Origin of the sequence: Pacificibacter marinus (assembly GCF_018860665.1) — a bacterium.
Taxonomy (GTDB): domain Bacteria; phylum Pseudomonadota; class Alphaproteobacteria; order Rhodobacterales; family Rhodobacteraceae; genus Celeribacter; species Celeribacter marinus_A.
The window spans coordinates 1-57,671 of sequence record NZ_JAHKPK010000005.1 but is presented as its reverse complement, the minus strand read 5'-3'; the positions used below and the strand labels follow the sequence as shown (position 1 = coordinate 57,671).

The 57,671-nt window shown below is 51.9% G+C and carries 57 protein-coding genes (1 of these 57 running past the window's edge); 23 read left to right on the top strand and 34 right to left on the bottom strand.

The genetic code is table 11. From position 1 onward, the window contains the following. From rnpA to KO497_RS01680, 8 genes are all read left to right on the top strand, one after another. Positions 1-156, top strand: the end of a protein-coding gene (gene rnpA / locus KO497_RS01715; protein WP_215942243.1) for a ribonuclease P protein component. 291 nt of this gene lie to the left of the window's left edge; only the last 156 of its 447 coding nucleotides appear in the window; the start codon falls outside the window, past its left edge; it ends in the stop codon at positions 154-156. Beyond that, entirely contained in the window at positions 153-410 is a 258-nt protein-coding gene (gene yidD, locus KO497_RS01710; RefSeq protein ID WP_215942242.1) for a membrane protein insertion efficiency factor YidD, read from the top strand. The genes rnpA and yidD overlap by 4 nt, the downstream gene beginning before the upstream one ends. A gap of 3 nt (positions 411-413) precedes the next feature. Beyond that, on the top strand, positions 414-1,307 hold the full coding sequence (ttcA, locus tag KO497_RS01705) for a tRNA 2-thiocytidine(32) synthetase TtcA (RefSeq protein ID WP_215942241.1): 894 nt from the start codon (positions 414-416) through the stop codon (positions 1,305-1,307). An 81-nt stretch (positions 1,308-1,388) separates the two neighbouring features. Further along, entirely contained in the window at positions 1,389-2,921 is a 1,533-nt protein-coding gene (locus KO497_RS01700; RefSeq protein WP_215942240.1) for a putative bifunctional diguanylate cyclase/phosphodiesterase, read from the top strand. A gap of 103 nt (positions 2,922-3,024) precedes the next feature. After that, entirely contained in the window at positions 3,025-4,836 is a 1,812-nt protein-coding gene (gene yidC, locus KO497_RS01695) for a membrane protein insertase YidC (protein ID WP_215942239.1), read from the top strand. Between the two features lie 16 nt (positions 4,837-4,852). After that, positions 4,853-5,500 (top strand): ribosome biogenesis GTP-binding protein YihA/YsxC, encoded by a 648-nt coding sequence (gene yihA, locus KO497_RS01690; RefSeq protein WP_215942238.1) that lies wholly within the window; start codon positions 4,853-4,855, stop codon positions 5,498-5,500. Positions 5,501-5,571: 71 nt separating this feature from the next. Next, on the top strand, positions 5,572-6,453 hold the full coding sequence (gene argB / locus KO497_RS01685; protein WP_215942237.1) for an acetylglutamate kinase: 882 nt from the start codon (positions 5,572-5,574) through the stop codon (positions 6,451-6,453). Beyond that, a complete protein-coding gene (locus KO497_RS01680) occupies positions 6,454-6,963 on the top strand; it encodes a SixA phosphatase family protein (protein WP_215942236.1) in 510 nt (169 codons plus the stop codon). A 69-nt stretch (positions 6,964-7,032) separates the two neighbouring features. On the opposite strand, the gene KO497_RS01675 is transcribed toward KO497_RS01680, so the two are convergent. The 20 genes from KO497_RS01675 to KO497_RS01580 all read right to left on the bottom strand — a co-directional run bounded on the left by KO497_RS01675 (position 7,033) and on the right by KO497_RS01580 (position 25,022). Continuing rightward, the gene (locus KO497_RS01675; protein WP_289846644.1) at positions 7,033-7,824 is read right to left on the bottom strand and encodes an amino acid ABC transporter ATP-binding protein; all 792 of its coding nucleotides are present in this window, start codon (positions 7,822-7,824) and stop codon (positions 7,033-7,035) included. A gap of 15 nt (positions 7,825-7,839) precedes the next feature. Beyond that, the gene (locus KO497_RS01670) at positions 7,840-9,144 is read right to left on the bottom strand and encodes an ABC transporter permease subunit (protein WP_215942235.1); all 1,305 of its coding nucleotides are present in this window, start codon (positions 9,142-9,144) and stop codon (positions 7,840-7,842) included. Position 9,145: 1 nt separating this feature from the next. Then, complete coding sequence (locus KO497_RS01665; protein ID WP_215942234.1) at positions 9,146-10,366, bottom strand: amino acid ABC transporter permease; 1,221 nt, start codon at positions 10,364-10,366, stop codon at positions 9,146-9,148. A gap of 139 nt (positions 10,367-10,505) precedes the next feature. Next, positions 10,506-11,537 carry an amino acid ABC transporter substrate-binding protein gene (locus KO497_RS01660; protein ID WP_215942233.1) on the bottom strand — a complete coding sequence of 344 codons (1,032 nt, stop codon included), beginning with the start codon at positions 11,535-11,537 and terminating at the stop codon, positions 10,506-10,508. A 313-nt stretch (positions 11,538-11,850) separates the two neighbouring features. Then, positions 11,851-12,561, bottom strand: coding sequence for an ATP12 family chaperone protein (locus KO497_RS01655; protein WP_215942232.1), 711 nt, complete (start codon positions 12,559-12,561; stop codon positions 11,851-11,853). 3 nt (positions 12,562-12,564) lie between these two features. Further along, complete coding sequence (locus tag KO497_RS01650) at positions 12,565-13,233, bottom strand: HAD-IA family hydrolase (protein WP_215942231.1); 669 nt, start codon at positions 13,231-13,233, stop codon at positions 12,565-12,567. Further along, positions 13,230-14,270, bottom strand: coding sequence for an RluA family pseudouridine synthase (locus tag KO497_RS01645; RefSeq protein ID WP_215942230.1), 1,041 nt, complete (start codon positions 14,268-14,270; stop codon positions 13,230-13,232). Before KO497_RS01645 ends, KO497_RS01650 begins: the two co-directional genes overlap by 4 nt. Next, positions 14,267-14,641, bottom strand: a complete 375-nt coding sequence (crcB, locus tag KO497_RS01640; RefSeq protein WP_215942229.1) for a fluoride efflux transporter CrcB — start codon at positions 14,639-14,641, stop codon at positions 14,267-14,269. The genes KO497_RS01645 and crcB overlap by 4 nt, the downstream gene beginning before the upstream one ends. 68 nt (positions 14,642-14,709) lie before the next feature. Next, positions 14,710-16,032, bottom strand: coding sequence for a replication-associated recombination protein A (locus KO497_RS01635; protein ID WP_215942228.1), 1,323 nt, complete (start codon positions 16,030-16,032; stop codon positions 14,710-14,712). An 85-nt stretch (positions 16,033-16,117) separates the two neighbouring features. Next, positions 16,118-16,705 carry an acyl-homoserine-lactone synthase gene (locus KO497_RS01630; protein WP_215942227.1) on the bottom strand — a complete coding sequence of 196 codons (588 nt, stop codon included), beginning with the start codon at positions 16,703-16,705 and terminating at the stop codon, positions 16,118-16,120. A gap of 53 nt (positions 16,706-16,758) precedes the next feature. Beyond that, positions 16,759-17,370, bottom strand: a complete 612-nt coding sequence (locus KO497_RS01625; RefSeq protein WP_215942226.1) for an autoinducer binding domain-containing protein — start codon at positions 17,368-17,370, stop codon at positions 16,759-16,761. 317 nt (positions 17,371-17,687) lie between these two features. Continuing rightward, a complete protein-coding gene (gene rplQ, locus KO497_RS01620) occupies positions 17,688-18,113 on the bottom strand; it encodes a 50S ribosomal protein L17 (protein WP_215942225.1) in 426 nt (141 codons plus the stop codon). A gap of 152 nt (positions 18,114-18,265) precedes the next feature. Next, complete coding sequence (locus KO497_RS01615; protein WP_215942224.1) at positions 18,266-19,282, bottom strand: DNA-directed RNA polymerase subunit alpha; 1,017 nt, start codon at positions 19,280-19,282, stop codon at positions 18,266-18,268. Between the two features lie 120 nt (positions 19,283-19,402). Further along, positions 19,403-19,792, bottom strand: coding sequence for a 30S ribosomal protein S11 (gene rpsK / locus KO497_RS01610; protein WP_215942223.1), 390 nt, complete (start codon positions 19,790-19,792; stop codon positions 19,403-19,405). 15 nt (positions 19,793-19,807) lie between these two features. Beyond that, positions 19,808-20,176, bottom strand: coding sequence for a 30S ribosomal protein S13 (gene rpsM, locus KO497_RS01605; protein ID WP_215942222.1), 369 nt, complete (start codon positions 20,174-20,176; stop codon positions 19,808-19,810). Positions 20,177-20,608: 432 nt separating this feature from the next. Further along, positions 20,609-21,184 carry an adenylate kinase gene (locus KO497_RS01600; RefSeq protein WP_215942221.1) on the bottom strand — a complete coding sequence of 192 codons (576 nt, stop codon included), beginning with the start codon at positions 21,182-21,184 and terminating at the stop codon, positions 20,609-20,611. Further along, positions 21,181-22,539 carry a preprotein translocase subunit SecY gene (gene secY, locus KO497_RS01595; RefSeq protein ID WP_215942220.1) on the bottom strand — a complete coding sequence of 453 codons (1,359 nt, stop codon included), beginning with the start codon at positions 22,537-22,539 and terminating at the stop codon, positions 21,181-21,183. The genes KO497_RS01600 and secY overlap by 4 nt, the downstream gene beginning before the upstream one ends. Positions 22,540-22,641: 102 nt before the next feature. Then, positions 22,642-23,112, bottom strand: coding sequence for a 50S ribosomal protein L15 (rplO, locus tag KO497_RS01590; protein WP_215942219.1), 471 nt, complete (start codon positions 23,110-23,112; stop codon positions 22,642-22,644). 260 nt (positions 23,113-23,372) lie between these two features. Beyond that, a complete protein-coding gene (locus tag KO497_RS01585) occupies positions 23,373-23,591 on the bottom strand; it encodes a DUF1127 domain-containing protein (RefSeq protein WP_215942218.1) in 219 nt (72 codons plus the stop codon). Between the two features lie 405 nt (positions 23,592-23,996). Next, positions 23,997-25,022, bottom strand: a complete 1,026-nt coding sequence (locus tag KO497_RS01580; protein WP_215942217.1) for an AraC family transcriptional regulator — start codon at positions 25,020-25,022, stop codon at positions 23,997-23,999. Positions 25,023-25,748: 726 nt separating this feature from the next. On the opposite strand from KO497_RS01580, the gene KO497_RS01575 reads away from it, so the two are divergent. Next, positions 25,749-26,792 carry a helix-turn-helix domain-containing protein gene (locus KO497_RS01575; protein WP_215942216.1) on the top strand — a complete coding sequence of 348 codons (1,044 nt, stop codon included), beginning with the start codon at positions 25,749-25,751 and terminating at the stop codon, positions 26,790-26,792. Between the two features lie 174 nt (positions 26,793-26,966). Here KO497_RS01575 and KO497_RS01570 read toward each other — a convergent pair whose 3' ends face one another. The 8 genes from KO497_RS01570 to KO497_RS01525 form a co-directional block, all read right to left on the bottom strand. Continuing rightward, positions 26,967-27,881: a hypothetical protein gene (locus KO497_RS01570; protein ID WP_215942215.1), complete on the bottom strand. Its 915-nt coding sequence runs from the start codon at positions 27,879-27,881 to the stop codon at positions 26,967-26,969. Positions 27,882-28,044: 163 nt separating this feature from the next. Beyond that, positions 28,045-30,168, bottom strand: a complete 2,124-nt coding sequence (locus tag KO497_RS19250) for a Hint domain-containing protein (RefSeq protein ID WP_289846643.1) — start codon at positions 30,166-30,168, stop codon at positions 28,045-28,047. 1,126 nt (positions 30,169-31,294) lie between these two features. Next, a complete protein-coding gene (locus KO497_RS01550) occupies positions 31,295-31,759 on the bottom strand; it encodes an HAD family acid phosphatase (RefSeq protein WP_215942214.1) in 465 nt (154 codons plus the stop codon). Next, complete coding sequence (locus KO497_RS01545) at positions 31,756-32,301, bottom strand: histidine phosphatase family protein (protein ID WP_215942213.1); 546 nt, start codon at positions 32,299-32,301, stop codon at positions 31,756-31,758. Before KO497_RS01545 ends, KO497_RS01550 begins: the two co-directional genes overlap by 4 nt. Then, positions 32,298-33,314 carry an MBL fold metallo-hydrolase gene (locus KO497_RS01540; protein WP_436799278.1) on the bottom strand — a complete coding sequence of 339 codons (1,017 nt, stop codon included), beginning with the start codon at positions 33,312-33,314 and terminating at the stop codon, positions 32,298-32,300. The genes KO497_RS01545 and KO497_RS01540 overlap by 4 nt, the downstream gene beginning before the upstream one ends. Positions 33,315-33,365: 51 nt before the next feature. After that, complete coding sequence (locus KO497_RS01535) at positions 33,366-34,409, bottom strand: ABC transporter ATP-binding protein (protein ID WP_215942211.1); 1,044 nt, start codon at positions 34,407-34,409, stop codon at positions 33,366-33,368. Further along, on the bottom strand, positions 34,397-36,103 hold the full coding sequence (locus KO497_RS01530; protein ID WP_436799277.1) for an ABC transporter permease: 1,707 nt from the start codon (positions 36,101-36,103) through the stop codon (positions 34,397-34,399). Before KO497_RS01530 ends, KO497_RS01535 begins: the two co-directional genes overlap by 13 nt. Next, the gene (locus tag KO497_RS01525; protein WP_215942210.1) at positions 36,100-37,068 is read right to left on the bottom strand and encodes an ABC transporter substrate-binding protein; all 969 of its coding nucleotides are present in this window, start codon (positions 37,066-37,068) and stop codon (positions 36,100-36,102) included. The genes KO497_RS01530 and KO497_RS01525 overlap by 4 nt, the downstream gene beginning before the upstream one ends. 169 nt (positions 37,069-37,237) lie before the next feature. On the opposite strand from KO497_RS01525, the gene KO497_RS01520 reads away from it, so the two are divergent. The 6 genes from KO497_RS01520 (at position 37,238) to KO497_RS01495 (ending at position 43,711) form a co-directional block, all read left to right on the top strand. Then, positions 37,238-38,002 (top strand): DeoR/GlpR family DNA-binding transcription regulator, encoded by a 765-nt coding sequence (locus KO497_RS01520; RefSeq protein ID WP_215942209.1) that lies wholly within the window; start codon positions 37,238-37,240, stop codon positions 38,000-38,002. A 485-nt stretch (positions 38,003-38,487) separates the two neighbouring features. Beyond that, the gene (locus KO497_RS01515) at positions 38,488-39,441 is read left to right on the top strand and encodes an ABC transporter substrate-binding protein (protein WP_215942208.1); all 954 of its coding nucleotides are present in this window, start codon (positions 38,488-38,490) and stop codon (positions 39,439-39,441) included. Between the two features lie 4 nt (positions 39,442-39,445). Then, on the top strand, positions 39,446-41,140 hold the full coding sequence (locus KO497_RS01510; RefSeq protein WP_215942207.1) for an ABC transporter permease: 1,695 nt from the start codon (positions 39,446-39,448) through the stop codon (positions 41,138-41,140). Between the two features lie 3 nt (positions 41,141-41,143). Continuing rightward, positions 41,144-42,148 (top strand): ABC transporter ATP-binding protein, encoded by a 1,005-nt coding sequence (locus KO497_RS01505; RefSeq protein ID WP_215942206.1) that lies wholly within the window; start codon positions 41,144-41,146, stop codon positions 42,146-42,148. Between the two features lie 16 nt (positions 42,149-42,164). Further along, entirely contained in the window at positions 42,165-43,076 is a 912-nt protein-coding gene (locus KO497_RS01500) for a LysR family transcriptional regulator (RefSeq protein ID WP_215942205.1), read from the top strand. Between the two features lie 116 nt (positions 43,077-43,192). Beyond that, complete coding sequence (locus KO497_RS01495; protein ID WP_215942204.1) at positions 43,193-43,711, top strand: metallophosphoesterase; 519 nt, start codon at positions 43,193-43,195, stop codon at positions 43,709-43,711. Positions 43,712-43,821: 110 nt separating this feature from the next. Here KO497_RS01495 and KO497_RS01490 read toward each other — a convergent pair whose 3' ends face one another. Then, a complete protein-coding gene (locus KO497_RS01490) occupies positions 43,822-44,112 on the bottom strand; it encodes a DUF2218 domain-containing protein (protein WP_215942203.1) in 291 nt (96 codons plus the stop codon). Between the two features lie 119 nt (positions 44,113-44,231). Between KO497_RS01490 and KO497_RS01485 the strand changes: the two genes are divergently transcribed. Genes KO497_RS01485 through KO497_RS01450 form a run of 8 tightly spaced genes read left to right on the top strand, consistent with a single transcriptional unit; the run spans position 44,232 to position 50,217 of the window. Beyond that, positions 44,232-45,122 (top strand): siderophore ABC transporter substrate-binding protein, encoded by an 891-nt coding sequence (locus KO497_RS01485; protein WP_215942202.1) that lies wholly within the window; start codon positions 44,232-44,234, stop codon positions 45,120-45,122. Between the two features lie 37 nt (positions 45,123-45,159). Further along, positions 45,160-46,113, top strand: a complete 954-nt coding sequence (locus KO497_RS01480; protein WP_215942201.1) for an ABC transporter permease — start codon at positions 45,160-45,162, stop codon at positions 46,111-46,113. Further along, positions 46,106-47,047 (top strand): iron chelate uptake ABC transporter family permease subunit, encoded by a 942-nt coding sequence (locus KO497_RS01475; RefSeq protein ID WP_215942200.1) that lies wholly within the window; start codon positions 46,106-46,108, stop codon positions 47,045-47,047. Before KO497_RS01480 ends, KO497_RS01475 begins: the two co-directional genes overlap by 8 nt. Then, a complete protein-coding gene (locus KO497_RS01470; protein WP_215942199.1) occupies positions 47,044-47,799 on the top strand; it encodes an iron ABC transporter ATP-binding protein in 756 nt (251 codons plus the stop codon). Before KO497_RS01475 ends, KO497_RS01470 begins: the two co-directional genes overlap by 4 nt. Before the next feature lie 36 nt (positions 47,800-47,835). Then, positions 47,836-48,522, top strand: coding sequence for a MotA/TolQ/ExbB proton channel family protein (locus KO497_RS01465; protein ID WP_252729462.1), 687 nt, complete (start codon positions 47,836-47,838; stop codon positions 48,520-48,522). Then, positions 48,519-48,896 (top strand): ExbD/TolR family protein, encoded by a 378-nt coding sequence (locus KO497_RS01460; protein WP_215942198.1) that lies wholly within the window; start codon positions 48,519-48,521, stop codon positions 48,894-48,896. The genes KO497_RS01465 and KO497_RS01460 overlap by 4 nt, the downstream gene beginning before the upstream one ends. Positions 48,897-48,898: 2 nt before the next feature. Beyond that, positions 48,899-49,321 (top strand): ExbD/TolR family protein, encoded by a 423-nt coding sequence (locus tag KO497_RS01455; RefSeq protein WP_215942197.1) that lies wholly within the window; start codon positions 48,899-48,901, stop codon positions 49,319-49,321. Then, positions 49,318-50,217, top strand: a complete 900-nt coding sequence (locus KO497_RS01450; protein WP_215942196.1) for an energy transducer TonB — start codon at positions 49,318-49,320, stop codon at positions 50,215-50,217. The genes KO497_RS01455 and KO497_RS01450 overlap by 4 nt, the downstream gene beginning before the upstream one ends. A 150-nt stretch (positions 50,218-50,367) precedes the next feature. Here KO497_RS01450 and KO497_RS01445 read toward each other — a convergent pair whose 3' ends face one another. The 5 genes from KO497_RS01445 to KO497_RS01425 all read right to left on the bottom strand — a co-directional run bounded on the left by KO497_RS01445 (position 50,368) and on the right by KO497_RS01425 (position 57,271). Further along, positions 50,368-52,344 (bottom strand): TonB-dependent receptor domain-containing protein, encoded by a 1,977-nt coding sequence (locus tag KO497_RS01445; protein WP_215942195.1) that lies wholly within the window; start codon positions 52,342-52,344, stop codon positions 50,368-50,370. Positions 52,345-52,858: 514 nt separating this feature from the next. After that, positions 52,859-54,055 carry an MFS transporter gene (locus tag KO497_RS01440; RefSeq protein WP_215942194.1) on the bottom strand — a complete coding sequence of 399 codons (1,197 nt, stop codon included), beginning with the start codon at positions 54,053-54,055 and terminating at the stop codon, positions 52,859-52,861. Between the two features lie 89 nt (positions 54,056-54,144). Next, a complete protein-coding gene (locus KO497_RS01435; protein WP_215942193.1) occupies positions 54,145-55,107 on the bottom strand; it encodes a Bug family tripartite tricarboxylate transporter substrate binding protein in 963 nt (320 codons plus the stop codon). A 46-nt stretch (positions 55,108-55,153) separates the two neighbouring features. Then, on the bottom strand, positions 55,154-56,698 hold the full coding sequence (locus tag KO497_RS01430) for a tripartite tricarboxylate transporter permease (RefSeq protein ID WP_215942192.1): 1,545 nt from the start codon (positions 56,696-56,698) through the stop codon (positions 55,154-55,156). Between the two features lie 36 nt (positions 56,699-56,734). Next, entirely contained in the window at positions 56,735-57,271 is a 537-nt protein-coding gene (locus KO497_RS01425; protein WP_215942191.1) for a tripartite tricarboxylate transporter TctB family protein, read from the bottom strand. Positions 57,272-57,671 lie beyond the last annotated feature (400 nt).

Here is a 57,671-nt window from a genome sequence, read left to right as displayed (position 1 = left end):
TTGGTGATTCCTGATGACGGCCTCGATGGTTGGGATTATGTTTTGATCGGCAAATCCGGCGACACCAGTGCGCGCGATTTTCAGCTTTTGCTCAAAGACCTGCGCTACGCCCTGCGCAAAGTCCACGGCATTACAAACAAAGCGCAAATGCAATGACACCCTTCGCGACGATCTTGTCTTTGCCAGTACGCGCCTACCGTATGGTGTTCAGCCCATGGATCGGCTTCAACTGTCGCTACCAGCCGACCTGCAGCGCCTACGCCCTAGAAGCACTCGAAAAACATGGCGCCATCAAAGGTGCCTATTTAGCCGCGCGTCGCATTGGCCGCTGCCATCCTTTGGGCGCATCAGGCTACGACCCCGTGCCTGACACGAAAACGCCGCCAAAGCACACGACCTCTGAGGACTAAGACATGCTGGACGACCTCGACGACATCCATCCGCTGTTTCACGGCGCGCCCTCAACGACTGAATTCAAGAAGTTGCGCAAACGCATTGTGCGCAATGTCCGCGAAGCTGTTGAGCAATACGGCATGATCGAACGGGGCGCCAAATGGCTGGTCTGCATGTCTGGCGGCAAAGACAGCTATACGCTTTTGGCCATTCTGTATGAACTCAAATGGCGCGGGCTTTTGCCTGTCGAGCTTTTGGCCTGCAACCTTGATCAGGGCCAACCAGGGTTTCCTGCCACGGTTTTGCCTGAGTTCTTGGAAAAAATGACGGTGCCGCACCGGATCGAGTACCAAGATACTTATTCCATCGTCACCGATAAAGTACCCGCGGGGCGTACTTATTGCGCCCTGTGTTCGCGCCTGCGGCGTGCGAATCTGTACCGCGTCGCCCGCGAAGAAGGCTGCTCTGCCGTGGTTCTGGGTCACCACCGCGATGATATTCTTGAAACCTTTTTCATGAATCTCTTTCACGGCGGGCGTTTGGCGACCATGCCGCCAAAACTGCTCAACGATGAGGGCGATCTGTTTCTCTACCGTCCCTTGGCACATGTGGCCGAAACGGATTGCGAAAAGTTCGCTAAGGCTATGAATTACCCTATTATTCCATGCGATCTATGCGGATCGCAAGACGGGTTGCAACGCCAACAGGTCAAGCAAATCCTAGACAGCTGGGAACAAAATAGCCCCGGCAGACGTCAAGTGATGTTCAAGGCGTTGACCAATATCCGCCCCTCTCACATGCTTGATCCCAAGCTGCATGATTTCCTTGGCCTGTTGGCCACCCCACAAGCGGGCGATAATGCAGATGCTGCGAAAAATAGTGATAATTCTATTGAAATCCCCAAGCTGCGTTAACGTTGCAGCCACTAAATAGGCGATAGTGTGGCAATGAATTAAGGCAAGCCCAAGCCTGCCATCATTGACAAGGATTGCCCAATGCGCAACGACACCGCCGCCACTCTACGCCGATTGCAAACTCTGCTGTCTGGGCAGCACACGCTCGCATTTTTGCCTGCGGTCTGTTTGGGCGCATTCTGGCTTGGCGGCGAGACAGCTTTGATCACCACCGCGCTCGGCCTCCCCGCGCTTCTGGCTCTGTCCAATACGATTTTTTTGCAAACGCCACACGAAACAGGCATCGACGGCGTGACAGGATTGCCGCTGCGTCCGGTTGTGATTGATATGATTGACCAAACTCTAGACGCTCAACACACGACAGGGCGCACCACTGCCTGCATGACTGTGGCCATCGATGATTTCCGTGGGCTGGAAACGAGCTTTGGCACAGATACAGCACAAGACATCTTAAAAACCTCGGCGCGCCGTCTGACTGATACCTTGCGCGACCATGACATTGTGGCACGCCTTGATGGACCCCGATTTGCCATCGCCCTTGCCCCTGTGCGCCGCGCAGATTTGGAAACGCTCATCCAATTGTCGTCACGCATACAGGCCGTTTTGTCGGAACCCTTATCTGTTGATGCCACCAAAATCTATATCACAGCAAGCATCGGCTTTTGCCTACCCGCACGGGCACCGGGACAATCAGGCGCGGCATTTCTTGATGCGGCTGAGGCGGCACTGGTAGAGGCCAAATCAAATGGGGCGGGCTCCATCCGCGCCTTCACGCCGGGCGCCATTCAGACCACTTTGGACCGCAGTACAGTTTTAACAGACGTCGGAGATGCGCTGGAAAACGGCGAAATTCTTCCATGGTTTCAACCACAGATCTCTACAAATACAGGGGAAATTTCTGGCATGGAAGCCCTTGCGCGTTGGACCCACCCTGAGAAAGGCGTGGTTCCGCCAGCTGAGTTTCTGCCCGCCATCGAAGAAAGCGGCCTTATTGAACGCTTGGGCGAAATCATGTTGTACCATTCTTTTTCGGCGCTACAGACATGGGACAAAGCGGGGTTTAACGTCCCAACGATTTCGGTGAACTTCTCAGCCACAGAGCTATCCAACCCCAAACTTGTCGATAAAATTAGATGGGAATTGGATCGGTTCGAATTTGATCCCTCCCGTCTGACCGTTGAAATCTTAGAAACAGTCATCGCATCATCTGACAATGACATCATCACCCGCAACATCGCGGCGCTCGGCCAGCTTGGCTGCGGTATTGATCTTGATGACTTTGGAACCGGACATGCCTCTATCGCCAATATCCGTCGTTTTGCTATCAAACGCATCAAAATCGATAAATCCTATGTGTCTCGCTGCGATGTTGATCGCAACCAACAAGACATGCTTGCAGCTATTTTGACCATGGCAGAGCGTATCAATCTACAAACGCTTACAGAAGGAGTCGAAACCGTCGGCGAACACGCCATGCTTGCCCAGCTTGGATGCGACCATGTGCAAGGGTTTTCGATTTCTAGGCCACTGAGCTTTGATAAAACCCTTGATTGGATGGACGCCCACCGTCAAAAATTAGCCCAAACACCACAGATCGGACGCAAAGCAAGCTAGTCACTTTTTTGCATTTTCCTAGGAAAATCCTCGAATCTGCTTGACCTTCGGCGCGTGGAGGGGTTGAACCTCCCAGACCAATTCCAAAAATCAGGCGACCGTGATGGACGATCAAAATAAGAACCTGATCCTCGCAGTAGTACTCAGCGGGATCGTGTTACTGGGCTGGCAGGTGTTTTTTCCTGCCCAAGAGCCAACAGCATCTGTGACTTCAACAAACGTGCTTGAGACAAGTGATGGCTCAATTGCCCTCGCACCTCCGAGTACGGACAGCGGCGACATCGTGATCGATGCAACGACCGCAGTCCCAAGTACAGCCGAACAAGCCCCTCGCGTGACGATTGAAACAGATCGCGTACAAGGGTCGATCTCATTGGCAGGCGGTCGCATCGACGACCTGTCGTTGAAAGATTACACTGTCGACATCGACAGCGATGAAATCGTGACCCTGCTGACACCGGTTGGCACCGATGCGCCCTATTATGCCGTTTACGGCTGGGCACCCGGTGGTGATCTTGACCAAGATGATGTGCCTGGCGCCAATACAGTCTGGTCTGTTGAAGCTGGCGAGACACTCACAGTTGACACGCCGATTACACTCGCTTGGACAAACACCAAAGGCCTGACCTTCCGTCGCACAATCGCGATCGATACAGATTACATGTTCTCGATCACGCAATCCGTTGAAAACGACGGCACTGATGCGGCCCGCTTGGCCGCTTACGGCATTGTCGCGCGCCACGGCACGCCTGATGTATCCAAATATTTCGTGCTGCACGAAGGCCTTGTCCGTCAAGCCGACAAAGACCTTGAGGAAGCCGATTACAAAGATATCGCCGATTACGACTTTGATGCACGCGAAGGTGGAAATGTGTCCATCGAACAAGTCGAAGAAAACGGCTGGCTTGGCTTTACAGATAAAAACTGGATGACCTCTTTGGTTCCACAACCGGGCCAAAGCTTCACATCCGTTGTAAAATTTGTTCCCGGATCAGAAATCTACCAAGTTGAATCTCGTTTGCCGGCCCAAGTTGTTGAACCTGGTGCTTCGGTGCAAAACACCACATATCTTTTTGCAGGCGCCAAAGAATGGGAAGCCATCAAAGGCTATCAAGATGATTTGGGGGTTTACCGCTTCATCTACTCCATTGACTGGGGCATTTTCTTCTTCTTTACCCAACCGATCTTCCGCTTGCTGCACGCCATCAACGGCCTCATTGGCAATATGGGCTGGTCCATTATTGCTCTGACGGTGTTGATCAAAGGCATCATGTTCCCGCTCGCCTATAAATCTTACGTCTCTATGGCACGCATGAAAGAACTGCAGCCAGAGATGGAAAAGATGAAAGAAGAAGCTGGAGATGACCGCGAGAAGCTTCAAAAGGGCATGATGGAGCTCTACAAGAAAAACAAAGTGAACCCTGCCTCTGGGTGTTTGCCATTGATCTTGCAAATTCCTGTGTTTTTCTCTCTCTACAAGGTGATTTTCGTAACGATTGAACTTCGGCACGCCCCTTGGGTCGGTTGGATTCGCGATTTGTCGGCCCCAGATCCAAGTTCGATCTTGAACTTATTCGGTCTGTTGTCCTTTGCGCCGCCAGACCCAACATCAATTTTCGCCTTTATCAGTCTTGGCATTCTGCCAATCCTGCTGGGTATTTCCATGTGGTTACAGCAAAAACTTAACCCTGCACCCACCGATCCTGCACAAGCCATGATCTTTGCGTGGATGCCGTGGGTGTTCATGTTCATGCTCGGTAGCTTTGCCTCTGGCCTCGTGCTGTACTGGATATCTAACAACATGATTACCTTTACTCAGCAATATCTCATCATGCGTAGCCACGGTCACAAACCAGAACTTTTTGCCAATATTAAAAAGTCCCTGCGCCTCAAGAAAAAGGAAGGTTCGGCCTAAGGGCCGTATCACCCCTATGAAACTAACATTTCCCATTGCGGAACCAGATGCGGCGGCCCTCGAGAAGGGTCGCCTCCTCTTTTCTGGCGAAACTGACTTTGTTAAAGGCGTGGTTGCCATGGACGGCATGCCGCCTGATGACCGCATAGAAATTTGCTTTGCAGGTCGCTCGAACGTTGGCAAATCAACTTTGATCAATGCGCTGACAGGCCGCAAAGCCTTGGCGCGTGCGTCTAACACCCCTGGCCGCACGCAAGAAATTAACTTTTTCACCTGTGCTGACAGCCATTATGTGGTCGATCTTCCAGGATATGGCTTTGCCAAAGCGCCCAAAGACACGGTCGCAAAATGGCAACGTTTATTGAAAGCCTACCTGTCTGGCCGCGCGACTTTGCGCCGCGCTTTTGTGCTGATCGACAGTCGTCACGGCGTGAAAGCCGTGGACGAAGAAATCATGTCTTTGCTTGATCGCTCTGCCGTGACCTTTCAGGTTGTTATGACCAAGGCCGACAAAGTGAAAGACGCCGAACGCGAGAAAAATTTGGCGCAAACCCGCGAGGCTGTGTCCAAACATCCCGCGGCCTACCCAGAGTTGATCGTGACATCCTCGGAAAAAGGCTGGGGCATCGATATACTTCGTGCCGTCATTTCAACGCTGGAATAACCGTTTATCTTGTGAGGTGCCGCATCGATGGCATACACTCAATCGGACATAACCCTTTGGACCTCTAAGCCATGAAGACACAAGACATGAACCGAGACTGGATCGCCACCGCCCGCACATTGTCCCAAGCCCTGCCCTATTTGCAGCGCTATGAAGGCGCCACTGTGGTCATCAAATTGGGCGGCAACGCAATGGGGTCTGACGAGGCCATGGAAAGCTTTGCGCGCGATGTCGTTTTGATGCAGCAAGTCGGCGTCAAGCCTGTGGTCGTGCATGGTGGCGGTCCGATGATCAACAAAATGCTGGCCGATCTGAACATCAAATCCGAGTTCGTCAACGGCAAACGCGTGACAGATAAAGCCACGGTAGAAGTTGTCGAGATGGTGCTGTCAGGCCTTGTGAACAAGCGCATCGTGCAAGCGATCAACAGCCAAGGTGGCCGCGCGGTGGGCATTTCTGGCAAAGACGCCAATCTGATGATCTGCGAACAAACGAACCCCGATCTTGGCTTTGTCGGCACCCCCACGGACATGGACCCATCCATCATCGACGAACTGGGTCAAGCGGGTCTAATCCCCGTGATCGCGCCCTTGGGCTTTGGCCGCAATGGAGAGACCTTTAACGTCAACGGCGACACCGCTGCGGGTGCTATCGCTGGTGCGCTCAACGCGGATCGTTTGTTGCTTTTGACAGATGTGTCAGGCGTCAAAGGCGCGGATGGCGCGGTAATGACTTCACTTGATTCAGATATGATCCGCAAGTTCACAGAAGATGGCGTAATCGCTGGCGGCATGATCCCCAAAACCGAAACGGCACTGGCGGCTTTGGCCGATGGCGTGCGTGCGGTGGTTATCTTGGATGGCCGTGCGCCGAATGCTTGCTTGCTTGAGCTGTTCACTGAACACGGTGCGGGATCTTTGATCCGCAACGCCGATCCATTATCTAACGCCTAGATGAGGTTGCGGCTGATCCTGACGCGGCATGCGAAATCAAGCTGGGACGACCCTTTGCTTGACGACATTGACCGCCCTCTAAACACACGCGGACAACGCGATGCAGACCGCGTGGGGCGATGGCTGTCAGCAAAGGGCTACCACCCTGACCAAGCCATGATCTCGGTCGCGCGTAGAACTCAAGAGACATGGTCACGCATCCAAGAGACCGCCTCGACGGGCGACACGGAGTGTTTGTTTCATCAAGGGCTTTACCTCGCATCAAGTGATCGCATTTTGCAACAACTGCGAAGCGCGGGAGGCCAGACTGTTATCATGATTGCACATAACCCAGGGATCGGTGACTTTGCAGCGCGTTTTGCCAAGACATCGCCCGCACATGCAGATTTCGCACGCTACCCTACCTGTGCGACAACTGTGTTTGATGTCGCGGCTGACAATTGGTCACAGGTTCGATTCGGGGAAAATACTATTTTGGATTTCTGCGTACCCCGTGAGCTCAGTGACTGAACTATTCACTTGATAGCCCCATAAAAAAAGGCGCCCAGCGGCGCCTTTTCCTTTGTTTGGTTGAAAGCCTTAGTGACCCAAAATCTGACTGAGGAACAATTTGGTCCGCTCTGATTTTGGATTGTTAAAGAACTCTTCTGGTTCGTTTTGTTCAACGATCTGACCTTGGTCCATAAAGATCACGCGGTTGGCCACCTGACGGGCAAAGCCCATCTCGTGCGTCACGCAAAGCATAGTCATGCCCTCTTCCGCGAGCTCGATCATGGTGTCGAGCACCTCTTTGATCATCTCAGGGTCAAGCGCCGATGTCGGCTCGTCAAACAGCATGATACGTGGCTGCATGCACAAAGAGCGCGCAATCGCCACACGCTGCTGCTGACCACCTGACAACATACCGGGGTATTTGTTCGCTTGATCAGGGATTTTCACCTTTTCAAGGAAATGCATCGCCAATTCTTCGGCTTCCTTTTTCGGGGTTTTACGCACCCACATTGGCGCCAAAGTACAATTCTCAAGAATCGTCAGATGCGGGAAGAGGTTGAAGTGCTGAAAGCACATGCCAACTTCTGAGCGGATCTTGTCGATGTTCTTGAGGTCTGAGGACAGTTCAGTGCCGTCGACAATGATCTGCCCCTTCTGGTGCTCTTCCAAACGGTTGATACAGCGGATCATCGTGGATTTGCCTGACCCTGATGGGCCTGCGATAACGATACGCTCACCACGTTGAACGGTCAGGTTGATGTCACGCAGAACGTGGAAATCACCATACCATTTGTTCATATTGGTGATCTGAATCGCCACCTCATCAGAGACGTTCATTTTGCTACGGTCGACGACGCGGTCTAGAGTTTCAGTAGACATAGATAGTCTCCTTTCTTAACGATGATCGGTGCGAAGCTTTTGCTCCAGCCACTGCGAATAACGGGACATTGAAAAACAGCAGACCCAAAAGATTAGTCCGATGAAGATGTACAATTCCCATGTGATGCCGTTCCATTCCGAGTTGGCGCGAATAGATTGAGCCGCCGCCAACATGTCAAAGATACCAATAAAGAAGACCAAAGTGGTGTCTTTGAACAGGCCAATGAAAGTGTTCACGATACCAGGGATCGAAATCTTCAAAGCCTGCGGCATAATGATTAATCTTTGAGCTTGCCAGTAATCCAAGCCCAAAGCGTCAGCAGCCTCGTATTGACCTTTCGGCAAAGCCGCCAAGCCACCACGGATCACTTCGGCCATGTAAGCGCTTGAGAAAATCGTAACCATAACGATCACACGCACTGTCAGATCAAAGGTCACAGAGGGCGGCAAGAAGTAGTTCAACAACAAAGACGCTGTGAACAACAAAGTGATCAAAGGCACGCCGCGGAAGAACTCGATAAAGCCCACACACATCATTTTGACGAGCGGTAAATCAGACTTACGCCCCAGCGCCAAGACGATGCCAATCGGCAAAGACAGTGCGATACCTGAGACACCGATAATCATAGAGATCACGAAGCCACCAAGTTCACGGCTTTGGATTTCGCGCAACGGAAACAGTGGGGCAACACTATTCAGCCCGCCGACAACAAGTGGGCCAATCAAGAACCACCAGACCAGTGCGGCAACAACCGCGATCAACGCGGAAAGGCCAGAACCTGTGTAGCCGCTTGCAATCTTGCCCGCGTAATAAGCCACGATAAACCCTGCAGCGACGCCAATCGGCCCCCACAAAGACCCGCCCCAGATCAGCCAGACCATCAAAAACGGATAGACCACTGTGACGAACAACAGCTTGCGTGGCACGGTTTCAAACAGCACAGGTGCAATAGCAACAAGCAACAAGACAAAGGCAACATGGGTGCGCCAGTATTCAGAGGACGGAAAGAACGTGCCATAGAAAATCTGCTGCCAACGTTCATTGATAACAGCCCAACAAGCCGCATGAGCGCCGTCTAGAATTTCACGACATTCCGCCAAGGAACTTGCATTCCACACGCCGCCAAACATCCACGGGATGATTGAAGACAAAGCCGAATAGATCACGAAGACCGAAAGAAGCGTCAGAATGGTATTGAACCAGCCAGAAAATAAGTTTTCTTTGATCCATTTAGCAGGGCCAACTTCACCGCGTGGGGGCGGCAGTTGTTCCAACATGTGAGTGCGCACAAAGGCGATGGTCGATTTTTGATCCGTCATCTTAGCGCTCCTTCAATTTCATGGATTTGTTGTAGACGTTCATGCCGGATGAAATCAGCAGTGAAACAACGAGATAAATCATCATCATCAACAGCATACATTCCAACTCGCGGCCGGTGTTGTTCATCGTCGTCCCGCCCAAAGTGGCGCGCAAGTCTTGGTAACCAACGGCCAAAGCGAGAGACGAGTTTTTGGTCAGGTTCAGGAACTGTGAAATCAGCGGTGGAATGATCACCCGCAACGCCTGCGGTAAGATCACAAGGTTCATGGTGCGTGAAGGACGCATGCCCAGGGCGAAAGCGGCCTCGGATTGTCCTTTGGAAATCGCCAAGATGCCAGAGCGCACAATCTCGGCAATGAACGACCCCGTGTAAACAGACAGAGCCAGCCACAACGCCAAGAAGGAGTTGGACAGCTGAATGCCGCCTTGAAAGTTAAAGCCTTTCAGCGCGGGAGAAACCAAAGCGATCGGGCGACCCAAGATGAAAAATACCAACAGGGTTGGCACAGCAAAAATCGCCAGTTTAATCCAAACATTTGGCAAGATTTGCCCCGTGGCTTCAAAGCGGCGTTTAGACCAGCGGCCAAAGGCCCAGATTGCCACAAGCGACAGCAAAAAGGTGATAACGACGAAAACAGAACCTGCGCCCCATTCAGGTCTTGGGATGTAGGTCCCGCGCCCTGTGACCGCAACACTGTCCCAAAGCCACATAGACGCATCGGGGTTTTCACCGCGGAAGGCTCTAGGTTGCGGCAAGGCTTCAGACAAAACAGCCATAGTGGCAATGATCCAGATCACGACGGGAATATTGCGGAAAGTTTCCACATAAACAGTCATGATTTTTGCAACCAGCCAGTTTTTCGACAGACGTAAAACACCAGCTGTCACACCGATAAGCGTCGCCAAGATGCAGCCCAAGAAGGCAACAAACAGCGTGTTGAGCAATCCAACATAAGCGGCGCGCAGGTTGCTCGATTGCGAACTATAGTCAACGAGAACCTGTTGAATGTCGTAGTTGGAAGGATTTGAAAGAAAGCCGAAATCAATCTCTTTGCCCAAGCTGGCAAGGTTGCGATTGACGTTCACAAGCAAGAAAACAGCAATCATCACAAAGGCGATCACAGCGATGACTTGGATTGTTATGGCTCTGTACCGTGTGTCGTAAAGCAGTTGGCTGATGCGAAAACCATCGGCCTTTGGTGGGTCTATCATTGTCGTCATTGTAGACTGTCCCCCATGTCCCCGTTTTTGACGCAAAATTCGATGAAGGCGCGCTTCGTCGTTTCGGTCATTTATTATTTTAGTGGTGTTTAGATATGAAAAGGGCGCGGAATTATCCGCGCCCCATAGTCACTAAATCCTAGCGGAAAGGTGGAGAGTAGATCAGGCCACCTTCTGTCCAAAGCGCGTTCAAGCCACGAGCCAGACCAACTGGTGTGCTTTCACCAATGTTCGCCTCAAAGGTTTCGCCGTAGTTGCCAACCATCGTGATAACGTTGAAAGCCCAGTCGTTTGGCAAGCCAAGCATCGCACCGAGTTCGCCTTCAACGCCGAGCAAACGGTTGATTTCAGGGTTGTCAGTGCCAGCAGCCATTTCTGCGGCATTCGCAGATGTCACACCAAGCTCTTCAGCAGAAACCATTGCGTTGAGTGTCCAACGTACAACGTCACCCCATTCGGAATCGCCGTGGCGTACAAGTGGGCCGAGCGGCTCTTTCGAGATGATTTCTGGCAGAACCACGTAATCGCTTGGGTTCTCGAATGACGCACGAGACGCAGCCAAAGCAGAGGCGTCAGTTGTGTAAACGTCACACGCACCAGCAAGGAATTGGTTTTGCGCTTCTGTGAAGCTTTCTACAGGCACAGGCTCATAGTCCATACCATTGGTGCGGAAGTAGTCAGCCAAGTTCAACTCGGTGGTTGTACCTGTTTCAATACAAACAGTCGCACCTTCAAGTTCTTTCGCAGAAGACACACCAAGATCTTTTGGAATCATAAAGCCCTGGCCGTCGTAGTAGTTTACGCCAGTGAATTCTGCCTTAAGGTCAACATCGCGAGAGAATGTCCATGTTGTGTTACGTGCCAACATGTCAACTTCGCCGGATGACAAAGCAGTGAAACGCACAGCAGATGTCAGGGGTGTGTATTCAACTTTTTCAGGGTCGCCGAAAATCGCAGCAGCAACAGCGCGGCAAAGATCTACGTCAAAACCTTTCCAAACGCCGCTTGCATCTGGAGCAGCAAAACCGGGTGTACCTGGGTTCACACCACACTTAAGTGCGCCGTGGTCTTTCACAGCTGCCAGCGTAGATGATCCTGCGTCTTGAGCCATCGCCCCTGTCGCAACGAGACCAGCCGCAGCCAAAGTACCCATAAATACAGATTTTTTCATTTTTACCTCTTCCTGATTGTACGTTTTTTACAACGTTAGTTCGGCCATTATTTTGCCGATAATATTCGAAAAAAGCGCGTGAGCACCTTCACTACGGACAAGTTGAAAGGAATCATCGCATATCGTCAAGTGTGCGATCACGGATTTGCATATTTACTGTGCGTAAGTATAAATCTGAGGCGAAACAGGCCAGCCTTGCATCTGACGCCAATATAGCATCAGATAGCGTCAATCATTGGTAAATCAAAAATATCTAAGGCATTTTCCATGCCTGCTCAGCCAGATATCAAACCTGCAGAATAACGCTCTGCCGCTATTTTTGCGCCATATGGTAAAAATCATAGGCATGCACAAAACTTTTGCGCTTTATGTCTGCCACAAGGGTCGCCTCATCATCTTCACCCCATTGCGCGATTTGAAAGCTCTCATCAACCCGCGAGAGTTCCCAAAGCGCTTGTGGCGGGTGCAATGATTCGGTAGCGGCAAATCCCAAAGCCAATGACCCACTCAGCGACACGAGGTCATGAAATGCTGACAATTGAAATTTATCAAACGCATGGACCCTTGCGCGCAGCTTGGCCAAAGCGGTTTCATTTTGAGCAACCGGCATCACACCTTGGCGGGTCTCCAAACGTACACCGTAAGTGTCGAGCAGCCAGTCAAGAATAGGGTCCCAAGCCTGCGCCTGTTGGGCCACCAGTTCTTGTGGAAATGTCGCGCGATAACACAAAAGATCACTATCGCCGTATTCCGCCAGCATATCTGCGACCTCGGCGTGCTGGACACTGACTTTATCAATGGCCGCATTAGCACCACGGGTGAAGGGCATAACATTCGGGTCGATCTCGCCCTCTTGCGCATCCCATTCCAGACGCACCTGCTCAGCCATCGTTTCAGTCGGCACAACCAAAAGCGCTTTGGCCGGGGTGCGCACATTGCGACCATCCAAGAGCACGGTGAACCCGTCCTCAACCGCTGCTACAGTTGTGTTCTTCCAAAAACGTTTGGCCGCAAAGTCCGCCACAGTTTAATCCTTCCAAATCTCATCAAGCGCGTTATCCAGCGCTGCAAAATCATCAATTACAATACTGGCACCTGTGTCTTTCAATGCGCCCGCACCGTGATAGCCCCAAGACACGCCAATAGCCGCAACGCGGGCCGCGCGGGCCATTTCCATGTCATAAGTCGTGTCACCAATAACGACAGCGTTTTGCGCTGTCACATCGCAATCCGCCAAACAGCTTTGCACCATCGAGGGATGCGGTTTGGACGGATGATCATCCGCGCATTGCGTGCTGACGAAATGATCCGCGAAAGGCCACATCTCAAGCAAAGCATCCAAGCCACGACGACTTTTGCCTGTGGCTATAGCCAATAGCATGTCTTCACGTTTAGCCAGTCGTGCAATCGCGGCTTCAGCTCCTGCAAACAATGGAATGACAGCATCTTGCTTGAGACGATTTTCATTGAAATCGGCTTTGTAATCTTCGACGAGTTGCACAATCGTAGCGTCGCTCACATCGGGTGCCAGCTCGCGGATCGCATAGGGCAAAGACAGGCCTACGATGGACAAGATCGCATTACGCGAGGGCACCGCGATCTGTGCCGCTTCGAAAGCCGCCGTCATCGACGCGATGATATGCGCCTGACTGTCGACCAAAGTGCCGTCGACATCAAAGATAACAAGTTTGGTCATCGCAATGTCTCGAAAGGATCTTCGGCCGCCAAACTTTCGTGCCAATCGAAAGTCTCCCAGCTGTTTTTCATATGCTCGGGCAATGGCGCTGTCACGCTGAGTTCTTTTTTGGTTACAGGGTGTTCAAACGCAATACGGCGTGCGTGCAGGTGCAATTTTTTGCTAATCACGCCACCAAGCTGCGCGCCCCATCCGTCGCCCATGTTTTCTTGGCCAGAGCCGCCGTATTTGCCGTCACCAACGATAGGGTGGCCAATCTCGGCCATATGCACACGCAACTGGTGGGTGCGCCCCGTCAAAGGCTCCATCGCCACCCAAGACGCGCGGCTGCCCACACGGTAGAGCGTGGCGTAAAGCGAACTCGCCCGTTTCGCGCCCGGCGTGCTGTCGACATCGCGCGGATGAACGGCGTGCATCTTTTCGCCCTCGCCGCCTTTGCCGCGCCCCATGGCTTTGACCAGACCATATTTGATCTCGCCCAAATAGGGCACAGGCACGCCCGCCACCAAGGCCCAGTAAATTTTACGGGTGTTGCGGTGACGGAAGGCTTCGGTCAGTTTCGTCGCCATCGCAGGGGTGCGCGCCAGAACCAAAGCACCCGAAGTGTCTTTGTCCAAACGGTGCACCAGACGTGGCTTTTCGTCATAACCAAAGCGCAAGGCTTCAGACAGGACATCCACGTGGCGCGTCTGCTTAGACCCCCCCTGTGTCGGCAGACCGGCAGGTTTGTTGATCACGATAATATGGTCGTCTTTGTACAACACTGCATCACGCATCATTTTGATGTCCGCGTTGGTGATGCGAATGGTGTTATGTGCTGGAGCCTCTGAATCGGGCAGCGGCGGGACACGCACTACATTACCAGGACCAACGCGGGTGTTGGATTTCACCCGCCCCCCATCAACGCGAATATCGCCCTTGCGGCACATCTTTTCGATATTGCCTTGCGTCACCAAAGGAAACGATTTGCGGAACCAACGGTCAAGACGCTGCTCAGGTTGATCGTCTCCGATCGTTATCATTTGAACCTTGCTCATGCGAAGAAACCTCGTGCCACTGTGAGACCAAAAGCAATGCCGCCAAGCGCCAAAGCCAAAGTCCCGAATACGTAAAAAGCCGCAAGCCCGAATTGGCCGCGCTCATAGATCGTAATCGCATCAAGCGAAAACGCAGAATAAGTGGTAAACCCACCCAAGACACCTGTCATAAGCAATGGCGCAAATCGATTGCCCGATTTTTCTGCCAAGACCACGACCAAAACACCCATCAAGAACGACCCTAAAAAATTGACACTCATCGTTCCCCAAGGGAATCCCTTGCCCAACAAACGCGTCATGCCAATGCCAGTCAGGTAACGGGCCGAAGCCCCGATGGCGCCCCCAAGGGCCACTTGCAGTAGAGGTGTCATGTTCACTGTCCTTTTGCCTGTTCCTTGGGTGGCAGAGGGTAAAATGTCAACAGATATAGGCGCACATGTCACTCTGATGACCGCTTGGCCCGTAGCTTTTCGAAATAGGCGACCCTTTTGGCCAAATCACGCTCGAACCCCCGTTCAATTGGTGCATAGAACTGGGTGCGCGGCAAAGTGTCAGGGAAAAAGTTTTGTCCCGAAAACCCGTCCTCAGAATCGTGGTCATAGGCATAGCCTGCGCCGTAACCTTGTTCTTGCATCATTTTGGTTGGGGCGTTCAAAATGTGTTTGGGGGGCGGTTCCGAGCCTGTTTTGCGCGCCGCCTCACGCGCGGCTTTATAGGCCACATAGCCCGCGTTGGATTTCGGCGCCAGCGCCAGATAGATCACCGCCTGCGACAGCGCCAATTCGCCCTCAGGCGACCCCAATCGCTCATAAGTTTCCCATGCGTGCATGCAAATTGTTTGCGCCTGCGGGTCGGCCAAGCCGATGTCTTCCACAGCCATGCGCACAAAGCGCCGTGCCAAATAGCGGGGATCTTCGCCACCTTCCAACATGCGCGCAAACCAATACAGTGCCGCGTCTGGGTCAGAACCACGCACGGATTTGTGCAACGCGGAAATCAGATTGTAATGCTCTTCGCCGGATTTGTCGTATTTCGCAGCGCGCCGCATCAAGCGTTTGCCAAGTTGGTCCGATGTCAGCGGTTCTGTGACTTTCCATGCCATGATCTGTTCGATCAGATTCAGCAATGTGCGCCCGTCGCCATCTGCCATCTCAAACAGGGTCGCGCGCGCTCGCGCGTCCAGCGGCATGGTCCGGTCAAGTTCTTCTTCAGCTCGTGTGGCCATCAGCGCCAAATCAGCCAATGACAGACGTTCCAATACCATCACCTGACTGCGCGACATCACCGCTGCGTTCAGTTCGAAGCTTGGGTTCTCGGTGGTGGCCCCCACAAGCAAGATGGTGCCATCTTCCATATGCGGTAAAAAGCTATCCTGCTGGGCTTTGTTGAACCTGTGTATCTCGTCCACGAATAACAGAGTGCCCTTGCCGTTCTGACGGCGCAGCTTTGCCGCCTCGAACACTTTGCGCAAGTCCGGAACACCGGTGAAAATCGCAGAAATTTGTACAAAATGCAGATCGGTTTCGTCGGCCAACAGCCGCGCGATGGTGGTCTTGCCCACACCAGGAGGACCCCAGAAAATGATCGACGACAAAGACCCAGAGGCCAGCATCACGCCAAGCGGAGCCTCCGCCCCCAGCACCTGCGCTTGGCCGATCACATCCCCAAGCGCTTTGGGCCGCAGCCGATCCGCCAACGGGCTTGGCGTCAACGGGCTTTTGTGTGACTTGGGAACTTCATCTGTGGTGAAAAGATCTGACATGCCCGCACATTACGCCGCAAAGCAGTGTCATAAAAGAGAAAACGGGGCCGATATGGCGCGTCTCGGCCCCGATCTTGAATACATACTAGTGCAGTTTATTAGACAGATTAATACGGATACAAGCGTTTTTGGTGCCATCCATATCCATTACGCGTCCGATCACGTCGATATCAAGACCAACACGACGCCCCCAACGAGGACCGTTTTCTGGAATCAAGCCGATCACAGATGTGGCCCCCAATGCCCGAGCAGACAGGGTCATCTCGTTGATCAGATTCATCTGAACACGCATACGGCTTTTCGCTGGCACACGATGTGACACGAAAATACGACTTGATTCCCAAACATGCTGTGCAACTGGTGCCTCATCAAACAGCAGATCTGACGGGATACTGTCTAACAACCCACGCTGAGCATCGCGGATCATGTAAGAATAAATGCCACATTTCGTTGTCGTAGGGGTCAATCGGATACCGGCCAAAACTTCGCCAAACTCGTGCACTGCGATCCAACGGGATGCAGGTGTATCATATTGATCATATTCCATTCCGTCAGCTTGGGGTAAATCCCATTTGGCTTGCTGAATAAATGTTTCATGTCTGGCGCGAAGCATGTTCGCAAAAAGATCGCCATGGTTGTGTAAATTTGTGAAAGAAAGGGTAGTCGTTTGCATGGTATTCTCCAGTGCTGGTTGAGTTCTTCAACGCAACGCGAGAGCTTGCACCATCACAACAGCTTAATCTCCTTGGCTTTTTGAATTGCCTCTGAAGTGGTCCGCGCCATTAGACGCTCTCGGGCCGATACCAATCGTGCTTTTAGCGCACTTTCAGAAATCCCGAGTTTGGCCGCGGCAGCTGCGTGACGATCACCGCCCGCGATGCACCGGAGGGCCTGAATTTGGGCCTGTGTCAGTTGTGTTTGGGGTTCAGACACCTCATGCAAAGTGCGCACGACGGTCGCAATTTTTGCGATCTCAGCATCAGTAAACTCGCGGTCTGTGCGGGAACACCCGACAATAGAGCGCGACTGAACCGGTCCACAAGACACGGCCATTCCGTAATTCAGGCCGAATTCAGCGGCCTGCCTCCAAATATTAAATGGATCGGGGAGTTCTATTTCGCTCCACCTTGTTTGTCCTTCAGTGCTCAACCCCCAAGCGATCATAGGGTCGCGCAAGGCATAAGCATTCGTTGTGTAATGCTCCAACCACTTGGGATCATACGTCGACTGATACACCAAAGGCGCCGCAAAACGAATGTGCAGGCCAGCGGTATAGCCAACAGGCGCAGCGGTGCGCAGTTGTGCAAATAGACGATTGAGTTCTGTGGTACTGGACATGAAAGCTCATTCACTATCAAAAGGATGGCAACCTAAAGGCGACTGCCACCCTCGACGCTAAACTAACAGTTATCATTTGAAAAGGCTCGATTACCAAAATTCAGACGACGAAGTTAACTTACCTAACGAAATGACAGCTTTCTCATAAGCCGATACAATCAACGCAACCAATAAACCCTAAGTCTCCATACAATTATAGATTGAAAGACAGATTTCACGCCTTTGCTACGTCACGTTACCGCGAAACCACAGGAATCGGCACAAAAAAGGCCCCACTCAAAAAGAGTGGAGCCCAAATTTTAGCATGCTGTGCACAATTATGCGTCAGCGACGGTGCCATCTTCTTCTGCAAGGCGCGCCTTGTCAGCTGCACCTTTGGCAGAGGCATCACGGTCAACGAATTCGATGATCGCCATCGGTGCATTGTCACCGTAGCGGAAGCCAGCGCGTACGATACGCACGTAGCCACCTTGACGCTCAGCGTAACGTGGGCCGAGAATGTCGAAGAGTTTCGCAGCAAACTGTTCTTGCTTGAGCTGGCTTGCGGCTTGACGGCGCGCGTGCAGATCGCCGCGCTTGCCCAAAGTGATCAATTTCTCAATGATCGGGCGCAATTCTTTTGCTTTTGGCAAAGTTGTTTTGATTTGCTCATGTTCGATGAGCGAGCCGGCCATGTTCGCGAACATCGCTTTGCGGTGCTCATGTGTACGGTTCAGGCGGCGGTAACCTCTAGCGTGGCGCATTGTATATCTCCTATAACGTGCTTTTATACTTTGTCTGGCAGCCGATGCGTGTCAGCTACTCTCCTTGAGGATTCTCTTTACAATCGAACCCCGATAGTCCCCGTACCAAACGGGCATTTGCGGGAGGACACTTTCGCGTCCTCCCAAATCTCTTAGAACTGGTCTTCGAATTTCTTAGCCAGATCTTCGATGTTCTCTGGTGGCCATTCTTCAACGTCCATTCCGAGGTGCAGCCCCATACCTGACAACACTTCTTTGATCTCGTTCAAAGATTTGCGGCCAAAGTTTGGTGTGCGGAGCATCTCAGCTTCGGTTTTCTGAATGAGGTCACCGATGTAGACGATGTTGTCGTTCTTGAGGCAGTTCGCGGAACGTACTGACAATTCAAGCTCGTCCACTTTCTTAAGCAGAAGTGGGTTGAACTCGAGACCATCGTCTTCTTCTTGACGGTTGGCAGACTCAGGCTCGTCGAAGTTGACGAAGATACCGAGCTGATCTTGCAGAATGCGCGCGGCGTAAGCCACGGCGTCTTCTGGGGTGACAGAACCATCAGTGTCGATTTTCAATGTGAGTTTGTCATAGTCGAGAACCTGACCTTCGCGGGTCGGCTGCACGTCGTAGGACACTTTTTTCACAGGGGAGTAGATCGCATCGATCGGGATGAGACCGATTGGCGCATCTTCTGGTTTGTTTTTCTCAGCAGACACGTAGCCTTTGCCCGTGTTTACTGTGAGTTCCATGAACAAATCAGCGCCGTCGTCGAGGTGACAGATCACGTGGTCTTTGTTCAAAACTTCAATGCCAGCAGATTCTGAAATGTCACCAGCTGTAACAACCATCGGACCTTTTGCAGAGATGGAAAGGCGCTTTGGGCCTTCGACTTCCATGCGCAAAGCCACACCTTTGAGGTTCAAGATAATGTCTGTGACATCTTCGCGAACACCAGCGACCGAAGAAAATTCGTGCAGAACGTTGTCGATCTGTACAGATGTGATGGCAGCACCTTGAAGGGATGACATCAAAATGCGGCGCAGGGCGTTGCCCAGCGTCAGACCGAAGCCACGCTCAAGTGGTTCAGCAATAATAGTCGCTTGACGTGCTGGCTCGTTGCCAGGTTTCACCTCAAGTTGCTGTGGTTTGATGAGCTCGGCCCAATTCTTGTGGATCATGCTGTAGCCTCCATTCTTGTCCCGAACCCATGTCCTGAAGTAGGGGACGCCCGAGGGGTCTTAAAAACGCAAAAACGGATCGCGAGCAAAATCGCCCGCGACCCATAAATAGTAACGAAATTATACGCGGCGACGCTTTGGTGGGCGGCAGCCGTTGTGCGCCATAGGCGTCACGTCACGGATAGATGTGACGTTCAGACCAAGTGCAGCAAGTGCGCGCAATGCGGACTCACGACCAGAACCTGGGCCTTGAACTTCAACTTCCAGAGTTTTAACGCCATGCTCTTGTGCTTTTTTACCAGCATCTTCAGCAGCCATCTGAGCAGCGTAAGGAGTCGATTTACGCGATCCTTTAAAGCCCATTGTGCCAGCAGAAGACCAAGCAATTGCGTTGCCCTGAACGTCAGAGATCAAAATCTTGGTGTTGTTGAAAGTCGAGTTTACGTGAGCAACGCCTGTGGCGATGTTCTTGGAAACTTTTTTCTTAGTACGACGGGTATCACGTGCCATATCGAATAGCCTCCCTTACTTCTTCTTGCCAGCGATGGCTTTCGCAGGACCCTTGCGAGTGCGTGCGTTGGTGTGTGTACGCTGACCGCGTACTGGGAGGTTGCGACGGTGACGCAAGCCTACGTATGAACCAAGGTCCATAGCGCGTTTGATGTTCATCTGCGTTTCACGGCGAAGGTCACCCTCAACAGTGTAGTTCGCGTCGATGTACTCACGAAGTGTCAGAACTTCGGTGTCAGACAGTTCATTAACACGACGAGTTTCCTCGATGCCAACTGCTGCACAGATGTCTTTTGCGGATTTAGATCCAATACCCGTTACATAGGTCAAAGCGATAGGAAGACGCTTGCCTGTAGGGATGTTTACGCCGGCGATACGAGCCAATGTATATTCCTTTTTCGTTGCGATTCCGTAGTGCCGGAACCTTTTTTCACAACGGAAGCCCGCAAGTTTAGACCTACGGGCGTCAGCTGAATGCGATGATCTTTGCGCGCAGACTCGCTACACGCAAAATTTTCCTGTTAAGGATGGGTTGCCATAGATGCGAATCGGGCCAAGGTCAACCGCCAACAACCTGATCTCATCAATTATATCCAAAACGGTCACTCTGGACACATGCGTAGCCCTTTAAAAGGCCTAAAACCTTGCGCATGGACGCATTGGAAGCATTAGGAATCGGCAAGTCACCCCCGTCAGGCACATTGCACGACCAAAGCAAAGGGCGCGTCAATCTCTTGGATTCAACGCGCCCTTTGTAAGGCTGTTCAGTTGCTTAGGCAAAAACGCTATTTGCGACTGGCCAAAGCACCAATCATCTTAGTCCAGTATCTGCGCAATGTCAGAGGCAACTTTTTCAACATCTTGCAGACCATTTACGGACTGCAGATCACCTCGGGCATAGTAATAACCGAGCAGCGGAGATGTCTTTTTGTAGTATTCCATTAAACGGATTTTGACACTGTCTTCATTGTCATCCGCACGCACAGGCTGACCGGCAGCCTCTGCCTCTTTCGCGCGATTGACAATTCGTGCAACCAAAGTCTCGTCGTCAACCTCAAGCTGGATCACCGCTTCGAGTTGCGCACCGTTACGTGACAACAGCTCGTTCAATGCATCCGCTTGGCCAAGGGTGCGTGGAAAGCCATCAAAGATGTATCCAGCCGCATTACCTTCGCGAATCTTTTCTTCAATCAGGCCAATCACGATTTCATCAGTCACCAACTGACCAGCATCCATCACCGCAGCGACTTTCTGGCCCATTTCAGTTCCAGATGTCCGCGCTTCACGTAGCATATCACCCGTTGAAAGTTGCATCATGCCGCGTTCTTTTACAAGGCGCTGCGCTTGCGTTCCTTTGCCCGCTCCGGGTGGTCCAAGCAGAATAATGTTCATCGTCTAGCGGTCCCTCTTTTGCCACGCTTCTTGCCACGCAGTTGAGATTTTTCAATCAAGCCTTCGTACTGGTGTGCCAGCAGATGTGACTGAATTTGCTGAATTGTATCCATTGTCACTGAAACAACAATCAAAACAGAAGTGCCGCCAAAATAGAATGGAATGGTAAATTGGCTACGCAAAATCTCTGGCAAGAGACAAACTGCCGCAAGGTAGGCCGAACCAATCACCAAGAGACGGGCCACAATGTAATCCAAATGCTCTTCAGTTTTCTTGCCTGGACGAATACCTGGAATGAAACCGTTTTGGTTTTTAAGGTTATCCGCTACATCTTCGGTCTTAAAGGCAACGTTAGCTGTGTAGAAGTAGGCAAAGAACACGATCATCGCCGTAAAGAACAGCAAGTAAAGCGGCTGGCCTGGACCGAAGTAAGCCAAGATTGTCGACATCACAGGGCCAAGATCAGACTGGCCAGAGAAGGTCGCGATTGTCGTTGGCAAGAGCAACAAGGACGAAGCGAAAATCGCAGGGATAACGCCGGCAGGGTTCACTTTGATCGGCAAGTGGCTGCTTTGCGCGTCAAAGACTTTCATGCCTTGCTGACGACGCGGATATTGAATGTGCACTTTGCGCAGGGCACGTTCCATAAAGACCACGAAGGCAATCACCCCAACGATCATTGCCAAAACGACGATGATCACGAAAGGCGAAATCGCACCAGAGCGTCCAGAGGCAAGGAACTGCGCCAATGCACTTGGGATCTCGGCAACGATGCCAACAAAGATGATCAAAGAGATACCATTGCCGATGCCGCGGTTGGTGATTTGCTCACCCAACCACATCAAGAACATTGTGCCACCGACGAGTGTGATAACCACACCTGCACGGAAATACCAACCAGCCTCATGGGCCAAATCGCCTGCTTCCAGCGAGGCTGCCAATCCGTAAGCTTGGAACAGCGCCAAGGCGACCGTACCGAAACGGGTATATTGGTTGATCTTTTTACGCCCCTGTTCGCCCTCTTTCTTGAGTTGCTCAAGTTTGGGCACCATAGCCGTCAGTAACTGAACGATAATCGATGCCGAAATATAGGGCATGATGCCGAGAGCAAAAATGCCCATCCGGCCCAAAGCACCACCTGTAAACATCGACAGAATACCGCCGATTCCAGATGAGGCTTGTTCCATAAAGTCACGGAGTGCGTTGGCGTCGATACCGGGGACGGGAATAAATGTGCCCAAACGATAGACGATCAACAGACCGAGGGTGAAAATAATACGCTGACGAAGTTCTGTGGCTTTCCCGAAGGTGCCCCAGCTTAAGTTCGCCGCCATTTGTTCTGCTGCAGATGCCATTTGGTCTCTCTTTCACGATAACGCCGCCGAACGGGTCTCCCGATCGGCGGCGCTTGGAAAACATGGGATTGATGTAAGGGGCTAAGCCCCCTATCACAACCCTTATTCTGCGGCTTGTGCCGTAACTGTGAGAGTGCCGCCAGCTTTTGCAACAGCTTCAACGGCCGCTTTAGATGCGCCAGTCACAGTGATGTTCAATTTAGATGTCGCTTCGCCTTTAGCGAGAACGCGGATACCGTCCAATTTGCGGCGGATCAAACCAGATGCAACAAGTGTATCTTCGGTGATCGCTGCCGTCGCATCGATTTTACCTTCGGCGACGAATTTTTCGATCAGGCCAAGGTTCACAACTGCGAATTTTTTACGGTTTGGTTTGCTAAATCCACGCTTTGGCAGACGCATGTAGAGTGGCATTTGGCCACCTTCGTATCCACCGATCGCAACACCTGAACGGGATTTTTGACCTTTAATACCACGGCCACCCATTTTACCAAGACCAGAACCCGGGCCACGGCCACGGCGTTTTTTGGCTTTTGTTGCGCCTTCGTTATCGTGAAGTTCGTGCAGTTTCATGTCGCTTCTCCTTGCCGGAACTGGCCCCCAGCGACGGAAGACCAAACACGGCTTAAATGTTGATTCTTTGTGGTCACGTTAGACCACTGGCCGCGTATAGACGCAGAGCCGCGCTTTGGCAAGTATCCCAATGCACGAGAATCGCGCCCTGATAGGCAGGAGTATTGCGCTCACTCATCCGCCCGCAAAAGCAAAAAGGGCCCGCACAGGGTGCGAGCCACTTTTTAAAGGCGATAATCGTCTCACATTGTTCTGGACGATTAGAATGTGCGCGGGCTCACCATTGAAGCTTCAGCAATGCCGCTGCGATCCAAGCCGATGTCTGACAATTCGCGGTCTGACAAGGCGCTCAACATATTGTATGTTTTTTCTGCAGCGCGCGCACGCATGAATGATGCGTAAGTATTTGAAACAGAAGTGAAGATGAAAGAAAATACGGAGCCGTTAGACGCCTGTGCGTAGTTGGAAACATGTGCCATGGAGCAAAACCTTTTTAAGCGAGATGAGTTTTCATCGTGTCTATTTTTCAGTAACCTCTACTGAGGTGTTGACCGATATTTAGGCGAAATGAAAACTTTTGAGTAGCGCTAGAATCCCAACCCCGACATGCGCAGATTGCATGGCTCGATAAACCGCGTCTTAAGCCTTCGAATCGAAAGCTGGGTGTGTTGCGATATAATGCGGCTCACAGGGGCGCTTAAGTCACCTATCATCCATCAAAACGGCAAAGGTTTTCCAACCCAGCGCTGAGTTGTGGTGGAAGAGCTCCCTCTGGCGCAAGATGCATCGACCATTGTGCAAGCAGTTTTGCGACCCGCGATCCGTATATCGGGGAAAAGTAACTTAAAATAATGCCAAGCCACGTCAATTAATAGGAGCGCAGCTCACTTCGACACTAACGTATCCGATGGCTTTTCACCAAAACGCAAACGATATGCTTTAGCAAATTCACCCATGTGAACATAACCAAGGCGCGCGGCGATATCGCTTACTTTTTCTTCCCGGTCCGCGTCGAGCAACTCCTGATGGGCGCGTAACAATCGTTGCTCGCGAAGAAACTGGCCCGGCGTGCAACCATGGAATTTTCGAAAGTTCATATTCAGCGTTCTTACGCTCACCCCTGCAACCTTTGCAATTTCTGACAAAGTTGGTGCGTCAGCGGCATGTTCGACCATAAAGCTTTCTGCATTTCTAATGCTGTGCGGAGTGATGGTATGTTGTGTTGCGTTAAGATCCACACCGACCCCTGCTGCCCAATGCTTAAGCAGGTTACTCGCAAGCGTTTCCTCAATATGCCGAATATTGCGGGGTGTTAATGTTCTGTTTTCGTCATTTAAATGGTGAAAAGCATAGAGCAAGCTAGCATGCCAGCACGTGTCAACACCCCCCAATCCGACGCGGGGCTGCCATGTCTTGCGGTCAGGAATGTTTCCAAACCAACTCAAGCCAATTTCGTCAAGCATCTGGTTGGGAAATATCAACCCAAGCTGAACATTATCTGCACTCATGTGCGTTTCGGTCGATGCTTGAGATAGATCCACAACTGCGCTTTCACCGGCGCCTTCTGCAGCTGCATCCCCTCCATTCGCCGAGGTGATGGCGTGTCCTTGTAGGTTTGTCGTCACAACAATTGGTGAACCGCTCACCTGTTCAGCGTTGATGCGAATGCCCATGTCGTACCGTGTGCGCGATATTCCGATACGCCCGATCTGTGCGACTTGAATTTTACTTTGTAGCTTTATCGGTTTTTCACCCGGCGAAAACGTCACGGAGCCAACACGCTCACTGCCCCATGCTGATAATTCGTCCCAGTCAGAGGCCGTGAAGGACTGTTCATCGGAAAGTGGCTTGGCAAAAGCACGCAACGGGGAATTGGGGGCCGTTAAGCGCAAATCATTATTCATATTCATAACTACTCTCCCACGCCCAGCGGGCTGTTTCGTTTGTGGATCAACGTAGAAATTCGTATTTCATGGGCTCGCGACAAAATAATTTTATTTATCAAACCTTTAACGCCGTTAGGTACCATGCTTGGCACATTACTTATGTCATATCTGGCATCACCAGAATGTTCGGTACATGCTGCAGCATGTCATCTAAGACGACGGTGCGATCTGCGGCTTCTTATCAGAACCCAATTAGAGCACAGCACTGTCTTTATATAAGTAGCACATCCTTAAGGTTGCATCCACGTCCATCGACACCTTCTTTGGGCTGAACGAGGCTGGGCGCGCATAAGATTGCCGTTTTGCGATAGGATTGCCTTTTTCCGACATTCAAGAAAGCCTTCGGCCCTCTCCCGCCCACAGTGACACGATTGCATCGCACGAAATCGTCCATTTTTTAACCATGAACGCGATGCATGACTAAAAGGAAAGGCGGCCGGATTGGCACTTCACTTTGCACAGCCGCAAGGTGGCCTGCCGCTCTATTTTCTCGCGCCTGTGACGGTTATAAAAGCGGCATGGGTCGCATAAAAATGCTCAAAAAACGGGCCGCCTTGGCGAGCCACCACAAACACAGCTCTCATTCAAAAATTGCGCTGGTCTATCAACCATAAGCAGAGTAGGGATAGGGTATAGGCTTACGTTAACTATTAAGCATCGCTTGAAATCCTTAATAGCTAGGATATGATTTTGTCCATCTCCAAACATAAGAATTTTTCGCATTTATGCACATTCAATTTAGACAACTGGGATGAGTTGTCTAATTCGGGTGATTGGGAAGAGTTATCTGAAAAGCTGAGCGCATTGAGTTGCCCTTTGAAACTCATACCGCTTGAAGATTCTTCGTTCAGCACGATTCATTCGACCCAAATAGGTCGCATCGGAGTTTCGCAAACCAATTACGGCGCAGCAGTAGACATTGCCATCAATGAAACTAAGGGAGCGCCAATAATTGTCTCGACCAACATTCGAGGCAATTCTAACCCAATGACAGAAAGCGGCGAAACCGTTGCAAATGGTATTGGTAAAAGTTTTGTATTCGACCTCTCCAAGCGCGAACATGCCTCGCGATTGGATAAAGATAACATTCAATTCCAATTTATACTTCCACCAAAACTACTTAACGAAGTCAGTCTCAGTTGGTTCGGAGATATCCAAGGCCAATCAGACTGGCAGATTAAGACTGATTTTGGAGGGGTTGAAACAAGCTGGTATGCAGCCTTGCGCTATGTTGCTCAACTGCTTTCGGAACCGAAAAATCAAATCAACGCGCGTCAAATAAAGCATATAGAAGAAACTCTATGCGTGAACCTACTTGAACACTGGGCGGCACGATCTGGAGTGAATTTATACGCCGGTGGATATAGCATTGTTCCACAAGTTGTGCGCGTGGCAGAAGAGTATATCGTCGAGCACGCTGGCGAAGCTCCGACATTGGCACAAATCGCGCAAGCAGCGAATGTCAGCGTCAGAAGTCTTTCCTTAAATTTCAAAAAATTTCGCGGCTCTACTCCGGGGCAGTTTTTACGAGAGCAACGCCTGCAGACTGCGCGCAAGCTTTTGCTTGCAGCAGACCATGGTCAAACGGTCCAACAGATCGCGCATAGGTTGAGTTACACTCACATGGGCGAGTTCGCGAAAACCTACCGAGAACGCTTTGGGGAGCTCCCATCAGACACTCTAAAACACACCGCATACGACAAACATATAACGGATCGACGGCAGTCGATCTGATCCAAATTTCTAGCGCGTAATTATATAAAAAGTAATGATCGGTGACATGAATCACAAAGACCGGAAAACGCGACGCGATGCCTGTATATTTTGAACGGCCGCAAGCCTCGACATGGTTAGGCCGCTCAAAGACTCGGACCGGTTCTCAGCAAAGCATTGCGTTTGTGACAAGCCTTAATAATTTGAATCAATACGCAGGCTCGGTGGCAACATAAGCACGGACGCATCGCTTGGACTTGGCTTTACATCTGAGCGCAACAACTGCGCCAAAACAATGCTTTCGTCATTCCTGTGCTTTTGTATCGCAGAATTCAAGGCGGTATAAATACTGCGCATATTGCTTTTACTGCAATCGTAGCGTGTCGAATTTACGGCTGGGGCGTCGCGATCTGCTGTCGCGACCTCAGCCAATTCATGAATCAACTCTTTTTCCGCCTCAATTCCCAACGAGGAACTGCCAAGACCTTCGCTCAACTCACGAACCAATCTAACCTTGTTCAACTGGGAAACTTCGGCTGGTCCATCATCCGAAGGAGAGGTCTCAGTAAGCTCAACGGGAGACTTCTTCTCCTCGGCTGGATTTCTAAAATGCTGTTTGACGATATCTTCAGACGGATTGCCGTTTCTCTTGGCCTCTTGTTCAACTTGTAAACGTTTTTGCCGAGCCGCTCTGACTGCGGCACGTTTTTTTTGCCTGGCGCGTGCCCTTACGTCCGACTTATCATCTTGCTCAGACTTATTTTTTCCTTTGAACACCCCTGTAGCAGATGCCGACTTTTGCTCCTTATCGCCCTTTTCAGATATCGCGCTACTAACAGCTTTGGGCGACGTTTTTTTTGTGACAGACGCATCACGAACAAGATTAGATGCTGCGTCTTGAGGCCCCCGCGATCGAAGCACGCCGTCCTCAACATCACCAGAAGAAGCGTCTGGGGTCAAAGGGGGCGCACCAAAATATCGATCATCCGCAACGACGCCCTTAAAATAATCAGCTATAGCGCGCATTGTCGATTGAGGATCTTCAAAGCCCTGTAAAGTACAGGAAAACGCTCCATAAGATACAGTTATCGTTTTGCTATTGTTCATCATATCCAACTCGGCCCAATTCTTGATTTTTGTTTAGGTTATCGCCGATCTCCGTCGACGTTTCACTTGTTCAAGACACACGTCTTGCTTCGGCTGCATGTCCGGTGCTGCCTGCTGAGCAAGTGGGGCATTGCTCAGCAGGATTAGATTTCTTTAAACAGGAGCGTTAAGAGAAAATACGCTTATCGTTGCGTGCCGAACGCTCTGCCAATTTACGGGCCTGTCGTCCGGGCACCAAAAGGCGCACGGCGTCGGTGCCAGCGTCTGGGTCAGCCTGAAGGCCAGGGAAAATCGCATAAATTTCTTCACGCGCTTTCGGGGAAATCGATTTGAGAGCTTCGGCACCCGTGTACAAGCTTTCGGTCCGCGCCCCGTTTGAAAACACGATTTGGTGTTCTTCAAACAAGAAGTGCACATAAGTCACCTCAGTCATGTCTTCCGCGACCTCGACGCCCTCAAGTTCCGTCAAATGTTTAGCACCGACCAACACCTCGTTCACACCGAACATACGCTCAGCAATCTTGGAATTGGCAAGAATGCGGTGTTGTGGGGAAACAGTTAAATCTTGCGTCGGCATATCATTGCCCAAAGCCCCAGCGCGGATACGGATTGGGCGAAGTTTTGGGTTCTTGGTAAGATCTTGAGCAGACAATTTGCGTATGCCGATCCAACGGATTGGCTGATACCCATCATCAAGCGTCAAAACCTTATCACCCACTTTTAGGTCTTCGACGGCAATTTCGCCTTCGCATGTCTTGATCAAAGTCCCCGAAGCGAAACAGACCACAGCCGTTTGATCTTCGGTTACCCCCCCGGTGATCCCTGTCATCGTCAACGTCGGACCAGACATATCGGTGCCGTCAAAGTTGACAACCCCATCAGCCAGATCATGGTTGAGTGCGGTAATCGCATGCGCAAAATCGGTGCCGTTTGCGGCGTTGTAATCTGCTAGGGTGCTATCATTAAAAATGGCGCTTAGATCAACAAAGTCATTATTTGTTGTGTCATCATCGTCATAAGGGCCACCGCTATCGGTACCGAAATCGGTGATAATGTCATTGCCGCGATCCGCGCCTGACCAAACAAATGTATCGTCACCAGAGCCACCTGTCAGCGTATCGTCGTCATCACCACCATCGATTAGATCGTTGCCGCCGCCGCCACTGAGAGTATCTTCACCACCCAAGCCCCAGAGCTTGTTGTCAACATTGTTACCCGTGATGGCATTTTCACCAGAGTTGCCGCGCACGTTTTCGAAGTTGGAAACTTCAGTATTAAAACCAATATTTGTGGCCACGCCCGTGTCATTCAGGGTAATTCCGATATCGTATTCATCAACCAATGCAGAATCAAACGCGACAGTATCTTCGCCGTCGCCGCCATCTAAGACTTCAGTTACGGGCGAGGCTTCGTAAAGAAAGCCAACCTCCGCAGTGTCGTCGCCTCCTTCAAGGTAGACCTTGTCATTGCCGCTGTCTGTAGTCCCTGCGAGCCAAGTGTCGTTGCCGTCACCGCCGTAGACCGTATCGTTGCCTTCACCACCTTCGATCGTGTCATTGCCTTCGCCACCATAGATGGTGTCGGCACCAGCCCCGCCGGAAATGGTGTCGTTCCCCTCATCCCCATAGATCGTATCGTCTCCATCGCCACCATTGAGGATATCGTCCCCAGTACCGCCGTGGATTTCATCATCACCGCTGCCAGCATTGATTGTGTCATTGCCTGAGTAGCCATAGACGACGTCATCGCCAGACTGATAACCGATCCCTAACCAACCGGGGTCATAGTCAGTAATCTCATCGCCATCGGCATCTTCATACCCGACATTCATAACGTCATCGCCAGATGTCCCGTCCACAACACCAGGGGTGCTTGGCGCGAGATCAAACGTTTCGGATGCATCGATATCCAAAGACATGCTAATCGCGGTTAAAGCGGGAAAGCCTTCGGGGGCATACAGATAGATTTGAGTGCCCGTGCCGGTTTCTACTGAGAAAGCCATAACGGGGGTTGTACCAACAAGAATACCACCGATGACGCCGCCCAGTCCTCCGCCGAGCAATCCAGCAGTTCCTGACCCAAGATATGTCATGGTTTGGTCAGTGCCGCCGTCGATCGACACTGTGCTGGTGCCGCTTGTGTCAAGCGTGCCATCGTCATCCGTAAAGACACCGGAAACCGGAGTCTCAATAGCAGGTAAAACAGTCGCATTCAGCAGGCCAGTATAAAGGTCAGCGAGTTCGCCATTGTATGCATACAGGCTGTCGTTTGCGGTTAGTGTAACACTCATAACTGCGATCCTTTTGTATGGTTGAGGGCCGATGGCAGCCCGCTTTTTAGCACACTGACATCACTCACAGAGGCACAGCCTGTGGTTGTGGAAAAGTTTGATGGAAAAATATGATCTACCACGTATTTGTCCTTTCCAGTCTCAACTCAGTAAAAACACAACCTTCGAAGCGGCCCCTATTTTGGGTTCCTAAAGGCAATTTTAATTTTCTATTGATATAAAGTTGACTGAAACGATTCCGTTTGTCGTGCAGAAATCCGCCCCGAAAAGCGCTATCGCGTTGATACTTGCCGACCAGAGATAGGCGCTTCCCTTTTCCGACATCTACAGGTGATTTTTCGCTAATCCAAAAGTTGAAAATCCACACCTAAGTACGTGCACACATCTATAAAAGGAAAAGAATCAGGCTAAAGTGATTGAAATTAAGTCATTTTATGAACTTTACCGGCGCTCGAATCCTACGCGATTCCAATTGTGACTTAGCTACACCTCGCTTAAAACGCGGCTATGGCACCATCCCCAGGACCAATTCGAACTGACAATAAATCCGATAGATCGGTTTTGAACAGCTCTGCCTTTCTGAGATGCCTTATCGCTTTTATGTTTGCAATCTAGGTACCCGCGACAGTGGTATGCATCACATTTCTTGCCCGTTCATGCGCAGGCTCATGGACCATCTCAATGGCGCCAACAGATCGCTTTTGTATGGCGCATCGCGGGCTTACTCCCGCTTAAGGCGAATATGGCAAATTCAGAGGCTCCAGTTTGGGCCTTGATTGAAGGCCCAGAACGACGCTCTGGCACATGGTACCAGCAAAGAATTCCATGCAAGAACTCCGAAACGAAGCCTATTAGTCTGGCGCTTCTACCTAGGTCAGGTCATACACCTTCTCCCAGAAACGATCGCGCCACTCTGCGCCCGAACTCTTCGCGACGTTGAAGGAACGCTCGCCCGCTACTTAGACGAATGCTGAAGGATTATGGCGGGATCGAATATCAAATCGCACAAAGATCAGTATGCGGCACGCAACAAAACAGGGTGAGATGTGAAAGAGGCTTACCGGGTCGCGTTCGAAACGCGGCTTGACGATCACAGAAGGTGTTCAGTGAGGTTCTACAATTCCACTCAAAAGTCGCCTGGAGCACATTGCAGACAGATGATCCCTTCGGCGCGCCAAGCCGCAACGACTGAGCTGCGATCATCAATGACGATCCAAGGTCTCAGTCCATCTGCCTTCATCTGAGCCAAGGCATGGCGTTTCACTTCGGGGTCGCTGGCATCGTCCTGGTCCGCGTCTCTGAGGTAAATCCCGTCAAAAGGAAGGTTGTGTTTACGCAACCATGCAATCGTATGATCGGCCCAGCCTTGTGGACGCCCAGAGCAAATGACGATGGTTTCGCCACTGTCTTTGAGGCGCTGCATCAATTTGGCGACTGGGGCAATCAAGGGCGCATCGGCCATGGCGGTGTGAAACTCATCCCAGTGCTTTTCCACCCCATGCACAAGATGACCCAGTGTTTTGGCATCAAATTCTGCGAGGGTTCCATCGACATCAAAGACAACGCAGGGTTTTAAGTCCGTTTGAATCATATTGTCTTCTCCTGAATTGTATGGGGCAATTTATCAAACAAAAGTGGCACGGCATTTGGTGGGCGCTGACCTACGTTGCCAGTGGTCCAAAGCACACGTGCGGCGCGGATGATGCCAGAATGACAAACAACCACCGGCAGGGCTGTACCAGATGTTGCGCATATCTCGGATATGGCCTGATGCACACGCGCCAACATTGCAGGCCAGCTTTCGCCCCCATCAGGGGTGTCATCACGATTGGGAAGCTCAGCTAAGGGGCGGCCTTCAAATTTACCCCAATCGCGTTCCCGCAGGTCGTCGTGCAGAACGAAATCCTGCCCCTGAAATGCCAGTTTGCAAGTGTCTTGTGCGCGCGACAGCGGACTAGAAAACAATGCGATTGGATCGGGCCATCTTCGGCAGGCCAAGGCCCGTGCTTGATTGCGGCCAAGGGGGCTTAAATGCACATCGGTAATGCCTGCGATGATATTATCCGCATTGGCTGTCGTTTCGCCATGCCGGATCAGGCAAAAGCTTTTCGTGGGGAGAGGCCACAAGGTCATAAGCGGATGAGATCATGCATGAAAACCTCTACTCCTAAATCTTCAATGAGGTAATCTTCTGGTTGCGTGCAAAAGGCGGGGGCAAAGCGTTTTGCGCGTAATCGTTCCAGCATTTTGATTTGATCACGCAAGGGGGGATGCACGTTCCAGCGTTGAAAATACCCGCCAGGGACGCTGCAAATGCCACGGGCATGGGCTGTCATATGACCGGTAAATACAACATGCGCATCTTGCCCCAAGCGCCCGCTTTCATGCCAAGCCCGTACATAACCCCAAGCGGCACCACCGTCGGCATTGGGGGTATCACAGATCAAAAAACGCGCTTGCTCCATTGGACTGCGGTCCAACAAGGGGGCGATTTCTTGAACATGCTGGTTAAGTGTTCCACTCGATAAAGCTGCGCGCAGGGTTGTCATACATTCAGGGTCTAACATCACGCTTTGCACTCCGTAACGGCGGATCAGATGAAGCGCCATTTCACCTGCTCGACCCGAAGGGGGCACCGGCAGAAGCACTTGTCCGTCTAGCCCATCCAGCAATGTATCAAGTGCTGCAAAGCGGTCGGCTTGGGGCACATCATCAAGGTGATAGGAACAATCCAAAATAGCGGTTGCGGCCAGCGGGGGCAGATCAAAAGGAAACCAATCAGATTCCTCTGACCAATCGCCTGAATAAAACAGCCCGTCGCCCATCGCAAAATGCATCCATACACCGCCCATCGCATGGCCGTTGCGCCCTGTGGTTAAAGATATGCCATCAATCACGGTTTTGCCTTGCTCTGGCAATAAACGCACAACAGCGGCAGGCGGCAAAGCCTTGGCCGTTTGAGCTGTGGCATAGATTGGCAGGCCTGCCTCAACCACGTGAGACGCCCCACCGATGTGGTCGATGTGATCATGTGTAATGAATACTGCATCCACTCCATCAAGCCACGCAGGGTTAAATTGGGCATGGGCCTCGGGACCAAACCCGCAATCAAGCAACCAACGCTGATTGCCTGTATTGAGTTGCATACAAGCAGGGCCTTTGTCGCCGATACCTGAGAGAATTCTTACACTTTGCATTTAATCCTCGTAAAATGCCCAAGGGGTGGTGATGGTCAGGCCCAGTTGTACGCCCACCTCAAATTTGGCCCGCGTTTCGGCCAATAGCCGCGTGCCACACTCAGACACGGTTTCCAGCAGATATTTCCCGCCCAGATAGGTCACACGCGCCACCTTGGCCCGCAGATCACCCGTTTCCGAAATTGTCAGGTTCTCGGGGCGTAGGCAGACATGACTGGGGCACTCATGCGTGCTGTTTATTGCAATGCGTCGCCCCAAAACATGACCGTGGGCGCTTGTCTCGTTTTTCTCGACCCCACGCATAGGCACAACGGTGCCCAACCCGACAAATTCGGCAACAAAACGGTTCTTAGGGCGTTCATACAGATTTTGCGGCGTGTCAAATTGTTGAATACGACCATTGTCCATGACGGCGATGCGGTCGGCCATGGCCATGGCTTCGGCTTGATCATGAGTGACATAGACCATCGTCGCGCACGTACGTTTATGAAAATCAGTAAACACAGTCTGCATAGAGGCGCGCAGGGCAACGTCTAGGTTTGCCAAAGGCTCATCTAGTAGCACAGCATCAGGATCGGACACGAGACAACGCGCCAGTGCGACCCGTTGTCTTTGCCCGCCTGACAGCTCCGATGGCATCCGCTCGGCATATGTGCCAAGACCGGTTGCGGTGAGGGCGGCATCTGTTTGGCTTGCGATTTCGGCTTTGGAAAATCCGCGGATTTCCAAAGGATAGGACACATTGCGGCGCACGGTCATATGAGGCCAAAGCGCATAAGACTGAAATACAAAGCCCATATTGCGGTTTTCAGGCGGTATCATCTTACCGGTATCGCCGTTTGCAATGTCACGATCACCGATGCGAATTGTGCCTTGGCTGGGCACCTCAAACCCCGCCAGCAGCCGCAAAAGTGTGGTCTTACCGCAGCCCGATGGACCTAGAAGCGCAATAAATTCACCGTCCTCAAAACGGGTGCTAATGTCTTGCACGGCGGGTGTTCCCGAAAATGTTTTACCGACTGAGGTCAGGGTTATGTCTGCCATGGAACGACTCCTTTTGGAAAACGGCGCGATAAAAGTTGAACCAAAACCATCAAAAGCATGACGACCATCACAATGGTCATAGCCAAAGCGCTGGCCATTGCGGTTTCGCCGCTGTCATCGAGATTGAAAATCACCACGCCTAATGTTTCGGTGCCTGACGACCAGAGCAACGCAGATACGGTTAATTCATTGAACGCTGTCAGAAAAACAAGGATCGCCCCTGCGGCTGCCGCTGGGGCCGAAAGCGGTATGATCACATCGCGTAGGCGTTGAAACAGCGTGGCCCCAACCGATTGCGCGGCTTCCCCCATCGCGGGATCAAGCTGTTTCAAGCTGGCTTGTAGGGGGCGGAACATGACGGCAAAGAAGCGGGCAAGATAAGCGAAGAAAATGATCCAGATCGTTCCATAAAGCGTGGCTTCGGTGAAGGGTAAATTGATCAGTAAAAGGATCATCGCAATCGACAAAACAACACCGGGCAGCGCATAGGGTAGGTCAAGCAGGCTATCGAAGATGCGAGACAGCCGCGTGGGCGAACGTTCCATCAGCCATGCCAGCGGCAGACATAAAATCATCAGCACAAGTGCCGCACCAAAGGCCAAACCGAATGAGTTTACAAAAGCCCGCGCTGTGACGGGCTGGCGCAACAGAACCTCGACCCAAGAGGCCAATGTGACCGTGTCAAACCGCAAAGGCACACCATAAGCGGGCACCAAAGATGTCGCCAGCAACCCAAACATTGGCAGTACAAGTATGATTCCCACGATAGCCCATAGCAAGATTTCCACAGGCAAGCGTGCAGCCCCCAACGGGATGGCCAGCGGGCGCGACGTGGAACCGACAAGATAGATCCTTTGCCGTGTTTGAAAAAAACGCTGCGCGAGAATACCAATAACGGCGACAGCACCGATCAGCATCGCCAGAACAGATACCTCAGCCAGAACGCTGGTGCCAAGTCCTGCCAGCTTTTGATAAACCAGCGTCGGCAGTGTCACATATCCTGCGGGAATACCAAGCATCGCGGGGATGCCAAAGTTGCCAAGAGCCGTGACAAAAGTGATCGCTGTGCCTGCCGCAAGGCTTGGCAGAGTCAGAGGCAAAATCACCTGCCACCAAGTCCGCAAACCGCGCGCCCCACTGATCCGTGCCGCTTCAACAGTTTCTTGCGGGATGGCGCGTAGTCCTGCGCGCAAAGTGAGGAAAATGATCGACATATGCTGAATACCCAACAGCAGGATAATTCCTTCAACAGAGTAAAGCGGTTGCGGTGATCCAAGGGGTGGGGCGAGTCCAAGAGTTTTGAGCAATACCGACGATGGTCCCATAATCTGTGTCCATGACAGCGCTGTAATCTGCGGAGGGATCATCATCGGGATCATCAGGCAAAACACCAAGGCGGCCTTTGCCCGCAAGTTGGTCAGTGCGACAAGGAATGCAAAAGCGGCCCCCAATACCAAAGACACGATCGTACCCAGACTTGCGGTGATCAGTGAATGTTTGAGCGCGCTCATCGTTGACGGTTGCGCCAGCACTTTGCCCGCCAATGTAAACCCGAAGGTGCCTTGGTCGGTCACCCCTTCGACAAACAAACGTGCAACGGGGGCAAGCGTCAGACAGATCGAGACGATTAAAATCGCACAGAGCAGCCGACCCTCAGACCGGCTGCCTTCTTTTTGCATGGTAGGATTCATCATTCAGCGCCGAAAAGCTCAGCAAATTTAGCTTTGTTTGCCTCAGCGTTTTCAAGCGCAACAGCAGGGTCAAAATCCATCAGCTTGATGTCTGCACGTGCGGGGAAACCTGCAGGCACACCCATGCCATCACGTGCAGGGATATATCCCATATCCAGCACCAATTCCTGTCCTTCTTCACTGAGCAAGAAATCCACGAATTTCTGTGCACCATCGATGTTTTTTGCAGATGACATGATCGCCACAGGTTCGGTCACATAAGACACGCCCTCGGTCGGGAAGACGAATTCAATCGGTGATCCATCCGCTTTGTTACGAATGGCGAGGAAATCGACAACCATGCCGTAAGGCTTTTCACCGGACGCAACAGCTTTGAATGTACCGCCATTGCCGCCTTGCGCGCGGGTTTCATTCGCGGCCAATGCTTCGTAGTAATCCCAGCCGAGGGTCTCGTCCCCCGTCAGCGTGGCCAAATGGATCAAAGCTGCGCCAGAGTAAAGTGGGGATGGCATGGCGATTTGACCCTTAAGAGCCGCATCACTCAAATCTGTCCAAGAGGTTGGAATGCCCTCAACACCCGTATTGTAAACGATACCTGTCGTGATCAGTTTCGTTGAGTGATAGAACCCCTCGCCAGAATAAAGCGCGCTGTCATAGTTGGTTGCCTCAGGCGATTTATAAGCCGTCAAAAGATTTTCTTGCGCCATGCCTTCCAATGTCACCGTGTCGGCAATCAACAGAACATCGGGCTGGGGATTGCCTGCCTCGATTTCTGCACGCAAACGAGCCATCAGTTGGGTCGTGCCATCGCGGACCCATTCAACGTCTGTACCTGGATTGGCTGCCATAAAGGCATCCACGGTTTGCTGCGCATCAGCGTTGGGCTGCGAGGTGTAAAGTGTGATTGTGTCTGCAAAAGACGTGCTTGCGATGAGCGCGAATGCGGTCGAGGTGAGGAAGGTTTTCATTGGGCTCTCCTGAAATTGATGCTTTCGTTCGAAAGCTGCCTGACTTGAGCTTATTCCCATTTTCTGCAACCATTTTATGACAAAGACAGTGTTTTTTCAGCCTATTGCGAAAATTCTGAACAGGGCTTAACGTCGACTTTGACCCTTATTACTTTCGAAAGAAATCACCATGCGGATGGACCTAAGTGAGCGAAGTGATCGCATTCTTGCGCTTTTATCCAAAGATGGACCGCTTTCCGCCATGGATTTGTCCAAACGCCTTGCAGTATCGGTTCAAACCATACGTGCGGATTTGCGCAGCTTGGATGATGCTGCATTGGTGCAGCGGCGCAATGGCACGGTGCGGTTACGCCAGCAAAGCGAAAATATTGGTTACCTACCTCGCGCTCGGCTCTCGCGGCAGGAAAAACAACGGATCGCATTGGCCGTCAAAAACCTGATCCCTAACGGCGCCCGCGTGGCATTGGGCACTGGCACCACAGTTGAATTTTGTGCAAGATTCTTAGCCTCCCACCAAAATTTATTTGTCGCGTCCAATAACATCCATGCTGTTTGTGCGCTGCAAAACGCATCAGGGGTGACAGTTGAAATGGCCGGTGGTGCTGTCCGAATGCGGGATTTGGACCTGATAGGCGTTGCTGCGCTGGAATTCTATGCAAAATACCGCATGGATTATGCTGTTTTCAGTTGCGGCGGCCTATCGCCATCTGGTGCCGTTATGGATTACAATTCTGATGAAATCTCGGCACGCAAGGCAATTTCCAGTTGCGCCAAGACAACAATTTTGGTGGCCGACGCAGGAAAAGCCGACTTGGACCTAGCCTGTCAACACGGTCACTTGTGGAGTTATGACATCGTGGTGACGACGGCAAAGCTTGCAGAAGAAACCCTGCAACACTGCGCGCAGAATGCCTGTCAAATCATTCTGGCATAGGATGCTCAGCAGAAAATCCGCTATGGAAACTGTCTAGATGGCACGACCTTGGAAAGCTTCTTTCCTGTTCTATAACGTAAGCGCGTCAGGGGCGAACGCCACAGCGTCACCAAGACAATGACCGCAAACCTCCAAACACTCTAACAGCTGAGCTATGAGTAAGCCTTGTTTCGCAACCTTAAGGCTCGCCCTTGTTACAAAAGTGTTACGAAAATCGGCACGATTACTTTGGTCAACCATATAGATCAACGCCCATCTACCAAGGTGGAATTTACCTAAATCACCATATTATCCCTATTTTTCACGCATAGCCTTTAAGGTTTTGTTACAATTTACTGATAGGGAGAATTGTGTTGTCCCGTTAAATGGGACGGTTTTGGCGGAATTTCCGAACGCCGAGTATTGCTGGCTAAGATGGCGTCTCGCATAAAAAAAGCGCAACGAACAACCTCTATTGTCTCTTCGACCCCTTAAAGGAACATCCCATGATCCGTACGCTCGCGACATCCTTCATCGCTATAATGGCTGCAACCGCCGTCACAGCAGACGACTTGACCGTTTACAGTGCAGGCCCGAAACCTCTGTCTGCCGCCCTCGCAGAGGCCTTTACCGCCAAGACCGGCATCACGGTAAACCTGTTTCAATCGACTTCTGGCAAAGTCATGGCTCGCTATGAGGCGGAAAAATCCAACCCACAAGCGGACGTTCTTATCTCTGCTTCGTGGGGCCATGCCATCACGCTGAGCGCGGCTGGTGAATTGCTGCCCTACGCCTCGGAAAATGCCAAGACTGTGCCAGATTCGCTCAAAACCGAAGACTATGTGGCCCAAGGTGCGGCCGCCATTGCGATGGTGTACAACACCACTTTGGACATGCCAGCGCCCGCTGAGTGGTCCGACCTGACCAATGAAGCTTATAAAGATATGGTGACCATGCCAGATCCAGCAGCCTCAGGCGCGGCGCTTTCTTTGGTACAAGGCCTGGCCAGCCAAGATGGCGATGCGGCGTGGCAACTGATCTCTGACCTAAAAGCCAATGGCATGATTGTGCCAGGTGCGAATGCTGCCGCTTTGAATCCTGTTCTGTCTGGTGCGCGCGGCGTTGTATTTGGCGCGGTTGACTACATCGCGATTGGCCAAAAAGCCGCAGGCGAAGCGATCGAGGTTGTCTACCCTGAAAGCGGCACGGTTTTGGCCCCACGTCCAATCATGATCCCAGCCTCCACCGACCAAGCCAATGAGGCGAAACAATTTATGGATTTCGTTCTCTCCGAAGAAGGTCAGGCACTGGTTGCTGATCGCATGATCCTTCCAGCCCGCACAGACGTCAAAGCAAAACGTCCAGGTTGGGACGAGCTGGCATTGATCGATTTCGACTATGTTAAGGCCGCAGCAGAAGCCGAAGCCACCATCGATGCGTTCGCAGCGGCGACTGAGTAAGTTGATGATGCCCATTTCGGCACATAAACCTTCGGGAGGCGCGCTACGCGCCTCCCTTTTCCTCGCAACCATGGGCTTTGCTTTTGTTGTGGTTGCGCTGCCCATCTTGGCCGTCATTCTTTTTGCAATTTTCCCCAAACTCAACGAACTGTCATTCATCGCCCCCTTCAGTAATCTAGGGCCGCATCTTAATGATCCCAGATTATTACAGGCTGTGTTCAACTCGGTAACGCTGGCCCTGTCTGTTTGTGCGCTCTCAACTGTCATGGCCGTCTCGGCCGCGCTTGTGCGGATCAAACTTGGGCGACGTGGCGCGATCTGGGATGTGCTGTTTCTCGTGCCTTTTTTGGTCCCGCCCTTCACTGGCGCTTTCGCATGGATTCAATTGGGACAACGCAACGGTTTTATCGAACAGCTGTTGGGCTTCAACTTGAGCTCGATACTTTATAGCTTTTTCGGAATCGTTATCGTGATGGCGTTGAACTTGTTTCCAGTCGTTTATTTTACCACCTCTAGCGCCTTGCAGATCGTCGGACAGCGATATGACGAAGTCGCACGCGTGTTTGGCGCGACATCCGTTCGACGCCTGTTTCGCATTGTTTTGCCGCTGGTAGGCACAGCGATCGTGTCCAGCAATTTGCTTGTGTTCATCATGACTGTCGAGGAATTTGGCACAGCTGAAATTCTGGGGCGGCGGGCCGATATCGATTTTGTCGTGACCTACATCCATGAAAAACTAAGCGATTGGCCGATAGATTTGCCGGGGGCTTCTGTCCTGTCTTTGATACTGATCGTGATAGCACTTGGCGCTTACAATTTACATTTGCGCTTGACGAAACAAGTCACCACAAGTGTGGATGAGGTGCAAAGCCAAGGGCGCAAATCGCAACTGGGCACTGTCGGCACCACGATAAGCCATATCGCGCTTGGCGGCCTTGCTTTTGTCGCTGTGGCATTGCCGCTTTTGTCCATCCTGTTAAGTGCGATGATGCAACGGATGTCGGGCGGATTGGTCTGGTCCAATCTGAATTTTAATGCCTTTATAGCCCTGTTCACCACGCATGAAGATGCTCTCAGTGCCATCGCAACAAGTCTGCATTTGGCCACAGTCACGGCGCTGATCACTGTGACGATCGGCATACTGGCCGCGTTTTTTATCGTGCGTTGGCGTTCGGTCCTCTCTGATCCCTTAGATTTTCTGTTGACCCTGCCCAATGCGCTTCCGGCTATGACGCTCGCCGTGGGGCTCATTCTTGTCTGGAACCAATCGTTTTGGCCATGGACACCATATAATACATGGTGGGTGATGTTATTGGCCTATACCTGCATCATGTTGCCATATCCGGTGCGTATGATCACAAGCACATTGCGACAATTGCCCATGTCGATGCAGGACGCGGCTGTGGTCTACGGGGCCAGCGATCTGGGGGTAATTTTACGCGTCAACGGTCCAGCTTTGCTTGGTGTGTCCGTGGCCTCTGGATTTATCGTATTTTCCATTGCTTCACGCGAATTGGTGACATCGCTATTGCTCACGCCTCCCGGTTTTGAAACCGTTTCAACCTTTGTGTTCCACCAATTCGACCAAGGTTCGGTCAACACCGCAATGGCCATGAGCCTTGTGTCTGTTTTGATCTCTGGTGGCTTCATCGCGTTGGCAAATTATCTCAACAGCCTGCGCCCCGAGAAAGGCCACTGATCCATGATTAATATACATAACCTGCATAAAAGCTTTGAGAATACCGAGATTTTGAAGGGGATCAACCTCGACATTGAAGAGGGAGAATTCGTTACGCTTTTGGGGCAATCGGGCTGCGGAAAATCAACCTTACTGCGGATCATTTCAGGGTTGGACCGCGCGGGAAGCGGGCAGCTGTCTTATAATGGCAACGTGTTGGACAACCCCGCGCACGGCACTTTTGTCCCTACGCAAGCGCGTCAATTCGGTTTCGTCTTTCAAGATCATGCGCTTTGGCCCCACCTTACGATTGACGAAAATATTGCCTTTCCGTTGCGCAGCTACGGGTGGAACAAGAACGATATGGCAAAACGCGTTAAAGAGGTTTTGGGACAGGTGCAGATGTCTGCTCATGCGGGTAAATATCCGCGCCAACTTTCTGGCGGACAACGCCAAAGGGTGGGAATAGCGCGTGCACTCGCGCTCTCTCCCAAGGTGATCTTGCTTGATGAGCCTCTGGCCAGCCTTGATTCCAATTTGCGTGACGATCTGGGGCACGAAATTCGTAAGCTCGCCAAGCAGTTCGGGCTGACTTGTATCAATGTGACTCACGATCGGCGTGAAGCACAAATCCTGTCAGACCGAATTGCCGTGATGTCGGGGGGGCAAATCCAACAAGTGGGCACACCCTTGGACATCTTCACGCGCCCCACCACAGTAGAGACGGCAAAGTTTGTCAATGCGGGCAATATCGTGCCGCGCGATTTCTTCACTTCAGATTCCTATCATGCCAACACCGATGACAGATCGGACTGGCTTTTGGTCCCGCGCAACGCGGTTCAAATCGTACAGGGGCAAGCTGAGCACGCCGCGAAAGTTCAAGACATGGTGTTCATCGACGGGCGCTTCGAAATCAAAGTGGAAATTAAGGGGCAAAGCCTGACTTTCTTTTCTGAAACCAGACCTCAGGAGATGGGGGATGTGCGTTTAAATATTCTGCCGGAACACGTCTTTCCGTTGCGGGCATAACGACGGCGATTTTCCTATGCAAAACTTCAATGATCTGAAAATTCTCGACGCTATCGTGCAGTTCCGTTCGATCCGCAAAGCTGCGGAACACATGTCTATGACCCCCTCTGCGCTCAGTCGTAAAATTCTGGCGCTTGAGGCGCATTTCGGCGTGGATTTGTTTGAACGCACCTCCAAGGGGCTCCGCCTCAATCCGTCGGGGCAATACCTTGCGATCCACGCCCGCGCGCAATTGGCAGAGCTGGAAAAGGTGCGCGGCGAATTGCAGGCAATCAAAAAAGCCACCAGCGGTCATGTGCGAATTTGTGCCAGCCAATCCGTTTTAGAAAGTTTTCTGCCGGTGCATTTGGCGAAGTTCCAGCAGAAAAACCCAAAGGTGACTGTCGCGCTGAACCATTCATCCTCAATACGCGCACTGGCGGATTTGCAAGAATTTCATTCCGATATTGGCCTGTGCTTGAATCTGCCCGATCATTCGGATTTGTCAGTGCTGAGTATGGCAGAGCAAGAGATCTTTGCTGTGGTTTCCGCCCACCATCCGCTGGCGGCGGCAGGCGAGGTGTCCATTTCAGAAATAGCCAAACATCAAATCGTATTGCCCCCGCAGGGATCAGGCTTGCGACTTATGCTGGATCAACAGGCCAATCGCGAAAATGCTTTCCTGTCCCCTGCTGTCGAAAGCAACACTTATGCCTCTATCGCCAGCGCTTGCCGCAGCGGCGGGCTCATCACTTTTGGCCTTTCACTATACGAGCAAAGCGAAGATGACGCCGCAAAAGCGGTTTTGCTTAAAATCACAAAAATGAAACCGGCAAATATTCGACTGGTAAAACTGCACGGGCGCACATTGTCCCCTGCTGCAGCGAAACTTGCCAAGTATTTGGCCAAGAAAATACGCAGCGGCGCGAAACAAATCGGCGATGCATAGGGGCGAGGCGCGACAGCGGCGCAGGGACTGCCTAGATGCCGATAGCGCAGGATGGCTTTGCATGCCGCGCCTCTCTTTTCTCTCCAAGCACTACATCTGCGCATAAGGACTAGAATATGACGACATGGATTATCTCCGACACGCATTTCGGGGACAGCAGCTTTATTGACACGGGCTTGGCGCAAGGAAAAACGTCACGCGGATTTGGGACTGTGCGCGAAATGAATGAATGTCTTGCAGACAACTGGAATGATCTCATTGCCTTAGATGACACGGTTTTTCACTTGGGAGATGTCTATGGAGGGGACGGCTGGAAAATGTTGGGGCGGTTGAAAGGGCAAAAACATTTGATCCTTGGCAATCACGACAACCCTCTTGACCGCGAATTGACGCAAGTGTTCCAGTCTATTTCTATATGGAAAGTTCTGGGGGCCGCAAAGACAGTGTTGACGCATTTGCCAATCAGCCTGTGCGCGCGCAGTGGTCTTGGCGAACGATTTGCCATGAACATTCATGGTCACTTACACACGAAACTGGCACCAACAGAGCGGCATATTTGCGTGAGCGTTGAACAGACCGATTACAAACCTCTAAACTTGGACGCGTTAATCGCGCACAACTTACCAAGCCTGTGACCTGCACAGATTGCAGATAGATTTTTCCCTAGCGCGCGGGGGCTTGCCTGCCAATGATGCCAACCAGCGCATAATATCTAGGTGCATAACCATCCAAATCGTTGTGCAGGTTAGGGTAACATCGCCCAGCTTAGCCCAATGAAATCTTCGCGATGCGCAAAGGTCACAAGATGAATATCAAACACGAAGCGCGCGCCAATAATCCCTTTTGCATCTTCAGCAGTGACAGTGATTGTCAGACCATTTTCATCTGCACTTAGCTCGGCAGGGCCAGCTTCAAGCGCCACAGCCCCATGTTTGTCATCATTGGTAACAGTAACCTTATGAGCAAAATGCTTGCACAATTGTTGTAGGTATTTTGACCCGTGTTGTGTCGGGTAATAGGCTGTTGATTTGAGCATTTCAAATTCCTGACTTTTTTAGTACGTTTATATCTTTACCTTCGGAACGCAAGCCGTTATTTCCTCGAAAATAAAGCGAAGCCAGACTTTCAGCCACGCGTTCATTAATGGAGAGAGATATGATACGCACTTTCTGTGCCGCGTTTATTGGCATGTCGCTGTTCGCTACACCTGCCGTTATGGCGCAAGATATCCAAATTCACACCGCTCAGGGTGAGGTGACAACGGCCCCTAGCCCTGCTCATGTCGTGGCCCTTGATATTGCGGCAATTGATACGCTGACCGCGCTCGATGTTCCTTTGGTTGGCATTCCTGATAAACTTTATGTTGATTACCTCGGTGATTTGACTGCCGAACCGGTTGGCACATTATTTGAGCCGAACATGGAAGCTCTGGCAAACCTCGGCCCGGATTTGATCATTGCGGGCGGTCGGTCTGCGGCAAAGGTTCAGGCTTTGTCAAAAATCGCTCCCACGATTGATATGACCATCGGCGAAGATACCGTCGCGGATGCAAAAGCAAACATCACCACCTACGGTGTGCTGTTTGAGAAACAAGATAAGGCTGCGGAGCTGTTAGCCGCGATGGATGCGCAACTTGCAGAGGCAAAAGCGGCCACTGCCGGTAAAGGTAATGCGTTGATCCTTATGACCAACGGCCCAAAAGTTTCGGCTTATGGTCGCGGGTCGCGGTTCGGCTGGGTTCACACAGCCCTTGATGTCCCCGAGGCATTTGAAAACCTGAACCCCGAAGTGCATGGCGATGCTGTGTCCTTTGAATTCATAGCCGAAGTGAACCCCGACTGGTTGATCGTGGTTGATCGCAGCGTTGCCATTGGCGAGGCGTCATCGGCACACACAACCTTGGACAACCCATTGGTGGCTGGAACAACCGCAGCACAAAACGACCAGATCGTCTATCTCTCTGCGGCCCCACTTTATATCGCGGGTGGTGGCTACACCTCGCTCAGCACCACCTTGGCTGAGATGACAACCGCTTTTACCAAATAAGCAAAGGGCCGGGGCCTGTGCCTCGGCCAATAATATCATGCGCCCCACCCTCACCCTTCTCGGCCTATTGGTGCCATTGTCAGTGGCCAGCCTGTTGATCGGTGCTGCCGGAATTGGCTTTGCCAGTTTTGGCAGTGACCCGCATATGGCGCTGATCATGAGCGTGTCGCGCCTGCCGCGCACCTTGGCGGTGATTCTGACCGGAGCGGCTTTGGCCATTGCCGGAGTGGTGATGCAACAAATGGTGCGCAATCGCTTTGTCGAACCGGGCACGACAGGCACGGCGGAAAGCGCCGCGCTTGGTTTGCTCGCCGTGACGATTGTTGCGCCTGCATCGCCGATCTGGGTGAAAATGGTGGTGGCAAGCCTCGCAGCCATGGCTGGAACAGCGCTGTTCTTACGCCTGATCCGCCGTTTGCCTGCACGTGAAGTCCTATTGGTGCCTGTAGTTGGGTTGATCTTGTCCGGCGTCTTGGGCGCCATTGTCACATTCGTCGGCTGGCAAACCGATCTTTTACAGCTCATCAGCATCTGGCTCATGACCGGAGAATTTTCGGGTGTCATTGCAGGACGTTATGAGTTGCTTTGGTTTGCTGCGGGTGCCGCCGCATTGGCATGGTTCGCCGCAGATCGGTTTTCCATTCTTGGCCTTGGGCGTGAGACCACAACAAGTCTTGGCCTGAATCCCGATGCGGTCATGCGACTTGGCTTGGTGGTTGTTTCCGTGGTCACCGCGCTGGTGATTGTTACGGTAGGAATGATCCCGTTTGTCGGACTTGTGGTGCCCAATATTGTGGCGCGGCGCTTGGGTGACAATCTGCGCGCGACTTTGCCGGTTACGGCCGCAGGAGGCGCCACTCTTGTCTTGGCTTGTGACATTGTAGGACGTCTGGTGCGTTTTCCTTATGAAGTCCCGGTTGGAACGATTTTGGGGGTGATTGGCTCTGGCCTATTCTTGTGGTTGCTCTATCGGGAGCCCGCACATGGATAGGCGTTTTGCACTGTTGAGCATCGCTCTGGTCGCATCCTGCGGCTTTTATTTGTTTTGGGGTCTTGGTCCGCGTTGGCAATTCATACTGGGTTTGCGCGCACCTAAATTGATCGGAATGTTGCTGGTCGGTGCCGCGATTGCGGTGGCGACCATGGTCTTTCAAACCGTTTGCCGCAATCGAATCCTTACCCCACAAATCATGGGATTTGATGCGCTCTACATCCTGATGCAAACCGCAATGGTCGCGGTGCTGGGCATCAGCGGCTATGCAGGCTTGTCCATCTCTGTAAAATTCGGGGCCGAAGTTGTGGTCATGACCGTGGCCGCTTTGTTGTTGTTTGGAACTCTCTTGGGCCGAGGGACACAGGACGTGGCGCGTTTGGTGCTGACGGGTGTGATTTTAGGCGTGCTGTTTCGATCTTTCTCAACCTTTTTGGCGCGGATTATCGACCCAAATGCATTCGCGGTGGTGCAAGCGGCAAGCTTTGCGAGCTTTACAAATATTGAACCCAATTTGTTGCCCGTGACAGGCGTGGTCTGCCTTGGTGCAATCGCGCTGTCCCTTTGGTTGTCCCCACGTCTGGATGTGTTGGCGCTTGGTCGCCCGATCGCAATATCGCTGGGATTATCTCATGATCGATTGGTGCTATTGGCCTTGGTGATTGTGGCCGTTTTGGTCGCGGTTTCAACGGCACTGGTCGGGCCAATTGCATTCTTTGGCCTGCTCGTCTCGGGTCTGGCGCATGAATTGACGGGGTCTTCCCGCCACGCCCGTTTGCTGCCCATGGCAATCTTGGTCGCAACTCTAATGTTGGTCGCTGGGCAAACGCTATTCGAGCGCGTTTTGGGCCTGCAATCGACGCTTTCTGTGGTGATCGAATTTGCCGGTGGCCTGTTTTTCCTATGGCTTTTGTTGAAAGGGCGTACGCGATGATTTGTGTTAAAAATCTCAGCCACAGCATCGGCAAAACCTCGGTTTTGCAGGATATCTCGCTGGAAATTCCAAAAGGTAAGGTGACCGCTTTGGTCGGGCCGAATGGCGCGGGGAAATCAACGCTTTTGTCTTTGATTGGCCGATTGATGCCATTGCAAACGGGGCGTATTTCTATCGATGGATCCGACATCGCGCAAACGCCAACACGCGAACTGGCACGCAGAATGGCGATTTTGTCGCAAACCAATTCGCTTGGGAGCCGTTTGCGTGTGCGCGAATTGGTGGGTTTTGGGCGCTGGCCTCATCACCAAGGCCGACCAACACATGAAGATGAGCAGTTGGTCATGCAGGCGCTGGATGCCCTCGATCTGACCGCGCTTGGCAATCGTTTTTTAGAAGAGCTTTCCGGCGGTCAACGCCAACGTGCCTTTATCGCAATGGCCTTGGCGCAGGGCGCGGATTGGCTGCTCTTGGACGAACCCCTTGCGGCTCTCGATATGGCTTTTGCCCGCCGCATCATGGCCCAGCTTGTCGCATTGCGAGAAGCGGGGCGCAGCATTGTTGTCGTGGTGCATGACATCAATCATGCGGCGGCTTGGGCCGATCACGTCATCGCGCTTAAAGAGGGGCGCATCGCCGCAGAAGGCCCCCCCGAAACGGTCTGCACCAGTCAAGTGTTGGGCGACATTTTCGATATGGAGCTGCGCGTCACCCAGATTGAGGGAAAGCCGCTGGTTCTGCACCACTTATGATCTCGAAACCTAAGCCAAATAGAAAAGTGAAACACAATGGAAACTATGACCAACGGATCTATGCAGATGGCTTTTGATCGGCTTTTGGCTTTCGTCAGCATGGGCGGCGCCGCAATGTGGGCCATCGCCATTCTCTCTGTCATCACGGTTGCTTTGATTTTGTGGAAAGCCATGCGATTGCTTTCGCTTGGGGCATGGTCCGGCGGTAAGCGCACGGATCTCGCCCTTGGGCTATGGGCGAATGGCCATAAAGAGGAGGCCATTGCCTCTTTGAAATCACGCCGTTCTTTGCGCGCGATGCTGGCCCTTGCGGCGATGCAGGCGACGCTCAAACCTGAGTTGGATCAAACCGCAGCCGAGGCGGAAACAACCCGTGTCGCCCGCGCGCTTTTGGTGCGGGCGCGGGCAGGACTTCGTGGCTTGGAATTGGCATCTACGATTGGGCCATTGTTGGGTCTACTCGGAACGGTGACAGGGATGATTGCCGCATTTCAGGCGCTACAAGAGGCGGGATCACGCGCGGATCCGGCGGCTCTTGCTGGAGGGATCTGGGAGGCGCTCTTGACCACAGCCGCGGGTATGGCCGTGGCGATTCCGGCATCCATTGCGCTGACATGGTTTGAGAGTGTGCTGGATGGTTTGCGTCACGACATGGAAGACAGCGCCACACAAATCTTGCACGGCACACAGCAGGTCACGCCACAGCAACAGGCCGCTGAATGATCAGTTTCGGCGCAGATAAACCCCGGCGAAAGCCAAATTTGACGCCGATGATCGACGTTGTTTTTTTGCTTTTGGTCTTTTTCATGCTGGCCTCACGCTTTGGCGCAGATCGAGCGCTGCCCCTGACGGTGACAGGATCGGGCGGAAACTATAACGGCCCGCCGCGATTGGTGGAGTTGGTGGCCGACGAGGTACGGCTCAACGGGGTCGTGATGAACCAAGATGAACTGATCGAAACCCTGCAAACTCTCACAGAGAGCGGCGAGGATGCGATCATTTTACGCGCCCGCGATGAGGCAGATTTGCAAGCGCTCGTCCATGTCATGGATGGCCTAACGGCGGCGGGTTTTTCTCGTCTTGTATTGGTGGAATAGAGATGGATTTCAGCACCAAAACACCGAAGCGGAAAGAAGAAAATCTGCTACCCATGATTAACGTCGTGTTCTTGTTGCTTATTTTCTTTCTGATTTCTGCCAAGATGACGCCCCCTGAGCCGTTCGAAGTGACCCCTCCTTCAGCACAGGTCGAGGCCGAAGCGGAGGGTGAGTTTACATTGTATATCGCCGCCGATGCCCGCGTTGGGTTTAGGGATGCGATCGGGGAGGACGCGTTCCAGAGGCTGGCTGCGGAGCAAACCGCATATTGTGAGCTAAACGACTGCGAGGAAGCCAAGCCTCATCTGACGCTACGCGCCGATACCGCCCTGGCTGCGGAACAACTCGCAGCGCTTTTGCCGGAGATTTCCAAATTGGGTTTCGCCCAAATTGAATTGGTCGCACAATCAGGAGGTACGCCATGAGCGCTCGCTTACAGGCTGCCGCGGCCATTGCAATGGCCGCAGGCCTACATCTTGGTGCCTTTGCCTTACGCCCGGCAACCGTGGGCGCGGTATCCTCTGGCGCGGGCGGAGAAGGGTTGGTGTCATTGCAGGCAGCAAATGCCTCCATTGCCGAGATGGTTGAGGCATGGGACAAACCGCCCGAAATCGAAATGACACCAGATGTCACTCCTCCTCAGCCCGTTCAAAACATCCAAGCGCCAGAATTGCACGCGGCACGAGATGCTCCCCCCCGTTTGCCGCAAGTTGCCGCGCCCATGGCGCTGCCATCCGTTGCAGATGCGCTGCCAGAGGCAGATATCAGTCTCCCGCCGCCTCCCGTGGTGGCAGAGGAAGAACCCGATCCGGAAATTGAACAAGCCCTCGCGGGAATCAAGCCGATCCCACGGCCCGCACCCCCTGAAAAAGCCGTAACAAAGCCGAAACCGCCAGCCAAAGTGGCAACCCCTGCCAAAAAAGCCGCGCCGGCATCAGCGGCCCGTGCCGCCCAACGTGCAAGTGGTGCAGGTGGTGGAGCACAGGCAGGATCAAACGGCACATCAGAGGCTGCGACATTATCAAAAGCCACTTTGAACGATCTGCGCGCCAGTTGGGGTGCAGGCATCCGTACCCGCATCGAACGTCGAAAAACCTATCCGAACGCCGCACGCGGGGCATCCGGCACCGTCACAGTACGCTTGACGGTCAGCAGATCCGGTCAACTGTTGGGTGTATCTCTGGCGAAATCTTCAGGCAATGCTGCATTGGATCAGGCGGCCATCAACGCGGTGAATGTAGCGCGAAAGTTTAAAGCGGCACCAAAAGGTCTCACGGATTCACAATACAGTTTCAGCCTGCCCATGAGGTTCTCGCGCTAAGACGCGCGTCCCGATTGGGTGCACTGCAAACGCAGCATTATTTGTGTCACCCAAAAAAAGGGGAGGCCATAAGGCCTCCCAAGGTGTTCCACGAGATATGCTTTAGGGACAAAGGCCCCCAAAGCGATTTTTGAACCATATAAGGCGACCTTAAAAGTCAACAGTGGCTGTCAGACTGATTGCGCGGCCCTCAGCGTATTGGGGGTATACGATGCGCGTATCACTGATCTCAGTGTACACATATGACGAACGCTCATAGTAATATTCATCGAACAGGTTATCGACACCAAGGCGTAACGTTAAGCCATCCACTTGCTGCGGCTTATACTCGGCATATGCATTAACGACCGTATAGCTGTCATGTGCATAGAAATTGCTTGCAGACATCAAGTCGCTGTCGAGTGTACCCGCCCATGCAACGGTTCCTCCGACCTTCAGTTGATCAGAGATGTTGTGATCAACGTAAAGCGTTGCAAGATCACTTACGGGCACGATGCTTCCGCCGGCTGGCAGCACAGCATCACCGTTCTCTGACACATCTGCTTTGGTGTAAGATCCGCCAATGCGCCCGTTTGCATAGTTATAGGCAAGATTCAGCGTCATACCCTTGGAACGCACCTCTCCACCGTTGTTGATCTCATCCACAGTCCAATCATAATTGGCGTAGTCTTCGACCTTGATGTCGAAATAGGTAAGACCCCCAGTGAAAGCACCGCGAGAACCGTTCACACCGATTTTGTAATTGGTCGAGCTGGCGCCTGCATAATCGGACGCAAAATCGTAATCCCGCGCGTGCATCAAGCCATATTCACCAATATCATAACCAACCCATGTCTGAGAGGCGCCTGCGAACACTTCAAAGCCGGGTGCGAATTCATAAGATGCTGTGAGATTTGCACTTATACCGCTGTCTTCGAAACGCTGGCCATCCATGTCGTTGAAAATCATGTGGTCTGCGCGCAGGCCTGTTGACAGGTCAATCCCGTTGTCGAACTCGAAACGCCCTTGCACATAAGCGCCAACCTGCATCGTGTCGAGGTTCTGAATCTCTGGTGTGCCAGTGACATCGCCGTAGTTATCGACGCTGTAGTCTTGGTAGGCAAAATCCACACCTGTGACGATCGATCCGCTCTGTACGGTAAAAGTGTTTTCGATCTTGCCGCCGATCGCGCCGTTGTCCAACTCCATATCGCCGTTGCGCCCATCCACAACATAGTTCGGACGCCAGTAGTTATTTTCGGAATAATAAAGCAGAATTTCTGGGTTCCAGACATCAGTTGGCGCAGTTGTTGTGTATCTCAGGCTCACGATGTCGTTCGTGATATCGAGTGGGTACACTGTGTCATCATGGTTCAAGTCCATGTTCATTTTGATAACACGATCAGCTGAATCTTCGCTGTGCTCGTAAGACAGCTCGACCCGATGCTCTGCCCATTCATACCCCAACTTGGTCATGAGACCTTGCGCTGCCGCTTCGGACCCTGTGACCTCAGTGCCTGATCCATCGGTGTAATCATCACCGGTTTGATTGCTCAGCACGACCAGATAGTCAAAGTTCCCCGTGTCGCCAAAGGCGGCCAATGAGCTGGTCAATGTATTGCCATTGTCGCTATAGCCCAACGAGGCACGACCGCCGAAATTGTCGCCATATTCAAGCAGATCGCCCGCTGATACAGTTTCGTAACGCAACGAACCCGCAGCGGCCCCGAAACCGGCATCGGCGGTGGAAATGCCCGCCTCGACCTCAACGGATTTCAAAAATGCTGTGTCGACAACGTTCGACCCTGTGTGGTGCCAGCTGGTGACCCCCTGTGGGACGCCATCTACAGTCACAGCAAGATTGGATTGCTCCATGCCAAACACATAGACTCGTTTTGATGGGCCTGCGCCTCCCGATACTGTCACGCCTGATTCACGAGAGAACAGTTCAGACAGGTTTTGGGGTTGGATCGCTTGGATATCTTCTTCGGAAATTACAGCGCCGCCAGTGGCTTCGATGTTTTCTTGACCCGCCTCAATCAATGAGATGTTGATCGGGTCCAATTCATATATTTCTTGCGCAAAGCCCGCAGCCGCAAATGCGGCATAAGACACGCCGCACAACGCCATAAAACGCGATACTTTCATGAAACTTTCCTTTTAATTGCCGTTTCTTCGAATGATGTTCACGAATTAGGCAGTAGGTTACAGATTCTCAAGTATTTTTGTCGGGTATATATTAGATTGAAATATATAACATTTTTCATATTCATTCGCCTTCAGTGCCATGAGGGCAAACCATCTCCTTAAAAACCAATAAAAACAGTAAGATTAAAGGGGCGCCCATGCGAAATACCCTGTGACTTGCAATTTCCAATTGCACGCAAATGGTGCCAAAAAATCACAACATATGAAAATTTTGTATGACGAACGAGAGTGATAGTCAGGATTGGGCTTAGAAGCCCTTAGCCGATCGAGAGCTTTTTTCAACACGATCACGCGCGCACCATCCGGTGTTAAACACCGCGTTGAAGGTAAAAAATGGTGCAGACATTCATTCCACAAGACGAACGAAGCATCGGTATCAAAAATTCATCTATGTTCTGAACAGGTTCAGGCGATTAGTTGGCGGAGACCTCAACCAGCTCAATCAGGTCATTTTCTACGCCCTGCCAGTGTCTCGAGATTGTCGATGTAATGACCACAATATCGCAGCGCCTCCAGCAGGAAAGATCGACAGGATTAGCAACGATTGTGACCAATCCAAATTTAATACGGCCCACCCGAATAGAACCGCTGTTGGCAGTGAGCATAAACGCATCATCGTAGCGTGTAGTCCCATAGCGGACCCGACACGGGATTGCCCAACAAGACCGACTAGAGCCGTTACAGCCAATCCATTCCAGCTGAGTGATAACACCGTGGTTAAAACCAAAACTCCAATAGATATTGGGCCTTGTATGCCTACAAACACCGATGCAGCAAGAATCGAAACCGTTACTGCAACCGCACACCGAACTAAGTCCGGTAGACTGGACTCGGATCGGTCACTCCACCAACCCAGCAGAATTCGCATAACGCCACATAGAATATGGATAATGGCAAAAATGGCAGCAGCAGCACCGACTCCCACATTCTGGGTTTCAACCAGCATGACAGTTATAAACGCGTTTAAAGAAACCTGAGCCCACTGAAGCAGGCCTGACGCGAACGCCAACTTCAAGACGCTTGAGTCTGTATAGGGAGGACGATCTGTTCGAGCCCTTTTATTTTCATAGTTGAGAGGCAAACGGGGCGAGAAATTGGTGAAGCCTACGATTGCACCGACGCCCGCGAATATGGAAAGGCTGATGAAAACACCCCTCAAATCGAATTGCCAAACGATGAGCGGCACCATCAATGCAGCAATCACCGCTCCTGCCGGAATCGCGACCTGACGCAGCCCCATTGCAAAACCCAGTTCCGCACCTGCAAACCTGACAGAAACAGCCCGCCCCGATGATACAACCGCCGCGCAGCCCAATGCCCCTGAGGCGATCAAAGCTAGGCCTAGGCCAAGTGGACTCGCTTGGAAGGATGCAAGAAGCAACGCCATAGAAGCCCCGCCAAGACCGACCACGACTACCGCTTTCTCACCAAAGCTGTCCGCCAGTGTTCCCCATATATAGATCGTCAGGACAACGCCCCATGACACTGAAGCAAGTAGAAAACCCAATTCAGCGAGGGAGAGGTCGAAAGTTATGAGAAGCACGGGTCCCAACGCTGGAAACCCCTGCTGCAGGACGGAAAAGCAAGCCTGCACAAACATTGCTGCTGCCAAAACAACCCAACGGTTCTTGGACGTGCGATCTGAATTCATAATGGGCAAAGCCCCTACTGTTTAACGTGGGTCTTTGGCGTTATAGGGGCACCAAAGTGCCCCTAACTCGATTACTAAAGGTTACCCGTTTAGTTTTGGGTGAGCTTAATGACTAACTCTTTAAAAGTTTGCGATTGTTCGGCTCGGCGAGACTCGTAAGTAGCTCCATCCACAAAGCTTTCTGTCTCACCAATTCTTGACATCAAGGATTTGAAAGTGTCGTTTTCTTGCAGGTCCACAAATGCCTGACGCAAAAGAGCGAGACGATCCTCGGCTATATCGCTTGGAGCCATGACGATACGGTGCATGACGCCTACCCCTTCAAGCAAAGGTAGATCAGTCCCATAGATAGGAATGTCATCCGCGATCGCATCACTTTCTTCACCACAGGCCAGCGTTACGATACGGTTACCCAGCCCCTGAATCACGCTGGGCGAGACCGTGGTAAAATCCGCATCGCCGGCCAGAACAGCCTGCAACGCAGGCCCGCCACCGGGATAGGGAGTCAGGTTAAATCGAACATCATAGCGCGACATGATTTCGGCAGCATGGATCATTCCCGAGCCCCACTGGCCACTGTGCGCCCATTCAATCTCACCTGGATTGTCCTGCGCAAATTCGACCAAATCATCAAAGGTTTTGAAATCCCCATCTGAGTTCGCAACGATACATGTCGCGACGGTGTTCAACTGCGCGACCGTGACGAAATCCTCCAGCGGATCATAGGGCAACTTTGTTGTATATTTTTGCAACTGGTCATAAATATTGTGCGTAAACAACAACGTATAGCCATCAGGTCGCGCATTCGCCGCTTCCGCCGTCGCGGTCTGGCCACTAGCTCCGGGCATTAGTTTTACAATCATGGGCTGCCCGAGATATTCTGAAATCAGGCTGGTAACCACCCGTGAATTTACATCATGGGATCCACCAGCTCCAAACGGAATGATAAGTGTGATCGCCTTTTCAGGGAAGTCCTGCGCCTGAGCCGTTGAAACGCCCATCGTTGCAGCAAGAAAACCTACAGCCACGTGTTTGAAAATAGTGCGTATCATGTCTTTTCTCCTCTCCAGTTAGGTTGCGGTCATTTCGAATTTGGGATCATGCATTCGGGGATGAACGTGTTTTCTCCTCCGTAAGCATTTTGCTCGCCAGTCGTTGCATGCTGACGGTGCGACGCCACATCCACCACGCGAGAAGCGGAGTGGCGAGTAAAAGACACAGCGCAACTGGACGTTCAAACAATATGAACCCCCAAATATCCCCGTGAGCGATGCTAATGGATTGACCAACAGCGCGTTCCAGATCTTGCCCGATGATGAAGGCCATAATCATCGGGGTGACCGGAAAATGTAGTTTGCGACATGCGTAGCCAAACAGCCCGAACCCAACTAGAAAATAAAGATCAGTCGGCTCGTAGCGGAACACGTAGGCTCCCGCGAACGCGAGCGTCACAGTCAGCGGTAAAAGTAGGGATTTGCGGATCGTGACGACCCGTGCAAACAGCGGGATTGTGAAATACCCAATCACCAGCAACATCAAGTTAGCGATAATCATCGCATTAAGAATGGCATAAACCATCGGCCCTTGTTCTATCATCAAGTCCGGCCCTGGGCGAATGCCCTGCGCAATGAATGCACCAAGAAGAATTGCCGTGATGTTGTCCCCTGGAATACCCAAAGTCAAAAGCGGCACCAGTGTCGGTCCGTTCACTGCGTTGTTCGCGGCCTCAGGTGCAGCGACGCCTTCCAAATGGCCTGTACCAAATTTTTCAGGTTCTTTTGATGCATTCTTGGCAGCAGCATAGCCGATAAACGCCGCCGCGACCTGCCCCGTCCCCGGAATGGCCCCTATCATTGTTCCAATACCTGTGGATCGGATGATCGTGCGGAGACACGACCGGAATTCAACCCAAGTCAGACGCGCCTCTTTGCCCAGATTCAAGGAGCTCTTAACATAGTCACTCGCACGTTTTTCAGCTGCAATCATGACTTCTGGAAGTGCAAACAAGCCGATCAACATTGGCAACAGCGGGATACCCGAACGCAACTCGAACACATCAAACGTGAATCGCGATAGCGCACCGATAGGGTCTTGACCAATCATCCCGAGGAATAGTCCGAGAACCAGCATGACCATGGCTTTGACAAAAAGACCGTTACTGGTCGCGGCGATGACGATCAAGCTCAGCAATATAACAGCAGCCAATTCCGGTGGCCCAATCTGTGCCGCGATCATCGCAAAGACACCGATAGCAATGATCGTAATGATGTCGCTGGATGTGTCCCCGATGACGGAGGCAACCAACGCAATATCCAGCGCTTTGCGCGATTGACCTTTGCGCGTGAGCGCGGGACCATCAAACACAGTTGCAGCCGCAGCGCCCGTTCCCGGAATGGACACCAGAATGGCAGGAATACTTCCGCCGAAAATGCCCCCCTTATACACGCCCATAAGGAACGGAACCCCGATCAACGGTTCGCTGAAAAAGGCAATCGGCAACAAGATAGCCATTGCCATGGTTGTCGTAAGACCCGGCATAGCCCCTACAAAAACCCCTAGAAACAATCCAGTGGCGATCCATGCAAATGTTTCGAGCTGCAATAATAATGGAAAACTTGCCAGATAACTGTCCCATAGCCCCATTCTAAGTACTCCTTGGAGATGTCATTGCGATATGCATTAAAACCAGCCCATGTCCGCAAGCGGGAATGCCGGCAAAAAGACCTGCATGACCCGTGTGAATAGATTAAAGATCGCAAGCGGCACCGCTAAGGCAACGAGCAGGCCAAGCCAGTAGGTTCGGTTGCCGTAAAATGTGCTTAAACCAAAAACCAGCAGGGCCGATGAGACGACAAATCCAAGAACCGTCATGAGGGCAGCAAATGCGGCAAAAGCGGCCAGCGAGACAGAGGTGTTTATGTAAGCTTCGCGGTCAAGTTCCCTGAACAGGTTCTTCTCGGTCATGAAACCTGCTTTGACCAAATACCAAAGTCCAAGGCAGAAGAAGGCCATGCCGACAATGCGTGGAAATAAATGCGGATCTAAACCCGTCGAGGGATCGCCAAAAAGGACCAGTGCTTTTTCGACTTGATATGGCGCAATAACCCAGATGAGGATACCTGCAATGATAACCCCTATCCCGCAGACCACATTGAAATTAACGGAATACGTTTCTGCGACTTGTGCGTCGGATGCGACTTCGAACTCCTCAGACATAGTGTCTCGCCCTCCCCAAACCATAGAGAGACGCCGATAGCACACAGGCCAAGCCCTTATATAAATGTCGCATTATGCCCTCCCAGACCTATTGCCCCCGCTTACAAATGGACCCATCAACACTGATCGTTGACGCGTGATGCAGACTTGCAAGTTAACAACACCTGAGCATGCAAAGCTAATTTTATCTATAGTGAGTTTAGAACAACCCTTTTTCCGAAATGTCAGACACCGCAGCTCCGTTGGCGCAAGTTAATGTGTCTGGCGCGATCGAATTATCCCTCATCTCTGCGATCTGGAGTTGATTTCCGATTATTGGGAAAGGGAGTATTTCCACTTACTGCGGTGCCGAGGGGGATGGGGTTGGGCTAGCATTGCGTTGTCCACGATGGCGCCCGAT

Coding starts and splice junctions, on each gene's coding strand:
- yidD (WP_215942242.1), top strand. CDS start 153: ATGACACCCTTCGCGACGATCTTGTCTTTGCCAGTACGCGCCTACCGT.
- ttcA (WP_215942241.1), top strand. CDS start 414: ATGCTGGACGACCTCGACGACATCCATCCGCTGTTTCACGGCGCGCCC.
- KO497_RS01700 (WP_215942240.1), top strand. CDS start 1,389: ATGCGCAACGACACCGCCGCCACTCTACGCCGATTGCAAACTCTGCTG.
- yidC (WP_215942239.1), top strand. CDS start 3,025: ATGGACGATCAAAATAAGAACCTGATCCTCGCAGTAGTACTCAGCGGG.
- yihA (WP_215942238.1), top strand. CDS start 4,853: ATGAAACTAACATTTCCCATTGCGGAACCAGATGCGGCGGCCCTCGAG.
- argB (WP_215942237.1), top strand. CDS start 5,572: ATGAAGACACAAGACATGAACCGAGACTGGATCGCCACCGCCCGCACA.
- KO497_RS01680 (WP_215942236.1), top strand. CDS start 6,454: ATGAGGTTGCGGCTGATCCTGACGCGGCATGCGAAATCAAGCTGGGAC.
- KO497_RS01675 (WP_289846644.1), bottom strand. CDS start 7,824: ATGTCTACTGAAACTCTAGACCGCGTCGTCGACCGTAGCAAAATGAAC.
- KO497_RS01670 (WP_215942235.1), bottom strand. CDS start 9,144: ATGACGGATCAAAAATCGACCATCGCCTTTGTGCGCACTCACATGTTG.
- KO497_RS01665 (WP_215942234.1), bottom strand. CDS start 10,366: ATGACGACAATGATAGACCCACCAAAGGCCGATGGTTTTCGCATCAGC.
- KO497_RS01660 (WP_215942233.1), bottom strand. CDS start 11,537: ATGAAAAAATCTGTATTTATGGGTACTTTGGCTGCGGCTGGTCTCGTT.
- KO497_RS01650 (WP_215942231.1), bottom strand. CDS start 13,233: ATGACCAAACTTGTTATCTTTGATGTCGACGGCACTTTGGTCGACAGT.
- KO497_RS01645 (WP_215942230.1), bottom strand. CDS start 14,270: ATGAGCAAGGTTCAAATGATAACGATCGGAGACGATCAACCTGAGCAG.
- crcB (WP_215942229.1), bottom strand. CDS start 14,641: ATGACACCTCTACTGCAAGTGGCCCTTGGGGGCGCCATCGGGGCTTCG.
- KO497_RS01635 (WP_215942228.1), bottom strand. CDS start 16,032: ATGTCAGATCTTTTCACCACAGATGAAGTTCCCAAGTCACACAAAAGC.
- KO497_RS01630 (WP_215942227.1), bottom strand. CDS start 16,705: ATGCAAACGACTACCCTTTCTTTCACAAATTTACACAACCATGGCGAT.
- KO497_RS01625 (WP_215942226.1), bottom strand. CDS start 17,370: ATGTCCAGTACCACAGAACTCAATCGTCTATTTGCACAACTGCGCACC.
- rplQ (WP_215942225.1), bottom strand. CDS start 18,113: ATGCGCCACGCTAGAGGTTACCGCCGCCTGAACCGTACACATGAGCAC.
- KO497_RS01615 (WP_215942224.1), bottom strand. CDS start 19,282: ATGATCCACAAGAATTGGGCCGAGCTCATCAAACCACAGCAACTTGAG.
- rpsK (WP_215942223.1), bottom strand. CDS start 19,792: ATGGCACGTGATACCCGTCGTACTAAGAAAAAAGTTTCCAAGAACATC.
- KO497_RS01600 (WP_215942221.1), bottom strand. CDS start 21,184: ATGAACATTATTCTGCTTGGACCACCCGGAGCGGGCAAAGGAACGCAA.
- secY (WP_215942220.1), bottom strand. CDS start 22,539: ATGGCATCTGCAGCAGAACAAATGGCGGCGAACTTAAGCTGGGGCACC.
- rplO (WP_215942219.1), bottom strand. CDS start 23,112: ATGAAACTGCACGAACTTCACGATAACGAAGGCGCAACAAAAGCCAAA.
- KO497_RS01585 (WP_215942218.1), bottom strand. CDS start 23,591: ATGGCACATGTTTCCAACTACGCACAGGCGTCTAACGGCTCCGTATTT.
- KO497_RS01580 (WP_215942217.1), bottom strand. CDS start 25,022: ATGAATATGAATAATGATTTGCGCTTAACGGCCCCCAATTCCCCGTTG.
- KO497_RS01570 (WP_215942215.1), bottom strand. CDS start 27,881: ATGATGAACAATAGCAAAACGATAACTGTATCTTATGGAGCGTTTTCC.
- KO497_RS19250 (WP_289846643.1), bottom strand. CDS start 30,168: ATGAGTGTTACACTAACCGCAAACGACAGCCTGTATGCATACAATGGC.
- KO497_RS01550 (WP_215942214.1), bottom strand. CDS start 31,759: ATGATTCAAACGGACTTAAAACCCTGCGTTGTCTTTGATGTCGATGGA.
- KO497_RS01545 (WP_215942213.1), bottom strand. CDS start 32,301: ATGACCTTGTGGCCTCTCCCCACGAAAAGCTTTTGCCTGATCCGGCAT.
- KO497_RS01540 (WP_436799278.1), bottom strand. CDS start 33,314: ATGCAACTCAATACAGGCAATCAGCGTTGGTTGCTTGATTGCGGGTTT.
- KO497_RS01535 (WP_215942211.1), bottom strand. CDS start 34,409: ATGGCAGACATAACCCTGACCTCAGTCGGTAAAACATTTTCGGGAACA.
- KO497_RS01530 (WP_436799277.1), bottom strand. CDS start 36,103: ATGATGAATCCTACCATGCAAAAAGAAGGCAGCCGGTCTGAGGGTCGG.
- KO497_RS01525 (WP_215942210.1), bottom strand. CDS start 37,068: ATGAAAACCTTCCTCACCTCGACCGCATTCGCGCTCATCGCAAGCACG.
- KO497_RS01520 (WP_215942209.1), top strand. CDS start 37,238: ATGCGGATGGACCTAAGTGAGCGAAGTGATCGCATTCTTGCGCTTTTA.
- KO497_RS01515 (WP_215942208.1), top strand. CDS start 38,488: ATGATCCGTACGCTCGCGACATCCTTCATCGCTATAATGGCTGCAACC.
- KO497_RS01510 (WP_215942207.1), top strand. CDS start 39,446: ATGATGCCCATTTCGGCACATAAACCTTCGGGAGGCGCGCTACGCGCC.
- KO497_RS01505 (WP_215942206.1), top strand. CDS start 41,144: ATGATTAATATACATAACCTGCATAAAAGCTTTGAGAATACCGAGATT.
- KO497_RS01500 (WP_215942205.1), top strand. CDS start 42,165: ATGCAAAACTTCAATGATCTGAAAATTCTCGACGCTATCGTGCAGTTC.
- KO497_RS01495 (WP_215942204.1), top strand. CDS start 43,193: ATGACGACATGGATTATCTCCGACACGCATTTCGGGGACAGCAGCTTT.
- KO497_RS01490 (WP_215942203.1), bottom strand. CDS start 44,112: ATGCTCAAATCAACAGCCTATTACCCGACACAACACGGGTCAAAATAC.
- KO497_RS01485 (WP_215942202.1), top strand. CDS start 44,232: ATGATACGCACTTTCTGTGCCGCGTTTATTGGCATGTCGCTGTTCGCT.
- KO497_RS01480 (WP_215942201.1), top strand. CDS start 45,160: ATGCGCCCCACCCTCACCCTTCTCGGCCTATTGGTGCCATTGTCAGTG.
- KO497_RS01475 (WP_215942200.1), top strand. CDS start 46,106: ATGGATAGGCGTTTTGCACTGTTGAGCATCGCTCTGGTCGCATCCTGC.
- KO497_RS01470 (WP_215942199.1), top strand. CDS start 47,044: ATGATTTGTGTTAAAAATCTCAGCCACAGCATCGGCAAAACCTCGGTT.
- KO497_RS01465 (WP_252729462.1), top strand. CDS start 47,836: ATGGAAACTATGACCAACGGATCTATGCAGATGGCTTTTGATCGGCTT.
- KO497_RS01460 (WP_215942198.1), top strand. CDS start 48,519: ATGATCAGTTTCGGCGCAGATAAACCCCGGCGAAAGCCAAATTTGACG.
- KO497_RS01455 (WP_215942197.1), top strand. CDS start 48,899: ATGGATTTCAGCACCAAAACACCGAAGCGGAAAGAAGAAAATCTGCTA.
- KO497_RS01450 (WP_215942196.1), top strand. CDS start 49,318: ATGAGCGCTCGCTTACAGGCTGCCGCGGCCATTGCAATGGCCGCAGGC.
- KO497_RS01445 (WP_215942195.1), bottom strand. CDS start 52,344: ATGAAAGTATCGCGTTTTATGGCGTTGTGCGGCGTGTCTTATGCCGCA.
- KO497_RS01440 (WP_215942194.1), bottom strand. CDS start 54,055: ATGAATTCAGATCGCACGTCCAAGAACCGTTGGGTTGTTTTGGCAGCA.
- KO497_RS01435 (WP_215942193.1), bottom strand. CDS start 55,107: ATGATACGCACTATTTTCAAACACGTGGCTGTAGGTTTTCTTGCTGCA.
- KO497_RS01430 (WP_215942192.1), bottom strand. CDS start 56,698: ATGGGGCTATGGGACAGTTATCTGGCAAGTTTTCCATTATTATTGCAG.
- KO497_RS01425 (WP_215942191.1), bottom strand. CDS start 57,271: ATGTCTGAGGAGTTCGAAGTCGCATCCGACGCACAAGTCGCAGAAACG.